This is a genomic window from Buchnera aphidicola (Eriosoma lanigerum), from assembly GCF_964059125.1.
Classification (GTDB): Bacteria; Pseudomonadota; Gammaproteobacteria; order Enterobacterales; family Enterobacteriaceae; genus Buchnera_D; species Buchnera_D aphidicola_C.
This window is the reverse complement of sequence record NZ_OZ060395.1, coordinates 57,672-115,342: the sequence shown is the minus strand read 5'-3', so window position 1 is coordinate 115,342 and position 57,671 is coordinate 57,672. Positions and strand designations below refer to the sequence as shown.

At 22.7% G+C, this 57,671-nt stretch carries 55 protein-coding genes, 4 tRNA genes and 1 other RNA gene (2 of these 60 cut by a window edge); 20 read left to right on the top strand and 40 right to left on the bottom strand.

The window, feature by feature from the left end; translation table 11 throughout:
* The 5 genes from rsxC to AB4W75_RS00515 all read right to left on the bottom strand — a co-directional run.
* Positions 1 to 102: the 5' portion of an electron transport complex subunit RsxC gene (rsxC, locus tag AB4W75_RS00535; RefSeq protein ID WP_367679517.1), read on the bottom strand. Its footprint begins 1,539 nt before the window's first position; 102 of the gene's 1,641 nt are visible here — the first part of the coding sequence; its start codon is at positions 100 to 102; the stop codon falls past the left edge of the window.
* A gap of 28 nt (positions 103 to 130) precedes the next feature.
* Positions 131 to 643 (bottom strand): RnfABCDGE type electron transport complex subunit B, encoded by a 513-nt coding sequence (locus tag AB4W75_RS00530; RefSeq protein ID WP_367679516.1) that lies wholly within the window; start codon positions 641 to 643, stop codon positions 131 to 133.
* A 2-nt stretch (positions 644 to 645) separates the two neighbouring features.
* Complete coding sequence (rsxA, locus tag AB4W75_RS00525) at positions 646 to 1,230, bottom strand: electron transport complex subunit RsxA (protein ID WP_367679515.1); 585 nt, start codon at positions 1,228 to 1,230, stop codon at positions 646 to 648.
* A 273-nt stretch (positions 1,231 to 1,503) separates the two neighbouring features.
* The gene (gene ydgT / locus AB4W75_RS00520; RefSeq protein WP_367679514.1) at positions 1,504 to 1,719 is read right to left on the bottom strand and encodes a transcription modulator YdgT; all 216 of its coding nucleotides are present in this window, start codon (positions 1,717 to 1,719) and stop codon (positions 1,504 to 1,506) included.
* A 194-nt stretch (positions 1,720 to 1,913) separates the two neighbouring features.
* Positions 1,914 to 2,534, bottom strand: a complete 621-nt coding sequence (locus AB4W75_RS00515) for a riboflavin synthase subunit alpha (protein ID WP_367679513.1) — start codon at positions 2,532 to 2,534, stop codon at positions 1,914 to 1,916.
* A 316-nt stretch (positions 2,535 to 2,850) separates the two neighbouring features.
* On the opposite strand from AB4W75_RS00515, the gene AB4W75_RS00510 reads away from it, so the two are divergent.
* The 3 genes from AB4W75_RS00510 (at position 2,851) to tilS (ending at position 4,356) form a co-directional block, all read left to right on the top strand.
* Positions 2,851 to 2,924: transfer RNA gene (locus AB4W75_RS00510), tRNA-Val, on the top strand.
* Between the two features lie 107 nt (positions 2,925 to 3,031).
* Positions 3,032 to 3,157, top strand: coding sequence for a hypothetical protein (locus tag AB4W75_RS00505; protein ID WP_367679512.1), 126 nt, complete (start codon positions 3,032 to 3,034; stop codon positions 3,155 to 3,157).
* Complete coding sequence (tilS, locus tag AB4W75_RS00500; protein WP_367679661.1) at positions 3,112 to 4,356, top strand: tRNA lysidine(34) synthetase TilS; 1,245 nt, start codon at positions 3,112 to 3,114, stop codon at positions 4,354 to 4,356. The genes AB4W75_RS00505 and tilS overlap by 46 nt, the downstream gene beginning before the upstream one ends.
* A 13-nt stretch (positions 4,357 to 4,369) precedes the next feature.
* On the opposite strand, the gene metG is transcribed toward tilS, so the two are convergent.
* The 12 genes from metG to smrB form a co-directional block, all read right to left on the bottom strand.
* Positions 4,370 to 6,007 carry a methionine--tRNA ligase gene (metG, locus tag AB4W75_RS00495; protein WP_367679511.1) on the bottom strand — a complete coding sequence of 546 codons (1,638 nt, stop codon included), beginning with the start codon at positions 6,005 to 6,007 and terminating at the stop codon, positions 4,370 to 4,372.
* Between the two features lie 345 nt (positions 6,008 to 6,352).
* On the bottom strand, positions 6,353 to 6,916 hold the full coding sequence (dcd, locus tag AB4W75_RS00490) for a dCTP deaminase (protein ID WP_367679510.1): 564 nt from the start codon (positions 6,914 to 6,916) through the stop codon (positions 6,353 to 6,355).
* A gap of 415 nt (positions 6,917 to 7,331) precedes the next feature.
* The gene (gene gndA / locus AB4W75_RS00485) at positions 7,332 to 8,738 is read right to left on the bottom strand and encodes an NADP-dependent phosphogluconate dehydrogenase (protein WP_367679660.1); all 1,407 of its coding nucleotides are present in this window, start codon (positions 8,736 to 8,738) and stop codon (positions 7,332 to 7,334) included.
* Between the two features lie 304 nt (positions 8,739 to 9,042).
* Positions 9,043 to 9,684 (bottom strand): bifunctional phosphoribosyl-AMP cyclohydrolase/phosphoribosyl-ATP diphosphatase HisIE, encoded by a 642-nt coding sequence (gene hisIE / locus AB4W75_RS00480; RefSeq protein WP_367679509.1) that lies wholly within the window; start codon positions 9,682 to 9,684, stop codon positions 9,043 to 9,045.
* The gene (hisF, locus tag AB4W75_RS00475; RefSeq protein WP_367679508.1) at positions 9,675 to 10,454 is read right to left on the bottom strand and encodes an imidazole glycerol phosphate synthase subunit HisF; all 780 of its coding nucleotides are present in this window, start codon (positions 10,452 to 10,454) and stop codon (positions 9,675 to 9,677) included. Before hisF ends, hisIE begins: the two co-directional genes overlap by 10 nt.
* Positions 10,424 to 11,170: a 1-(5-phosphoribosyl)-5-[(5-phosphoribosylamino)methylideneamino]imidazole-4-carboxamide isomerase gene (gene hisA / locus AB4W75_RS00470; protein ID WP_367679507.1), complete on the bottom strand. Its 747-nt coding sequence runs from the start codon at positions 11,168 to 11,170 to the stop codon at positions 10,424 to 10,426. Before hisA ends, hisF begins: the two co-directional genes overlap by 31 nt.
* Positions 11,171 to 11,183: 13 nt before the next feature.
* Positions 11,184 to 11,774: an imidazole glycerol phosphate synthase subunit HisH gene (gene hisH, locus AB4W75_RS00465; protein ID WP_367679506.1), complete on the bottom strand. Its 591-nt coding sequence runs from the start codon at positions 11,772 to 11,774 to the stop codon at positions 11,184 to 11,186.
* Complete coding sequence (hisB, locus tag AB4W75_RS00460; protein WP_367679659.1) at positions 11,775 to 12,854, bottom strand: bifunctional histidinol-phosphatase/imidazoleglycerol-phosphate dehydratase HisB; 1,080 nt, start codon at positions 12,852 to 12,854, stop codon at positions 11,775 to 11,777.
* A 14-nt stretch (positions 12,855 to 12,868) separates the two neighbouring features.
* Complete coding sequence (gene hisC, locus AB4W75_RS00455; protein WP_367679505.1) at positions 12,869 to 13,939, bottom strand: histidinol-phosphate transaminase; 1,071 nt, start codon at positions 13,937 to 13,939, stop codon at positions 12,869 to 12,871.
* On the bottom strand, positions 13,939 to 15,237 hold the full coding sequence (hisD, locus tag AB4W75_RS00450) for a histidinol dehydrogenase (RefSeq protein WP_367679504.1): 1,299 nt from the start codon (positions 15,235 to 15,237) through the stop codon (positions 13,939 to 13,941). Before hisD ends, hisC begins: the two co-directional genes overlap by 1 nt.
* A gap of 8 nt (positions 15,238 to 15,245) precedes the next feature.
* Entirely contained in the window at positions 15,246 to 16,145 is a 900-nt protein-coding gene (gene hisG / locus AB4W75_RS00445) for an ATP phosphoribosyltransferase (RefSeq protein ID WP_367679503.1), read from the bottom strand.
* A 633-nt stretch (positions 16,146 to 16,778) separates the two neighbouring features.
* Positions 16,779 to 17,327, bottom strand: coding sequence for an endonuclease SmrB (smrB, locus tag AB4W75_RS00440; protein ID WP_367679502.1), 549 nt, complete (start codon positions 17,325 to 17,327; stop codon positions 16,779 to 16,781).
* A gap of 479 nt (positions 17,328 to 17,806) precedes the next feature.
* Here smrB and aroC point away from each other — a divergent pair, with 479 nt between their 5' ends.
* Entirely contained in the window at positions 17,807 to 18,883 is a 1,077-nt protein-coding gene (aroC, locus tag AB4W75_RS00435; RefSeq protein WP_367679501.1) for a chorismate synthase, read from the top strand.
* Between the two features lie 138 nt (positions 18,884 to 19,021).
* Here the strand turns inward: aroC and bcp are convergent, their stop codons facing one another.
* Positions 19,022 to 19,489, bottom strand: a complete 468-nt coding sequence (bcp, locus tag AB4W75_RS00430; protein ID WP_367679500.1) for a thioredoxin-dependent thiol peroxidase — start codon at positions 19,487 to 19,489, stop codon at positions 19,022 to 19,024.
* Positions 19,490 to 20,105: 616 nt separating this feature from the next.
* On the opposite strand from bcp, the gene dapA reads away from it, so the two are divergent.
* Positions 20,106 to 20,999 (top strand): 4-hydroxy-tetrahydrodipicolinate synthase, encoded by an 894-nt coding sequence (gene dapA / locus AB4W75_RS00425; RefSeq protein WP_367679499.1) that lies wholly within the window; start codon positions 20,106 to 20,108, stop codon positions 20,997 to 20,999.
* 351 nt (positions 21,000 to 21,350) lie between these two features.
* Here dapA and dapE read toward each other — a convergent pair whose 3' ends face one another.
* The 4 genes from dapE to AB4W75_RS00405 all read right to left on the bottom strand — a co-directional run bounded on the left by dapE (position 21,351) and on the right by AB4W75_RS00405 (position 27,337).
* Positions 21,351 to 22,487: a succinyl-diaminopimelate desuccinylase gene (gene dapE / locus AB4W75_RS00420; protein ID WP_367679498.1), complete on the bottom strand. Its 1,137-nt coding sequence runs from the start codon at positions 22,485 to 22,487 to the stop codon at positions 21,351 to 21,353.
* Between the two features lie 384 nt (positions 22,488 to 22,871).
* Positions 22,872 to 24,881 (bottom strand): transketolase, encoded by a 2,010-nt coding sequence (tkt, locus tag AB4W75_RS00415; RefSeq protein ID WP_367679497.1) that lies wholly within the window; start codon positions 24,879 to 24,881, stop codon positions 22,872 to 22,874.
* 96 nt (positions 24,882 to 24,977) lie between these two features.
* Positions 24,978 to 25,934: a transaldolase gene (gene tal, locus AB4W75_RS00410; protein WP_367679496.1), complete on the bottom strand. Its 957-nt coding sequence runs from the start codon at positions 25,932 to 25,934 to the stop codon at positions 24,978 to 24,980.
* A gap of 182 nt (positions 25,935 to 26,116) precedes the next feature.
* Positions 26,117 to 27,337, bottom strand: coding sequence for a beta-ketoacyl synthase N-terminal-like domain-containing protein (locus AB4W75_RS00405; RefSeq protein WP_367679495.1), 1,221 nt, complete (start codon positions 27,335 to 27,337; stop codon positions 26,117 to 26,119).
* 499 nt (positions 27,338 to 27,836) lie between these two features.
* Here AB4W75_RS00405 and rsmI point away from each other — a divergent pair, with 499 nt between their 5' ends.
* Positions 27,837 to 28,718, top strand: a complete 882-nt coding sequence (rsmI, locus tag AB4W75_RS00400) for a 16S rRNA (cytidine(1402)-2'-O)-methyltransferase (RefSeq protein ID WP_367679494.1) — start codon at positions 27,837 to 27,839, stop codon at positions 28,716 to 28,718.
* Between the two features lie 18 nt (positions 28,719 to 28,736).
* Positions 28,737 to 29,113, top strand: an RNA gene (gene rnpB / locus AB4W75_RS00395) — RNase P RNA component class A.
* Positions 29,114 to 29,141: 28 nt separating this feature from the next.
* Here rnpB and pmbA read toward each other — a convergent pair.
* Positions 29,142 to 30,500: a metalloprotease PmbA gene (gene pmbA, locus AB4W75_RS00390; protein WP_367679493.1), complete on the bottom strand. Its 1,359-nt coding sequence runs from the start codon at positions 30,498 to 30,500 to the stop codon at positions 29,142 to 29,144.
* A 375-nt stretch (positions 30,501 to 30,875) separates the two neighbouring features.
* Here pmbA and ppa point away from each other — a divergent pair, with 375 nt between their 5' ends.
* Complete coding sequence (gene ppa, locus AB4W75_RS00385) at positions 30,876 to 31,409, top strand: inorganic diphosphatase (protein ID WP_367679492.1); 534 nt, start codon at positions 30,876 to 30,878, stop codon at positions 31,407 to 31,409.
* Positions 31,410 to 31,504: 95 nt separating this feature from the next.
* On the opposite strand, the gene AB4W75_RS00380 is transcribed toward ppa, so the two are convergent.
* Entirely contained in the window at positions 31,505 to 32,293 is a 789-nt protein-coding gene (locus AB4W75_RS00380) for a hypothetical protein (RefSeq protein WP_367679491.1), read from the bottom strand.
* 263 nt (positions 32,294 to 32,556) lie between these two features.
* On the opposite strand from AB4W75_RS00380, the gene rpmB reads away from it, so the two are divergent.
* Both rpmB and rpmG read left to right on the top strand, forming a co-directional pair.
* Positions 32,557 to 32,799, top strand: a complete 243-nt coding sequence (gene rpmB, locus AB4W75_RS00375; protein ID WP_367679490.1) for a 50S ribosomal protein L28 — start codon at positions 32,557 to 32,559, stop codon at positions 32,797 to 32,799.
* A 9-nt stretch (positions 32,800 to 32,808) separates the two neighbouring features.
* Positions 32,809 to 32,976: a 50S ribosomal protein L33 gene (gene rpmG / locus AB4W75_RS00370; protein WP_367679489.1), complete on the top strand. Its 168-nt coding sequence runs from the start codon at positions 32,809 to 32,811 to the stop codon at positions 32,974 to 32,976.
* A gap of 166 nt (positions 32,977 to 33,142) precedes the next feature.
* Here the strand turns inward: rpmG and fliR are convergent, their stop codons facing one another.
* The 11 genes from fliR to fliF all read right to left on the bottom strand — a co-directional run bounded on the left by fliR (position 33,143) and on the right by fliF (position 43,331).
* Positions 33,143 to 33,913, bottom strand: coding sequence for a flagellar biosynthetic protein FliR (gene fliR / locus AB4W75_RS00365; RefSeq protein WP_367679488.1), 771 nt, complete (start codon positions 33,911 to 33,913; stop codon positions 33,143 to 33,145).
* Positions 33,913 to 34,182: a flagellar biosynthesis protein FliQ gene (gene fliQ / locus AB4W75_RS00360; RefSeq protein ID WP_367679487.1), complete on the bottom strand. Its 270-nt coding sequence runs from the start codon at positions 34,180 to 34,182 to the stop codon at positions 33,913 to 33,915. Before fliQ ends, fliR begins: the two co-directional genes overlap by 1 nt.
* A gap of 72 nt (positions 34,183 to 34,254) precedes the next feature.
* The gene (fliP, locus tag AB4W75_RS00355) at positions 34,255 to 34,989 is read right to left on the bottom strand and encodes a flagellar type III secretion system pore protein FliP (protein ID WP_367679486.1); all 735 of its coding nucleotides are present in this window, start codon (positions 34,987 to 34,989) and stop codon (positions 34,255 to 34,257) included.
* Between the two features lie 361 nt (positions 34,990 to 35,350).
* Positions 35,351 to 35,746, bottom strand: coding sequence for a flagellar motor switch protein FliN (gene fliN / locus AB4W75_RS00350; protein WP_367679485.1), 396 nt, complete (start codon positions 35,744 to 35,746; stop codon positions 35,351 to 35,353).
* Between the two features lie 3 nt (positions 35,747 to 35,749).
* Positions 35,750 to 36,712 carry a FliM/FliN family flagellar motor switch protein gene (locus AB4W75_RS00345; RefSeq protein ID WP_367679484.1) on the bottom strand — a complete coding sequence of 321 codons (963 nt, stop codon included), beginning with the start codon at positions 36,710 to 36,712 and terminating at the stop codon, positions 35,750 to 35,752.
* A 150-nt stretch (positions 36,713 to 36,862) separates the two neighbouring features.
* Positions 36,863 to 38,056, bottom strand: a complete 1,194-nt coding sequence (locus AB4W75_RS00340; protein WP_367679483.1) for a hypothetical protein — start codon at positions 38,054 to 38,056, stop codon at positions 36,863 to 36,865.
* Complete coding sequence (locus tag AB4W75_RS00335) at positions 38,046 to 38,504, bottom strand: flagellar FliJ family protein (protein ID WP_367679482.1); 459 nt, start codon at positions 38,502 to 38,504, stop codon at positions 38,046 to 38,048. Before AB4W75_RS00335 ends, AB4W75_RS00340 begins: the two co-directional genes overlap by 11 nt.
* A gap of 30 nt (positions 38,505 to 38,534) precedes the next feature.
* Positions 38,535 to 39,938 carry a FliI/YscN family ATPase gene (locus AB4W75_RS00330; RefSeq protein WP_367679481.1) on the bottom strand — a complete coding sequence of 468 codons (1,404 nt, stop codon included), beginning with the start codon at positions 39,936 to 39,938 and terminating at the stop codon, positions 38,535 to 38,537.
* The gene (locus AB4W75_RS00325; RefSeq protein ID WP_367679480.1) at positions 39,935 to 40,642 is read right to left on the bottom strand and encodes a FliH/SctL family protein; all 708 of its coding nucleotides are present in this window, start codon (positions 40,640 to 40,642) and stop codon (positions 39,935 to 39,937) included. The genes AB4W75_RS00330 and AB4W75_RS00325 overlap by 4 nt, the downstream gene beginning before the upstream one ends.
* A gap of 4 nt (positions 40,643 to 40,646) precedes the next feature.
* Complete coding sequence (locus AB4W75_RS00320) at positions 40,647 to 41,636, bottom strand: FliG C-terminal domain-containing protein (protein WP_367679479.1); 990 nt, start codon at positions 41,634 to 41,636, stop codon at positions 40,647 to 40,649.
* A 3-nt stretch (positions 41,637 to 41,639) separates the two neighbouring features.
* Positions 41,640 to 43,331: a flagellar basal-body MS-ring/collar protein FliF gene (gene fliF / locus AB4W75_RS00315; protein ID WP_367679478.1), complete on the bottom strand. Its 1,692-nt coding sequence runs from the start codon at positions 43,329 to 43,331 to the stop codon at positions 41,640 to 41,642.
* Between the two features lie 219 nt (positions 43,332 to 43,550).
* Here fliF and fliE point away from each other — a divergent pair, with 219 nt between their 5' ends.
* Positions 43,551 to 43,862, top strand: coding sequence for a flagellar hook-basal body complex protein FliE (gene fliE / locus AB4W75_RS00310; protein ID WP_367679477.1), 312 nt, complete (start codon positions 43,551 to 43,553; stop codon positions 43,860 to 43,862).
* Positions 43,863 to 44,072: 210 nt separating this feature from the next.
* On the opposite strand, the gene AB4W75_RS00305 is transcribed toward fliE, so the two are convergent.
* Both AB4W75_RS00305 and gltX read right to left on the bottom strand, forming a co-directional pair.
* A tRNA-Ala gene (locus tag AB4W75_RS00305) sits at positions 44,073 to 44,146 on the bottom strand.
* 81 nt (positions 44,147 to 44,227) lie between these two features.
* A complete protein-coding gene (gltX, locus tag AB4W75_RS00300; protein ID WP_367679476.1) occupies positions 44,228 to 45,640 on the bottom strand; it encodes a glutamate--tRNA ligase in 1,413 nt (470 codons plus the stop codon).
* A gap of 164 nt (positions 45,641 to 45,804) precedes the next feature.
* Here gltX and AB4W75_RS00295 point away from each other — a divergent pair.
* A tRNA-Val gene (locus tag AB4W75_RS00295) sits at positions 45,805 to 45,880 on the top strand.
* A 12-nt stretch (positions 45,881 to 45,892) separates the two neighbouring features.
* Positions 45,893 to 45,965, top strand: a tRNA-Lys gene (locus tag AB4W75_RS00290).
* A gap of 33 nt (positions 45,966 to 45,998) precedes the next feature.
* Here the strand turns inward: AB4W75_RS00290 and ligA are convergent.
* The gene (ligA, locus tag AB4W75_RS00285) at positions 45,999 to 47,756 is read right to left on the bottom strand and encodes an NAD-dependent DNA ligase LigA (protein ID WP_367679475.1); all 1,758 of its coding nucleotides are present in this window, start codon (positions 47,754 to 47,756) and stop codon (positions 45,999 to 46,001) included.
* 775 nt (positions 47,757 to 48,531) lie between these two features.
* Here ligA and cysK point away from each other — a divergent pair.
* From cysK to crr, 4 genes are all read left to right on the top strand, one after another.
* On the top strand, positions 48,532 to 49,515 hold the full coding sequence (gene cysK / locus AB4W75_RS00280; protein ID WP_367679474.1) for a cysteine synthase A: 984 nt from the start codon (positions 48,532 to 48,534) through the stop codon (positions 49,513 to 49,515).
* A gap of 179 nt (positions 49,516 to 49,694) precedes the next feature.
* On the top strand, positions 49,695 to 49,952 hold the full coding sequence (locus AB4W75_RS00275) for an HPr family phosphocarrier protein (protein ID WP_367679473.1): 258 nt from the start codon (positions 49,695 to 49,697) through the stop codon (positions 49,950 to 49,952).
* 131 nt (positions 49,953 to 50,083) lie between these two features.
* Positions 50,084 to 51,808, top strand: a complete 1,725-nt coding sequence (gene ptsI / locus AB4W75_RS00270) for a phosphoenolpyruvate-protein phosphotransferase PtsI (RefSeq protein ID WP_367679472.1) — start codon at positions 50,084 to 50,086, stop codon at positions 51,806 to 51,808.
* A 40-nt stretch (positions 51,809 to 51,848) separates the two neighbouring features.
* Complete coding sequence (crr, locus tag AB4W75_RS00265) at positions 51,849 to 52,355, top strand: PTS glucose transporter subunit IIA (protein ID WP_367679471.1); 507 nt, start codon at positions 51,849 to 51,851, stop codon at positions 52,353 to 52,355.
* Between the two features lie 84 nt (positions 52,356 to 52,439).
* On the opposite strand, the gene AB4W75_RS00260 is transcribed toward crr, so the two are convergent.
* Positions 52,440 to 53,681, bottom strand: a complete 1,242-nt coding sequence (locus AB4W75_RS00260; RefSeq protein WP_367679470.1) for a tRNA CCA-pyrophosphorylase — start codon at positions 53,679 to 53,681, stop codon at positions 52,440 to 52,442.
* A 575-nt stretch (positions 53,682 to 54,256) separates the two neighbouring features.
* On the opposite strand from AB4W75_RS00260, the gene ribB reads away from it, so the two are divergent.
* Positions 54,257 to 54,910: a 3,4-dihydroxy-2-butanone-4-phosphate synthase gene (gene ribB / locus AB4W75_RS00255; RefSeq protein WP_367679469.1), complete on the top strand. Its 654-nt coding sequence runs from the start codon at positions 54,257 to 54,259 to the stop codon at positions 54,908 to 54,910.
* Between the two features lie 132 nt (positions 54,911 to 55,042).
* On the opposite strand, the gene tsaD is transcribed toward ribB, so the two are convergent.
* Positions 55,043 to 56,074, bottom strand: coding sequence for a tRNA (adenosine(37)-N6)-threonylcarbamoyltransferase complex transferase subunit TsaD (gene tsaD, locus AB4W75_RS00250; RefSeq protein WP_367679468.1), 1,032 nt, complete (start codon positions 56,072 to 56,074; stop codon positions 55,043 to 55,045).
* 280 nt (positions 56,075 to 56,354) lie between these two features.
* Between tsaD and rpsU the strand changes: the two genes are divergently transcribed.
* Positions 56,355 to 56,570, top strand: a complete 216-nt coding sequence (gene rpsU / locus AB4W75_RS00245; RefSeq protein WP_367679467.1) for a 30S ribosomal protein S21 — start codon at positions 56,355 to 56,357, stop codon at positions 56,568 to 56,570.
* A gap of 81 nt (positions 56,571 to 56,651) precedes the next feature.
* On the top strand, positions 56,652 to 57,671 hold the 5' portion of the coding sequence (gene dnaG, locus AB4W75_RS00240) for a DNA primase (RefSeq protein ID WP_367679466.1). 723 nt of this gene lie beyond the right edge of the window; only the first 1,020 of its 1,743 coding nucleotides appear in the window; it begins with the start codon at positions 56,652 to 56,654; its stop codon lies beyond the right edge, outside the window.

Below are 57,671 nucleotides of genomic sequence, written 5' to 3'. Positions count from 1 at the left end.
AGCAACCCGTAAACCTCCAAAGAATATATTTTCTTTTTTCAATTTATTAATATAATAAATTATTTTATATTTCAATTTATATAAAAATGAACGTACTTTCAATATTTTATTCTCAATCTAGTACAAATTACTAAATTTCTACCTTTCGTAATTTAATACAATCAGTTGGACAAACTTCAATACATAATTTACATCCTGTACAAAAATCACTTATAATTGTATGAGTTAAATTTTTAGATCCAATAATAGAATCAACTGGACAAACATGAATACATTTATTACAACCAACACAATGATCTTCATTAATCCAGGCAATAATACGATAATCAATTATAATATTATTATCTTCAAAATGTTGATCTTTAACTACATCAACATTTAAAAAATTAGATATATTTTTTATAATACTCATGCCACCTGGAATACATTTGTTAATTTTTTCTCCATTTAAAATAATTGCTTTAGCATATGAATAACAACTGACATACTGACATTGTCCACATTGACTTTGTGGTAATAAATTATCAATAGAATCTATAAGTATATTACTATATATAACATATTTTTCAGAAATATAAATTAATATCAGTGATAAAAAAAAAGTTAAACATCCGAAAAAAAATACAGTTTTTAAAATTAACATAACTAATTTCTCACTAAACCATCAAAACCCATAAAACTAATAGACATTAAACTAGCTGTAATTAATGCAATTGGCACACCTTTAAAAATAATAGGAATGTTATTAGAACATAACAAACGTTCACGTATACTAGAAAAAATTATAATTACAATAGAAAATCCAATAGAAGAACTTAATGCATAACATGCTGATTGAAATAAATTATAACGTAAATGCACATTAAATAAAGGAACAGCTAATACTGAGCAATTCGTTGTAATTAATGGTAAAAAAATACCTAATAATTGATATAATCTTGGACTTTTTTTTTTTAAAATTATTTCTATAGATTGTACACTTATAGAAATAATTAATATGTATACCATAGTTCGTAAAAAAAATAATTGATATGGAACTAAAATAAAATAATTTATAATCCAAGATAAGATAGAAGTAATCATAATTACAGTAGTAGTAGTTATACTCATACCAACTGCAGTATATACTTGATTTGATATTCCCATCAATGGACATATTCCTAAAAACTGTACTAAAATGAAATTTTCAACTAAAATATTCATAATAAATAAATAAAAATATTTTGACATAATTAAATCACGCTTTCTATATATATAAATAAATAAATATTTATATTTATTCATACTAAATATTTGAAAATAAATACTATTATTGTTAAACATATTTATTAAATAATTACAAAATATTGTTTAACAGACTAATATATATACTAAATATACAATAAAAAAATAATGAAAAATGCATTTATCAGTAATAAATACAAAATTAAAGTACTTATATATAAATATATATAAATAATTTAAAATAAACAAAATAATTTTCTGTAAGTATTATAGTTAGTGTTACAATACATAATGCCATAATGATTTTGGTATACAACCTAAATCAAATAGTTTTCCTCCAGCTGTAATTTCTGCTCTTCTATGATCAGCAGCCCTATACATATTGATTAAATCATTATTATTAGTTAATGAATAATTTAATCGATCAAACAATTTTTCAAGGCTATTCAGTGTATTTACCTTACGAAACATTAATAAATAATCTTTTGCTGTCATTATCATCATAAAATATTTTTTATAAAAAAGTGATTTACAAGTATGTAAAAAATATTTAACTTTATATAAATAATCATATTATCTACTGAAATCACACTGTAAAAACATATTATATATATAACTGAATATATAATATTATCATCATGATTATAAAAATTATAAAAATAAGTATTATAAAATTTATATATACTGAATTAATTTAATTTACATAAATTAATAAATTTTTCTGTAGTATCAACAATAACTTGAGTAAAATAATCAATTTCAATATTCACTACATCACCATTTGTAACATTTTTCATATTGGTTTTTAACATTGTATCAGGTATTAAATGAACACTAAAATAATCTTCACTTACTTCTGTTATAGTTAAACTAATACCATTAATACTAATAAAACCTTTATAAAAAATATATTTCATGAAAAAATTATCACATAATTGATAATACATCAACTGACTATTACCACTAAATTTTATAATTTTTATACATTTAGAAACAGTGGAAATATGTCCTGAAAGTATATGACCTCCAATTTCATCAGAAAATTTTTTTGATCTCTCAATATTAATATAGTCACCTAATTTTAACATACCTAAATTAGTACATCGTAACGTTTCTGATATAATATCAAAACTAATCAAATCCTTAAAAATAGATGTTACACTTAAACAACATCCATTATTAGATATAGAAGCTCCAATAACTAAATTAACTAATAAATGTTTTGGTACTTGAATGGTATATGTTAAATAATTATTTTTATTTTTAATTGAAATGATTTTAGCAATTCCATCTATAATTCCTGTAAACAATTGATTTTCCTATCATACATAGTTAATTATAAGATCTAATTATTAATAAAATATATTAAAATTATAAATATATATTAAAATAATTTTATATATATCTTAATTGAATATGATCAATATAATTATTGATTTTATATAAATTTTTTAAAAATCTAATATGTATATCAATGTATATCATACATATATGATTAACATCAACATGTTTATGTTAATTATTAACAACTAATATGTATTTATTAATTACCATAAATAAACAATTAATATAATTTGAAATTTATATATTATTATAATATGATTAACAATTAAATAAAAATTTTATACGTTCGTAGCTCAGAAGGTTAGAGTACCACCATGACAAGGTGGGGGTCAGTGGTTCAAATCCACTCGAACGTACAAATATATTACAATAAATTAATTAAATTCTATTTAAAAACAACAACCTTATTGCATAATGCATAAAAATATAAATATAGTATACAAACATTTATGGAGATATAATTTTGATTAATGATTTTATCAATCAATTTCATAATAATTATAGTTTTATGATAGCATATAGTGGAGGAATAGATTCTACTGTATTATTACATCAATTTATTCATTTAAAAAAAAAAATCATACTATAAAATTTCGAGCTATTCATATTAATCATAATTATGATAAAAATTCCAATCAATGGAGTATTTTTTGTAAAAATATTTGTGAAAAATATGACGTAGAATGCATTATTCAATCTATCCCTAATTATAAAAAAAATGTTTATGGAATAGAAGCTTACTTTAGAATAGAACGTTATAAAGCTATTCAAAAAAATTTATTAAAATCAGAAATTTTACTAACAGCACATCACTTAAATGATCAATTAGAAACGTTCTTATTAGCATTAAAAAGAGGAAGTGGACCAACTGGATTAAGTTCTATGCCTTATATAAAGAAAATTGGAGCTAATATACATTGTAGACCATTATTATACGTTACTAAACAAGAAATAAAAAATTGGGCAATAAATCAAAAATTAAGTTGGTTATCTGATTCATCTAATCAAAATATAAAATTTGACAGAAATTTTATAAGACATCAGATTCTTCCAAAAATAGAAAAAAAATGGCCATTTTTTATAAAAAATTCTATGCGAAGTATTAAATTAATTAATGAAGAAAATATTATACTCAATCAATTTACATATAAAATATTCAACAAATATTTGTGTTCTAATGGTTCATTAAATATTATTGATATTAATAGATATAATGAAACAATGAGAAATTTAATTTTACGACACTGGATTAAATTTCATCATCAAGAAATGCCTTCTTATCATAAAATTAATATGATATATAATGAACTGATTTTAATGCCAAACTCTATTAATCCAAAATTACAGTTTCATAAATTTGAAATTATTCGTTATAAAACATTTATTTATATTCTTCCTATAATGAAAAAAATAAATAATCTAATTATATTTTGGAAAAATTATAATAAACCATTAATTTTACCTAATCAATTAGGAATCATTCAATCAAATCTTTATGGAAATAATTTGCCTATTCCTCATTCTAACGAAATAGTTAATATCCGTTTCCAAGCAGATAAAAAATGTATTAACCAAAATCATAAATTCATTGAAATAAAAAAAATATGGCAAAAAATGAGAATTCCACCTTGGGAAAGAAAAAGAATTCCAATGATATATTACAATAATCATTTTATTACAGCATTAGGATACTATACATCTCATTCAAAAATTTTATTAAATAGAAAAAAATGGTGTTTGTCATGGTATAATCATATAAACCATATTCATGGTAATAATTATAATTAAATATTTATTTACTTTAATCAAAAATTGTTTTAATTAAATTATAATCTAATTTTTTATATAATGGTTTAAAAATAGCTACCTTATGAGATAATAAAGGAATATTAATGGAATTCCAGGATAATTTACTAAGAAGAAACAATTCTGTATTCTTTGCTAAATTAGGTACAATAGGTTGTAACCAAGTCATTAATATTCGAAACAAATTAATACCCATTGAACAAATATCTTGTACTTCTATAACAATACCTTTAGTTTGTAAAATAATCCAAGGGGATCGAGTATTAATATATTTGTTTCCCATATCTGCAAATCTCATAATACTACGAATTGCTTCACTATACTCTCTATGTTCCAAAAAATATTCAATTTTTTTAGTAAAATCTAAAAATATATTCAATAACTGATTATCATCTATTTTATCTGATAATTGACTATTAAAATATTTATTAATAATTTTAGCTGTTCTTGATGCTAAATTAATCACTTTATTAACGATATCTGAATTTACTTTCTGGACTAAGTCTTGTACATTAATTTCAATATCATCTATGTTAGAAGATAATTTAGAAGCATAATAATACCGTAAACTATCAGAATCTAAATACTTCAACCAATCTTTTGCTAATATTGCAGAACCCTTAGATTTAGATAACTTCAATCCCTTAACAGTAACGTAACCATGAACAAATATTTTCGTAGGTTTCCTCAATCCAGAAGCTTCTAATATAGCTGGCCAAAACAAACTATGAAAATAAATAATATCTTTACCTATAAAATGATATAATAATGTTGTTGTATTTACATCCCAAAAATCATTAAAACATATACTTTTATTCTTAGTACATAAATTTTTAAATACACTTAAATAACCAATCGGGGCATCTAGCCAAACATAAAAATATTTATTAAAATAATTTGGAATCTGAAAACCAAAATATGGTCCATCTCTAGAAATATTCCAAGGTTTTAATTCTGTACTAAACCATTCTTTTGCTTTATTTAATACTTTTTTCTCTAACACATTGGAAGAATGCATCCAATCATATAATTGTTCCCGAAAACAAGGTAAATTAAAAAATAAGTGCATTGATTTACGCAATATCGGTTTTACACCAGATATTGTAGAAATAGGATCAATTAATTCCACTGAATCATAAATTGATCCACATTGTTCACAATTGTCACCATATTGATTTTTTTCATTACATTTAGGACACACACCTTTAATTAAACGATCAGGAAGAAATATTTTTTCTATTGGATCATACAATTGAGTAATATTTTTTTCATGAATTAATTTTTTTTTCTTTAACAAATGATAAATTTTTTTTAAAAAATAATAATTTTCTGAAGAATGAGTTGTATAGTAATTATCATGAGAAATATTAAACGATTTAAAATCAGAAATATGTTCTAATAATACAGAATGTATAATTTTTTCAGGCGATATTCCCATATTTCTTGATTTCATCATAATTGCAGTTCCATGAGTATCATCAGCACAAATAAACCATACTATATGTCCACGCAATCTTTGATATCGAACCCAAATATCTGCTTGAATTTGCTCTAACAAATGTCCTAAATGAATTGATCCATTAGCATAAGGAAAAGCACAAGTTACTAACATTTTTTTCTTAAACAATGACATATAGAAGTTCCTGTAAATTATATTTATATATTAAATAAATTTTATTTCATGGTATATGCTATCGTACATTAGATAAATATTTATCTAATTTAAAAAAAAAAATAGATATATTTTTTATAAAAATTACAATAATAAAAAAAATAATTCCTATAAATAAGTATTAGATATAAAAATATATATAATAAATATTTTTTTATTTAATATAAAAATATTACAATACATGAATATATCAAATCAATAAAAATATTTTTATTTAAAAAAACATTATATAATTTCAATTATCATAAAAATTATTTATAATTATATTATAATCCATAAATTTATTAATAATGCGAACAAATTTTACTAAACAATAATACTATCTTGTTGTAAATACTTCGTTCCTAAACGAACATTATAAGGACGAATAGACATACTAGATAAAATCTCAAAACTAATTGCACCTATATACATTCCTGGTTGTAATACTAATACTGCTTTACCTGAATTGAACAATTCTAAAACAATTTTTCCTTCCCATCCAGGATCAATTCTATGAGCAGTAGCATGTACCATTAATCCTAAACGACCTAAAGAAGATCGACCATCTAACCAACCAACCAAAGTATTTGGCATACTAATTTTTTCTTCAGTAACTGCTAACGCAAAACCACTAGGTTTTAAAAAAAAATAATCTGTTTTAGACAAAAAAATTTCTGGAGACATAGTTTTTTCTAAAATATCTTTAATATTTTGTTCATCATTACCTAAATTAATAATTTTATTTTCATTACTTCTAAACACTCTAAATCGATTTCCCAATCTGATATCTACTGTCGCTCCATTAATTAAATGTGATTCTGGTCTTGGAAAAATTTTTAATAACCCACTATCTAACCAAAACTCAATATCTTTGTCCGATAAACGCATTAGTTCTACCTATTAAAATTTTATTTTAATAAAAAAAAAATAATTTATTTATATACAATAAAATACATAGTTATAATATATTAATTATAATAAATATAATATTTTAAATATTATCAACGCATTATATCAAATATATATATCTAAAAAAAAATAAAAAGATTATCTTTGATTATTACATATGTATACAAATATATATACATTTTCATTCAATTTTTAATTATAATGTCCATTATATAAATAAAAAAAATAAAATAATAAATTTATTATATTTATAAAAATATCACAAAAGAGATGCTAAACAGCATCTCTATTAATAACAATACATACAATATTTCATTAATAATTGCTATCTAAAATAATAAAATTAAAACATAATATATTAAAATATCTAATTAAAATATTATTTTTATTTTATTCAAATCCAATTAGTATGATGAATACCTGAAATATCAATTCTTTTATAAGTATGTGCACCAAAATAATCCCTTTGTGCTTGAATTAAATTAGTAGATAAAAAAACAGTACGATAACTATCATAATAAGAAATAGCAGATGATAAAGCTGGAACAGGAATCCCATTTAATACAGCATGTGACACTACTAATCTTAAAGATTCATGATATTCATTAGCAATGTTTACAAAATAGGGAGTTAATAATAAATTTTCTATTTTATTATTTAACATATAAGAATCAATAATTCTATATAAAAATTTAGCTCGAATAATGCATCCAGAACGAAATATTTTTGCTATTTCATGACATTTTAATTCCCAATTATATTTTTTTGATGCTACTGATAATAAAGAAAAACCCTGAGCATAAGCAATAATTTTCCCTAAATATAATGCTTTTCTGACGTTTTCAACAAATTCAATTCTATTTTTAATAATATTAAAGTGTTTTGGTCCTAATAAACATTTCGATGCTTTTTTACGTTGATCCTGTAAAGAAGAAATATAACGAAAAAAGACAGATTCAGTAATTAAAGAAAGAGGTTCATTTAGTTCTAATGAACTTTGACTAGTCCATGTTCCTGTTCCTTTATTTTCTGCTGTATCTTCAATAAAATCAATTAAATACTGTTCTTGTTCATTTTTTTTATTAAAAATATTTTTAGTTATTTCAATTAAATAACTATTTAATTCACCTTTATTCCATTCTGAAAAAATAGAAGATAACTCCTGATTATTCATGTTAGCAATATATTTTAACAATACATACGACTCAGAAATTAATTGCATATCACTATATTCTATTCCATTATGAACCATTTTCACATAATGACCAGAACCATTAGGACCTATATAAGAAACACAAGGTTCTCCTTCTGATGTAGCAGCAATTTTAGTAAAAATAGGAGCAATATAATGATCATATACTTCTTTAGATCCACTAGGCATAATAGCAGGACCTTTTAATGCTCCTTCTTCCCCTCCAGAAATGCCTGCTCCAATGAAATGTAAACCCAATTTATAACATTCATTATAACGACGTATTGTATCTTTATAAAATGCGTTTCCTCCATCAATAATAATATCACCTGATGTTAAATAAGGAATAATAGAAGAAATCATTTCGTCAGTAGGTTGTCCTGCTTGAATCATTAGTAAAATACGACAAGGTTTTTCTAAAGAATTGATAAACTCTTTAATAGTATAATAAGGAAATATTTTTTTTGTAGGGTATTTAATTATAACTTCATCCGTTTTAATTCTAGATCGATTAAAAATAGAAACACGGTAATGATGATTTTCCATATTTAATGCTAAATTTCTTCCCATAACAGCCATTCCAACGACACCAATGTGTTGCTTTTCAATCATTTTTATCACCTATCATGTAATTATATCTATCCTTTACATTATAGTTTAAAATATTGTTTGAAACGATTTTTAAAAATATTATATAACTGATTATATATCTTGATTGATATAAAAAATATGTATTTCGTTCCAAATGATAAATTAATCTATATTTAATTATATGTAAATCAAGAGTGTATTTTAAATAAAAATTATTTTAATAGAATATACAATAAAAAAAATGATAACTACTATTACTATAAATAATAAAATATTCTTGTTCTACTATTACATAATATTTTGTATATTATATAAAAATAAATTATTTATCTAATAATGAATTATTTTTTGATAAATTTATATTTTTTAAATGATTTACAATAGTACTAAAATTAATATTTTGATTACGTAACAATACTAAAAAATGATAAATTAAATCAGAAGATTCACTAATTAATTCATTTTTTTGATTTGAAACAGCTGACAATGCTACTTCTATAGCTTCTTCTGCTACTTTTTGTGCTATACGTTGAGTACCTCTAACAAACAAATCACTCGTATAAGAATTAATATTTTTCGTTCTTTTCCTTTTTTCAATTAATTTTTCTAAATCTAATAAAAAAGAAAAAAAACATTTATGAACATCTGGAAAACAACTAATTCTATCTAAATGACATGTATTACCTTTTGGTTCTACAAACACTAAAATTGTATCATAATCACAATCTACCGTAATATCCATAACGAATAATGAATTATTTGAAGTTTCACCTTTAGTCCATAATCTTTTTTTACTTCTAGAATAAAATGTCACTAATTTTTCTGTTAATGTTTTCTCTAACGATACTGAATTCATATAACCATGCATTAATACTTCTCCTGAAATATGATGTTGTATTATAGCAGGCAATAATCCATCATTTTTCTTCCAATTTAATTTATTTAAATTCTCATTTAACAACATTGTCTAATCTCCAATCCTTTATTAATTAAAAATTTTTTTAAATCCTTTATATTTATTATATTTTTATGAAATACTGTTGCGGCTAAAGCCCCTTCTACTTTAGCAAAATGAAACACATCATAAAAATCAGACATCCTTCCAGCTCCTCCAGATGCAATTAAAGGAACATGACATATTTTTCGTATTTCACTTAATTGTAACACATCATAACCATGACAAACACCATCATGATTCATTACATTCAACACAATTTCTCCAGCTCCAAGAATCTGTACTTGTTTAACCCATTCTATAGTATTCCAATCTGTTTGTAGCATTTTTTTACTATCACCTGTATATTGATATACTTTATAAGTTTTATGATTTTTATCAAACCAGGAATCAATACCAATCACTAAACATTGTGTACCAAATCGATCTGCAATCCTAGAAATCAAACTAGGATCTTCAAGAGCAGGAGAATTAATAGAAATTTTATCTGCACCAAAAGATAAAATCATTTTAACATCTTCTATTGTTTTAATTCCTCCAGAAACACAAAATGGAATATTGATGACTTCTGCAATTTTTGTTATCCATTTTTTATCAACCAATTTATTTTTTGCTGATGCAGAAATATCATAAAAAACTAATTCATCAGCTCCTTCTTGAAGATAACGATTCACAAGAGGTATAATATCACCAACAATTTTATGATTTTTAAATTGAATACCTTTGACTACTATACCATCTTTAACATCTAAGCAAGGTATGATTCTTTTTGCCAACATGTTATAGCCTCCGAAATTGTGAATTTTTTTTCTAATAATCCACGTCCAACAATTATATCTTTCACTCCTGTTTGTTTCAAAGAATAAATATCATGCAATGATCCAATTCCTCCTGAAGATTGTACTGCAATATTTGAATAAGCGTTACAAATTTCTTTATACAATTGAATATTACTACCCTGTAATGTTCCATCTTTAGATATATCAGTACATAAAATATATTTTAAACCAAATGGAATATAATACTCCAAAACATCTTCTAAAATTATACCAGTATTATCTTGCCATCCATTAATGCAAACTTCTTTTTTACCATTAATTTTTATATCTAAAGCTAAAACAATAGTTTCTGTACCATATGTATGCAACCACTTCTCTATTAAAGTTTTATTAGTAATAGCTAATGATCCAACTACTATCTTTTTTGCTCCAAATGATAAAAGCATATCAATATCTTTTTCTGTACGAACACCCCCTCCCACTTGAAAATGTATATCTATATAAGTAGAAATTATACTTTTTAATATTTTATATTGCTTAAAATCTGGATTTTTAGCCCCATCCAAATCTACAATATGAATTGATTTTACTCCAGATACAGAACATTCTTCTAAATATTGTTCAATACAAGTACTATATATTTTTTTTTGAGAATAATTTCCTTGATATAATCGGACTACTTTCCCGTTTATTAAATCTATTGCTGGAATAATCATGTTTTTGTTTCTCTTAAATTTCTAAAAAATTTTTTAGTAAACGATTTCCTAATAAACCTGATTTCTCTGGATGAAATTGCACCCCAAAAAAATTATTTTTTTGTATGACTGAAGTAAATTCCATTCCATAAAATGTACTAGCAATAGTAAATTTATTTATTGGAATCGCATAACTATGTACAAAATAAAATCGATCTTTAATATTTATATTTTTAAATAATAGATGATCTATATTAAAATTTATTTTATTCCATCCAGTATGTGGTAAAGATAATCCATTAGTATTCAATAATGAAACATTAACCGGAATAATGTCTAATCCTTTTATACCTCCTGATTCTTCGCTAAACATACTTAAAACTTGCATACCAAGACAAATTCCTAATACAGGTTGAGTAATATTTTTAATTATTTCAATCAAATTTAGTTGATATAATTGATTCATTACAGAAGCCATACTACCAACACCAGGAATAATAATTTTATCAGAGTTGTAAATTTGAAGAATATCACAACTAATTTTTGAATCATATCCTAATCTATCAATAGCTAATTTAACTGATAATAAATTAGCACAACCAGTATTTAATATAACAATCTTCATTTATAATATTCCTTTTGAACTTGGTAACATATTTCCTTCTAATTTAATTGCTTGTCGAATAGCTCTTCCAAAAGCTTTAAATAAACTTTCTATTGCATGATGATCATTTTTACCAACCACTTTTAAATGTATAGTACTACACATAGAACAACTAAGAGAACGGAAAAAATGTTCCACCATATCTGTATTAAAATCACCAATTTTTTGATAATGAAAACTACCTATAAAGTTTAAATATGGACGATTAGAAAAATCTAATATACAGCTACTAATACTTTCATCCATTGGTAATGTAAATCCAAATCTTCCAATTCCTTTTTTATCTCCTATAGCCTGTAATAATGCTTCCCCTAAAGCTATTCCTATATCTTCTACAGTATGATGATCATCAATGTGTAAATCTCCTTTAGCAAGAATATTCATAGAAAAACCACCATGTATTGAGATTTGTTCAAGCATATGATTAAAAAAATTTATACCAGTTTGAATATTGCTTTTTCCTTCTTGATTAAGCCAAACTTGAACTGTTATTTCAGTTTCTTTAGTTAATCGATAAACTTTTGCATATCTATCGACTTCAATAATTTTAGATGCTATATCTAACCATCCTAAATTATTTTCTCCATATTTTATTCCAGAAATATCCATATTCATTGCTAATTCTATGTCCGTTTCTCTATCACCTATAACATAACTATTTTTTTTATCAAATTCAGTCATATTTAACCATGGTTGAACCAAACCTAACTTCGGCTTTCTACATTGACAATTATCTGTTATATAATGAGGACAAATTAATACTTCATCAAATTTAATATTTTGTGATTGAAATATTTTTAGTATAAAATTATGAGATTCCATAAAAGTATCAAAGGGAAAATCTAATGTCCCTAATCCATCTTGATTAGTAATCATAATAAAACTATACCCAAATTTCTTTAATTTTGTTAAAGAAACAAAAACGTCAGGTTGAAATATAATTTTATTTATTGCATCAATTTGAAAATTATCATTAGGCTCACTAACTAAAGTACCATCACGATCAATAAATAAAATTTTTTTTTTACTATTGTTGTTTATAATAATATTTTCCTCTACCTATTAGAAAATTCTTTAATATGTTCAAGTACTTGACAGCATTCTAAATATGTTCCTATAGAAATTCTAATACATCCAGATAAATATAATTTATGATTTTGATTACGTAATATAATTCCTTTTTTTATTAAAAAATTAAATATTTTATCAGGATTAATAAATTGTACTAAAATATAATTCGTAAAACTTATAAATACCTGAATAACTATAGTAAGTTTTTTTAATTCATTACTTAACCAAATTCGATTATTAATTATTGTTACTACGTGATTCCTCATTAATTTAATATTATTGTCTGTTAAAGCTATAGAAGCTATATCAATTACTGGATTTGGTAATGGATATGGTGCTAATACTTTAGATAATAGCGTAATAACTGATTTATGAGCTAAAACAAAACCACATCGTATCCCTGCCAATCCAAAAGCTTTAGATAACGTTCTTAAAATTACTAAATTAGGATAATTTGACATTAAAGAAACAAGACTACATTTTTCAGAAAATTCAATATAAGCTTCATCTATCACTACTAAAGATTTATTTAAAGTAATATTTAATAAATATTCAATATGAGAAATATCAATTAAATTACCTGTAGGATTATTTGGATTACAAATATAAATTAATTTCACCTGATTTAAATTTGATTCTATTTTAGATAAATTTAAACTCCAATTTTGGTTTGTATTACATAATTTATTTTTCACCCCAGAAATTTTAGCACAAATACTATACATTTCATAAGTAGGAGGACAAGAAATAATAGAATCAATACCAGGTTCACAAAAAGTTCGTGTTAATAATTCAATTCCTTCATCAGCTCCCCTAACTACTAAAATTTGCTCTGGATTACAATTAACATAATTTGAATATTTAGTAATCAAATCTATAGGTTGAAAATCAGGATAACGATTAAGATTATCATGTTGTAATTGAAATGAAACTGATGTTGGTAATTCATTAGCGTTCAACCATACTTTACCAACTCCTCCTATACGTCTTGCTGACTGATAAGGAATTAAATGCAATATATTTTTACGAACTAAATAATTAATATCAAAATTCATTATTTTCCCTTTAACTCTTGCAATCTAACTAAAACAGCATTCTTATGTGCTTCCATTTTTTCAGTTTCTGCTAATAATTGAATAGTAGATGATAAATTTAATAAACCATTAGAAGTTAATTCTTGTATAGTTATTCTTTTTTGAAAATCCATTACTCCTAATCCAGAATACCTAGATGTATAACCATATGTTGGTAAAACATGATTAGTTCCTGAAGCATAGTCTCCAGCAGATTCAGGTGACCAAGGTCCTAAAAATACAGAACCAGCATTAATTACATATGGCAATAAATCTTTAAAATTTCTAGTTTGAATAATTAAATGTTCAGGACCATACATATTAGATATATTAATACATTCAAGTAAATTAGGAGCAACAATAAAACGACTATGTTTAAGTGATTGTAATAAAACATCAATTTTAGATAAGGTTTTCAACTGTAATTTAATAGATTTAATTACTTTTTCAACTAATATTTCACTATCAGTTATTAAGATTACTTGAGAATCTACTCCATGTTCAGCTTGCGATAATAAGTCAGCTGCAATAAATTTATCGTTTGCAAAATTATCTGCAATAACTAATACTTCAGAAGGTCCTGCAGGCATATCAATTCCAGCACCTTCTAATAATTTACTGACTTGTAATTTAGCTTCAGTAACATATGCATTCCCAGGACCAAAAATTTTGTTAACTTTAGGAATAGTATTTGTTCCAAAAGCCATAGCAGCAATAGATTGAGCACCCCCAATTTGATATATATTATTAATATTACATATATAAGCTGTAAATAATATTTCATAAGATATAGGAGGAGGAGAACATAAGATAATCTTTTTACATCCTGCAATTTTGGCAGGAATACTTAACATTAATACTGTTGAAAATAAAGAAGCGGAGCCTCCTGGAACATATAATCCTACAGAATTGATTGGAACAACTATTTGACTACATCTTATCCCAGGTTCTATTTCTACATCTAATAATTTATTTTTTTGTAAATTATGAAAACATTCAATATTTTTTTTTGCATGAATAATAGCATTTTTCAGATCTATACTAATATTAGAAACAGCATTCATTATTTGTTGTTCGTTTATTTTAAATTCATTAATTTTAATTAAATCAAATATATTTGTGTATTTATATAATGCATTATCACCATATTTTAATACATCATTAAGGATTGTTGTTACAGTACTTTGAATTAACTCCTGATTTTTAATAATTGGTCGTGATAAAATTTTTTTTCTAATCTTTAAATCTATTTTATCCCAAATAAAAATATTATCTAACATTATAACTTTTACTCCATCATTTTTTCTATTGGTAATACTAAAATAGAACTAGCACCTAAAGATTTTAATTTTTCCATTGTTTCCCAAAATATACTTTCTCTACTGACCATATGCATAGCAACTCTAGAATTATCTCCTGCTAATTTTAATATAGTAGGACATTCAGCTCCTTGTAACAAAGATATTACTTCATTTAATTTATCACTAGGAGCATGTAGCATAATATATTTTGATTCTCTGGCCGTAATTATTCCTTGTATACGTATAATTAATTTTTTAATAATATTTTTCTTTAAATTTGAAATATTTCCCGTTCTACAAATTAAACATGCATTAGAGTTATAAATTACTTCTACTTCTCGTAAACCATTAGCTTCTAATGTTCCTCCAGTAGACACTAAATCACAAATAGCATCTGCTAAACCTGCACGAGGGGCAACTTCTACCGATCCATTTAATAGAAAAGATTTAAAATTAATTTTTTTTTCATTTAAATATTTCTTTAACAAATAAGGATAAGAGGTAGCTATACAATTATTATTCAAACATTGTAAATTTGTATAATGTTTATCTTGTGGTATAGCTAAAGACAAACGACATACTCCAAAATCTAATTGATATAAAATTTCATACAAAGCATCTTTTCCTTGAGCTCGACGAGATAACAAGCTTTCTTCTAATACATTTTTACCGACAATACCTAATTCTACTACTCCATCCATAACTAATCCCGGAATATCATCATCGCGTACTCTCATAACATCAATAGACATATTTTCAGCACAAGTAATTAATCGCTGACGTTCTAAATTAATTTTAATTCCACAACGTATCAGCAATTTTTTTGAATCATCACTTAAACGACCCGATTTTTGTATAGCAATTCTTAAACGATTATTATTAATCATTATGATAAACCCATATATTTTAATGATTTAACAATCATTAGTTACAATTAAAATAAACAATAAAAAAATTATTTCTTTTTAATGAAATTTTCAAATAAAGAAAATAACAATGACAATATAAAAAATATTAAATATTATTAAATAATAAAATTAAAATAACATCTCTCGATCAATAATATTGTTCATCATATTATAAATATATACAAAAATTAATATAAGAGAAATTATTAAATATAAATACATATTTATATAAATACACATATGTATTATTCATCAATATGTATTGAATATATATTCATATACACAATTCCATAAATAAAATAGATACTATAATAAATATGAACATCATAATATAAAAAATAAAAATTTTTAATTACCAAAAATATATTTTTCTAATATTTATTTATTAATAACTATTATATAATTGTACTAATAACTCATATAATTAATTTTAATTGAATATCAAGAATACTTATATTTAAAATTTATTAAAATCTATCTTAATCATATTTAGTATAATTAAAGATACTTTAATAATCCTATATTTAATATATATAAATCATGTTAATAGCAATTAATATTATGTACCATAAAAACTATCTTATAGACAAACTATACTAAATATAATAAAAATTATTTTAAATGCACATCCATTAAAATAAAAATAGCTGCACTACTACCAAACCTTTTAGGTGCTGAATGAAAAGCTTTAATTAATGGATGTTGCAATAACCAAAAAGGAATTTGTTGTTTTAATATATTTTTACCATGACCATGAATAATACATGCACAAGAAAATTTTTCTTGTTGACACATAAAAAATAATTTTCCTAATTCTATTTTCGCTTGATTTTGTGTTAAACCATGTAAATCTAAAAAAATTTCTGGAATATATTTACCTAACTTTAATTTTTTTAATTCATTCATATGCACATTTTTTCTAATGTAACAAACAGGAGCATCTACTAATATAGAATTATCTATTAATAAATGAGAAACATTACGACAAGAAAAATAATAACTATGAGCAGATTCTTCTGATTGTTTTCGTTTTAAAATATGATTTGCTCTTTTTACAATCTTTTTCGGAAAAATTTTATCTTGAATAATTTTACGTGTTTTCCCTAACCACTGTCGAAAAATTAATTTTTCACTAATTGGTATAGTTGTTTTTTTGTTCATAATAATCTCAAAAAAAATAAAATTACAATTTTAAAAAAATACATACAATCTAAATTGTTGTATTAATCATGAAACATATTTATATTTAAATAAACAATAATTAATAAAAAATAACACTTGTGTATAATACATAATAATCTGTATTCACATATAAATATTAAAAAATTATTTTAAAACAAAATATTCTTAAAAATAATAAAAAAAATATATCTACAATAAAAATATAAAATACACTATATTACATATAACTATTATGAATAATATTAAATAAAATTAATATATAAAAATATTATACATACTATATATAAAAATATAACTAATATATGTATAAATATACACATCTATCACTAGTAAAAAAATAATACTAAAAATAAAAAACATGTTAAAATTTTTATTTAAAAAATACAAAAGAAAATATTATACATATCTTATATGTATCATCAATATACTATAATTTTTATAATATCAAGGAATACAATATGCCCGGTAATAGTATTGGTAAAATGTTTAGCGTCACTACTTTTGGAGAATCTCATGGTATTGCATTAGGTTGTATTATAGATGGAGTACCTCCTGGATTATTATTATCTAACTTAGATTTACAAAATGAACTAAATCGTAGACGTCCAGGTACCTCTAAATATACAACTACAAGAAGAGAATCAGATTTAGTAAATATTTTATCTGGAGTATTTAATGGAAAAACAACTGGTACTAGTATTGGATTACAAATTAATAATCTAGATTGTCGTTCTCAAGACTACAATGATATAAAAAACATATATCGTCCTGGACATGCTGATTTTACATATCAAAAAAAATATGGAATTAGAGATTACAGAGGAGGAGGTAGATCCTCTGCTAGAGAAACTGCTATGAGAGTTGCTGCCGGTGCAATAGCAAAAAAATATTTAAATGTAGAATATGGAATTGTAATAAGAGCATATTTATCTCAATTGGGTAATATTACATGTGAATTAAAATCATGGACAGAAGTAGAAAATAATCCATTTTTTTCCCCTGATATATTAAAAGTTCCATTATTAAAACAACTCATTACAAAAATTAAAAAAGAAGGTGATTCTATAGGAGCAGAAATTACAGTATTAGCTGAAAATATTCCAATCGGATTAGGAGAACCAGTATTTGATAAATTAGATGCAGATATAGCTCATGCTTTAATGAGTATTAATGCTGCTAAAGGAGTAGAAATTGGAGATGGATTTTCTGTAATCAATCAATTAGGTAGCAAAAATAGAGATTTAATAAATTCTCATGGATTCCAAAGTAACCATGCAGGAGGTATTTTAGGTGGAATTAGCAACGGTGAAACTATTATTGCAAGAGTGGCTTTTAAACCAACATCAAGTATTAAAATACCAGGGGAAACAATTAATACTATACAAGAAAATACTACAATTATTACTAAAGGTAGACATGACCCTTGTGTTGGAATTAGAGCTGTACCAATTGTAGAAGCAATGTTAGCTATTGTTTTAATGGATCATGTATTAAGAAATAGAGCACAATGTTATTCTACAAAAAATAAACAATAAAAAAAATAACATATAAATAAAAATATATACTATATAATTTATATGATTAAATATTTATATATATGAGTACAGATAATTAATATATTATATTTGGCGGGCTAATATAATATGCCCACCTATTAATTATCAATTATTGATTTATATCAATTGTAAATATTTTAGAATAATGTTATGATGATCATTAATCTTAAAATTATTAAAAATTTGTTCTATATAACCATAAGAGTTAATCAAAAAACTAGTTCGATTGATTCCCTCATATGGTTTACCCATGAAAAATTTTTTCCCCCATACACCAAACTGTTCACTAACTTGGTGATTGAAATCTGATAACAAAGTAAAACACAACATTTCTTGTTCTATAAAACGTAATAATTTTTCAGATTTATCAGTACTAATTCCTAAAATTTCCAATCCAATAGATTTAAATTTATCCATATTATCACGTAAATTACATGCTTGAATTGTGCAACTAGGAGTCATTGCTTTAGGATAAAAATAAATCAATAATTGTTTTCCCAAAAAATCTAATATGTTTACTGGAGATCCATCTTGATCAGGTAAAATAAACTTTGGTATTAAATCACCTACTATTAATTTCTGCATAAAACATATTCCTCTATTTTACATAATCACAATAAATGTTGATTAAACCAAAATTAAAATGTATCGAATATATTATTCTAATATTAGAATACAAAAAAATACACTAATATCACTAATAATACAAAAAAAATAAATATAAATGTAATTTAATTGTGATTTTTCTATCACATATTATTAAAACAATTAATTATTAACTATTAATTATACTATATAGTTTAAAAAATAGTTATAAACATTATTCAACCTGTTTTATAACATAAAATTATGCTATAAAATATAATATATTTTATTACTTTAATAGTAAAACTTAACTATAGTTAATTTTAATTATTAAATATAATTAAATAAATAATTTTAATATAATTCAAATATTTAGAAATCTATTTTTATTATTATAAAAATAATATATAGATATCACCTATAAATAAAAATCATGTATATACATATATGGTCGATAGCGATTTAAATTCAAAATATAAAAATAAATTATAATAATATATATATTTTCAATAATTTTATTATAATTAAAAGTAAAAATAATTTGTTTTTATTAGTATTATACCTTACATATACCTATTAAATATACCGTTAAATACCTTTTAGGATGGAATAGATAATGTTTACAGGAAGCATGGTTGCATTAATTACACCAATGAATGAAAAAGGACAAATTTGTCGATCCAGTTTAAAAAATTTAGTAGATTACCATATTAATAATGGAACATCAGCTATTGTTTCTGTAGGTACAACTGGAGAATCTGCTACATTAAATCAAAATGAACATCATTATGTAGTAATGCTGACATTAGAATTATCTGATGGAAAAATTCCAGTTATTGCTGGAACAGGAGCTAATGCTACAACAGAAAGTATTTCTTTAACAAAAAAATTTGAGGATTCTGGAATAATAGGGTGTTTAACTGTAACTCCTTATTATAATCGACCTACTCAAGAAGGATTATATCAACATTTTAAAGCTATTTCAGAAAATACAGAACTTCCACAAATATTATATAATGTTCCTTTAAGAACAGGTTGTGATTTACTTCCATCTACTGTCATAAAATTGTCACGTCTAAAAAATATTATCGGAATAAAAGAAGCTACAGGAGATCTATCTCGTGTTAATACCATTAAATTAAAAGTAAATAAAAAATTTATACTCATTAGTGGTGACGATTCTACTTCATTAGATTTTATTAAATTAGGAGGAAAGGGAGTTATATCTGTAACAGCCAATATTGCAGCAAAAGAAATGCAAAAAATGTGTCAATTAGCGTTACAAAAAAAATTTATAGATGCACAAAATATTAATAATAAATTAATGTTTTTACATCATAGCTTATTTCTTGAACCTAATCCTATTCCTGTAAAATGGGTAGCTAAAAAACTCAATTTAATTCAACATGATACTTTAAGATTACCTATGACACCCGCATCATATAATACAAGAAAAAAACTAATAAAAGCATTACAACAATCTAATATTATTAACAAATGTATTACATAAAATTTATACTAATACAATTAATAAATAAATGTATATATATTAAGTATTTGTTAATAAAAACATATTATTTAAAAATCATAATTCAACAATAATTTTCATAAATCAGATATTAATATTAAAAACATCCATAAAATTACAATGATTAACTTAGTATTATTAATGTATATTATTAATATTAAATTAAATTTATTGATTAAATTATATTTTCAGAGTATCAAAATGATACTCTGAAAATACTCAAATAATTTAATATTAATAATGTTACCAAAATTATCATATGACTCATTCCAACTATATCTAAAAATTTAATTAATGAGATATACAATCTAACGAAAGCAGAATAGATAATGATCATGAATCTCCCAATAACAAATCTTTAATAATACTTTCATATATAATACTCAGTGATTTTAAATCATCAATGTTAACATATTCATTAACCTGATGAATAGAATCGTTTATTAATCCTAATTCTACTACTTCTACTCCTATTTCTGATAAAAATCTACCATCAGAAGTTCCACCATCAGTAGATAAATTAGGAAAAATATTTGTATGTTCTTGTATCGCATATATTGTACTATTAATTAATTTTGATTTACTTGTGAAAAAAGGTTTAGCTGATAAAAACCATTCTATTGAATAATCTAAATAATAAAAATTTAATATATTTTCCACTATTTTTTTAATTTTATCTACAGTAATTTCAGGACTAAATCGAAAATTAAATTCAATTAATATATGACCAGGAATAATATTATTAAATTCAGTACCAGCTTCTATTTTATATATTTGCATACTAGTTGGAGAAAAATATTGATTTCCTTTATCCCATGTAAAAGATTGTAGATCAGATAAAAAAGGTAAAGACTTATGTATAGGGTTATCAGCTAAATGAGGATAGGCAATATGTCCTTGAATACCATTAATCAACAAACAAGCCGTTAATGAACCTCTTCTTCCATTTTTAATAGTATCACCTAAAACAGTAATACTAGAAGGTTCTCCTACTAAACAATAATTAATTATTTCTTTTCTAGAATTTAATAATTCAACTACTTTGACAGTTCCATCAAGAGCAGTAGATTCTTCATCTGAAGTAATAATAAATGATAAACGTCCAGTATGTTTGGGATAATTAAATATAAAACGTTCTACTGCCACAATCATAGCAGCAATAGCTCCTTTCATATCAGCCACGCCTCTTCCAAACAATTTTTTTTTTACTAACACTGGATCAAATGGATTAGTATTCCATTTAGTTAAATTACCAGGAGATACTACATCAGTATGTCCTAAAAAAGTCAAAGTTTTTCCAAAACCTCTTTCAGCCCAAATATTATTTGTTTTATTTATTTTAATATTTTCAACTTTAAAACCTAATGAACGTAATCGATGACTTATAATATTTTGACAACCTAAATCTAAAGGACTAATTGAAGGAATTTTTACAAGATTTTTAGTTAATTCTAAAACTGGACAAGACATAACATCATATTCCTTATTATTTTTTTTATAAAAATAATATTATATTAATATATAAAATAATTTTATTAATTAATAAATATAAAATTATTAATATAAATATTTACTATCATTTTATAAAAAATCATAACAATAAAACATTTTCTTAAACATATATTTATTAATTTTTTATCATTACTATAATGAAAATAATACTATATATATATTACAAATAGTATATATATTTATTTAACATAAAAATATAAATATAACATATTGATATCTAAAATTATTATTTAATTATTAATCTTTATTTACATAAAAAAATTATAACGAACATATAATATTACTATATATACACATCAATATAATATTAACTATTCATTAAAATATAATTTTTATATATTATCAATTATAATTATGGTCGTTAAATAATATTTTTATTTTCTTAATTATATCATTAACAGTAAATCCAAATTTAATAAATAATTGTTCAGCTGGTCCCGATTCTCCAAAAGTATCTAATCCAACTACTATTCCATCCATACCTACATATTTATACCAACCAGCAGATACTCCAGCTTCAATTACAACTCTTTTAGTAATTAATTTAGGTAATACTAATTCCTGATACTCTTTATCTTGTTTGTCAAATACATCACAAGATGGCATAGAGACTAATTGTATTGAATATCCCATCTTTTCTAACTCAACAAATACCTTTTCAGCTAATTCAACTTCTGATCCAGTAGCTATTATAATTATATTAATTAGAGATATAGATTTTTTTAATATATATCCTCCTCGAAAAATATTTCTAATATTAATACCAGTATAACAAGATTGTTTTAAACTTTGTCGAGATAAAATTAATGCTGTAGGACCACTTTTTCTTTCTAATGCACACTTCCAAGCAACAATACTTTCAATAGTATCACATGGTCTCCAAACACTTAAATTAGGAGTTAAACGAAGTGATGCTAATTGTTCTACTGGTTGATGAGTTGGACCATCTTCTCCTAATCCAATAGAATCATGAGTATAAACAAAAACATGTTGTAATTTCATTAAAGCTGCCATACGTACTGCATTTTTAGCATATTCTACAAACATTAAAAAAGTAGATGTATAAGGAATAAATCCTTTATGATTAGCAATTCCATTAGCAATCGCAGTCATTCCAAATTCACGTACTCCATAATGAATATAATTACCAAATAAAAATTGATTAATTGATTTAGAACCTGACCAATTAGTTAAATTACTAGGTGTTAAATCAGCAGAACCACCTATTAATTCTGGTAATACTCTACCTAATACTTCTAATGTATTTTGCGAAGATTGTCTAGTAGCTATATTTTTAGGATGAAGCAATGAAATATTAATAAAATTATCAATTTCATCAGAAAAAGAATCAGGTAAAATACTATTTATACGACGTTCATATTCTAAAGACAACTTAGGATATAATTTAGAATATTCAATAAATTTTTGTTTCCATTCTAATTCTAACATTCTACCTTTCTTTTTAGCATCCCATTGTTCATATATACCTTGTGGAATATAAAAATCATCAAAGTTCCAATCTAATTGCTTTTTTGTTAATAATGTTTCATTTTTACCTAATGGAGCACCATGAATATCTTTTTTTCCAGATTTATTTGGTGAACCAAAACCAATTATAGTATTACAAATAATAATAGAAGGTTGAGTAATATTTTTCTTAGCATCTTTTATTGCTTGAACAATAGCACTAGAATCATGTCCATTCACATTATTAATAACATTCCAGTTATATGATTGAAAACGGTTTGCAGTATCGTCAGTAAACCAACCTGAAGTATCTCCATCAATTGATATATTATTTTTATCATAAAAAACAATTAATTTCCCTAACCCTAATGTTCCAGCTAAAGAACATACCTCATGAGAAATACCTTCCATTAAACAACCATCACCAACAAAAACCCAAGTATAATGATCCACAATATTATAATTAGGACGATTAAAAGTTACTCCTAATGTACGTTCAGCTATAGCCATTCCTACAGCATATCCTAATCCCTGTCCTAATGGACCAGTACTTGTATCTACTCCATCTGTACAAATATTTTCAGGATGACCAGGAGTTTTAGAATTCAATTGCCTAAAATTTTTTAAATCATTAATAGATAAATTATAACCAGTTAAATGTAAAAGACTATACAATAACATTGAACTATGACCATTAGATAACACAAATCGATCACGATCTATCCAATCAGGATTATTAGGATTATGACGAAAAAAATCTCTCCATAATACTTCTGCTATATCAGCCATACCCATTGGTGCACCTGGATGACCAGATTTAGCTCGTTCGATTGCATCTATACTCAAAACTCGAATAGCATTAGCTAATTCTTTTCTAGAAAACATATATACTCCAATATTATGAAAATATAACTGTATTAATTATAATTAATATATGTTTTTATCGTAATTATACAATTTTATAATCATTATAAAAATTATCTAAATTAAATAAGGAATTATTAATTTCTCTAATTTATCTTGATCCAATCCAAATTGTCGAATACCTGATGATAATGTTTCTACTGCCATTTGATCTAAATTATGTTCCCAAAGAAATTCTGATTTAGATAAGTTTTTTGGTTTAATAATAGTGATTTCATTAGGAATATGTAATTGTTTATCTACCTTTCCTATAGTATTTTTTAACTCTTCTAATAAAATAGGAGAAATAGTTAATTGATCACAACCAGATAAAGCTAAAATTTGTTGTATATTACGAAAACTTGCCCCCATAATAATTGTGTTATAATTATATGTTTTAAAATAATTAAAAATTTTTTTTACTGATAAAACTCCTTTATCCTTATTTACATCATATTGTAATAAAGGATAATGTAAATTATACCAATCATAAATTCTTCCCACAAAAGGAGATATTAAAAATACATTAGCTTCTGCACAAGCTTTAGCTTGAGCAAAAGAAAATAATAAAGTTAAATTACATTTAATATTTAATTTTTCTAATTCTTTTGCAGCTTGAATACATTCCCAAGTAGCAGCTAACTTAATCAAGACACGAGATCGATTTACCCCTTCTTCTTCGTACATAGAAATTAATTTTTTCCCTTCAATAATACAATCTTCTATACTGAACGAATATTTAGCATTAACTTCAGTAGAAACATATCCTGTAATTTTTTCTAATATTTTTGATCCTATCCCAACAGCAATTTTATTAACCGCATTATGTACCTTTTTTTTTAAATTACCTCCTTTTTTTTTAGCATACTCTATTGAATTTATTAATATATTATGATAAATATCTAAATTCCAATATTTTAAAATTAAAGAAGGATTAGTAGTAACATCTTCCGGTTTATACTGTTCTATAGATTCAATATCACCGCTATCAACTACAATTTTAGAAAATTTCTTTAATGATTCTAATTGATTCATAGTCAGTTACCAAGTTAAAATATAAAATATATTTTATTAAAAATACTACATTCATATCGTAGTATAATATGAATTATAATTCAATTATAGAATAATAAATTAATATATATATTATTAAATAAAAAATAAATTTATTTAATATTAACACTATAATATATCAACATATTAAAATTTCAAATAAATTAAATTTTTTTAAAAACTAGACTTACATTTACTCCTCCAAAACCTAAACTATTTGACATAACAATATTCATTTCCTTGTAAACAGTATTTCTAATAATATTCATATCTACAGCTGATTTATCTAAATCATTAATATTAGTACTAGGAGCAACAAAATTATTGTTTAACATTAACAAACTATAAATAGCTTCTTGCACCCCAGACGCTCCTAATGAATGTCCCGTCATAGATTTAGTAGAAGAAATTAAAGGAAGTTCATAATCTTTAAAAACATTTCTAACAGCATTTAATTCCTGCATATCTCCATTTACAGTTGAAGTAGCATGTGTATTTAAATAATCAACACTATTAATATCAACATATTTTAATGATTCTTTCATAGCACGTTCTATACTTAATTCTGAAGATTCAACCATTTTATATCCACTAGAAGTTGTTCCATAACCAACTACTTCAGCATAAATAGGAGCATCACGCAATTTAGCATGATTTAATTCTTCTAATACTAAAATACCTGCTCCTTCAGAAATTACAAAACCATCTCTATTCATATCATATGGACGAGAAGCTAATTCAGGAATTAAATTATATCGAGTAGATAATACCCCCATAGCATCAAATTCACATGCTAACTCCCATGTTACTTCTTCAGCACCACCTGCAAAAATAATATCTTGTTTTCCAAGTTGAATTAATTCAAAAGCATTTCCAATACAATGAGCTGAAGTAGAACATGCAGAAGAGATAGAATAACTAATACCATATATTTTTAAAGCAGTAGACAAACAAGCAGAAATACATGAAGACATCGATTTAATTACAGAATAAGGATTAATAGATTGAACTCGATTTCTTTTACGCATCACATCTACAGCAGAAATATGTATTCTAGGTGATCCTATACTTGATCCTGCAACAATTCCAATACGAGGATTTTTTTGATATATTTCTTTAGACATAGAAGAATCTTGGATAGCTTGGATAGTAGCTAAATAGGCATATATTGCAGCATTGTTCATAAATCTTATAACTTTTCTATCCAAAGATAAATTTTTCTGTAGAATAATTTTTCCAGCTATATGACTACGCATACCTGATTTTTTCATTTCATCTACAAATACGATTCCTGATTGACCTAATTTTAAAGAATTTAAAACTGTATTTTTATCATTCCCAATACTAGATAATATACCTATTCCAGTTACTACAACACGTTTCACATATACCTCTAAAATCAAATATTAATTTAATCATGCCAATTAATAAATTTAAAGTATAAAAATATACAATTTAACTATATAAATAATTTATTTCATGTTTTTTAATATGTAATTACTTTACATATATATAAATATAATAAATAAAGATACATTATCATAATATATATTATTATTTTAATATAATAAATTTATATTTTTAATTCTATATATGTTCCAATAAATATGATTATTATCAAAATAATTTTATTAAATGTTTTAATACAGTATTAATATTATCTATAAATATTCATTATCAATAATGATAAATAATATTAATTTATTAAATCACTTGAATTAAATTGATAATCTATTATATTGTGCTAAAAATATAAATACTATTTATTACATAATTATATTATTTAAAAATAACTATATATCTGTATATATAGATTTTTAATTGATCAAACCATACAAACAAATACTTCATAATATCAAAATTATATAATATAGAAATATATAAATGAATAATAAAACCATAAAACAAAAAAAAACAGGATTAGTATATATTGTACCCACACCTATTGGAAATTTATCAGACATTACACACCGAGCTTTAAGCATATTAAATGAAGTAGATTTAATTGCAGCAGAAAATATTATTCATACTTCCCAATTACTTAAACATTTTAATATAAAAAAATATTTAACTTCACTTAATCAACATAATGAATTAAAAAAAACAATTTATTTAATTAATAAAATCGAAACAGGAAAAAACATTGCATTAGTTTCAAATGCTGGAACTCCAATAATAAATGATCCAGGTTTTAATTTAATAAAAGCTTGTCAAAATAAACATATCCGTATCATTCCTTTACCAGGAGCATGCTCAATTATCACTGCTCTTATTGGATCTGGATTACCTGCTAATAAATTTTGTTACGAAGGATTTCTACCTACTAAAAAAAATGATAGATGCAATTTGTTAAAATTAATTAAAAAAGAACATAGAACTATAATTTTTTTTGAAACTTCTCATAGAATTATATTATCTATAAAAGACATTATTAATGAATTAGGTTCTGACAGAAACATAGTCATTACTAGAGAACTAACAAAATATTGGGAATCAATATATCGGACTAATGCTTCTAATATGTTACAGTTATTACAATCAAATCCTGACTATTGTAAAGGAGAAATGATTATTTTAATTGAAGGTTATAAAGAAGTATTATTAGAAACAATACAAAAAAAACATATCAATACTTTCTTATTATTAAATCAAACACTATCTTTAAAACAATCAACAATACTTACATCTAAAATACATGGAATAAAAAAAAAAATAATATATCAATATGCAATTAATCAATTAAAATATGACAAAAAAAACAAATAATGCTATACTTAAAGAGTATCAGTTAACTAGATAGTCGCTACTAACAATAGAAATATAATAAGTAGAGGAAAGTCCGGGCTCCATAGGGTAAGGTGCCAGATAACATCTGGGAAAATATTTTACGACTAGTGCCACAGAAAAAATACCGCCAAATAAAATATTTAATAAATATTATAAAAATAAGGTAAGGGTGAAAAGGTGTGGTAAAAGCACACCGCGGATCTAGTAATAGAATTCGGCAAGGTAAACTCCACCTGGAGCAAAGCCAAATAAAGATTAACGACAGTGCGTCCCGTACTTTTAAATCTGGGTAGGCTGCTTGAATTAATAAGCGATTATTAATCTAGATGAATGACTATCAAATACAGAACCCGGCTTATAAGTTAACTGATACTAAATTAAAATACATTCTTTAATAATTATTCATTTACCTGAAATTTGAATATCCGATATTAAAATAGATCCACATTGTATTCTTTTTCTCATATCAGTATCATTTCCTATCATTACAATATTTTTCCACATATCTTTTAAATTTCCAGATATAGTAATTTCATTAATAGGATATTGAATCTTACCATTATCTATCCAAAAACCAGAAGCTCCACGAGAATATGTTCCTGTCATTATATTCACACCATCACCCATCAATTCAGTAATGTAAACACCTCGATGCATAATTTTACATAAATTACTAATATCAACACTTGATTGACCTAATATTAACCAATTATGAATACCTCCAGAATGACCAGTACTAGTTAAATTTAATTTATTAGAAAAATATGTATCTAATAACCAAGTTTTTAATATACCTCTCTCTACAATAGTATGTTTTTTAGTCATGACTCCTTCTAAATCAAAAGGTTTAGAACCTAATCCTTCTTCCAACTTTGGATTATCAATAATACTTAACCAAATAGGAAAAACTGCTGTGTTCATAGCATTTAATAAAATAGTATTTTTTCTATATACGTTAGAACCTTGAATTGAATACATAAAATGTGAGAAAATACTTGCAGAAACTTCTGAATCAAACAATATTGGAGTTTTTTTTGTAAATATTTTTTTTGATCCTAATTTTGATATAGCTTTGTTAGAAACAATTTTACCCATAATAATGGGACTTATTAAATTATTAAATTTTCTTGATGTAGTATAATAATATTCTCGTTCCATACCATCCATAATTTTATAATCTCGAGCTACAACAGAAATTGAAAATGAATGTATACTCGTTTTATAAGAATTTAACATATGTAATGTATTTCCTAAAACAATGGTATGTATATGACTAAAAAAAGAAGAACCTTCAGAATGAATAATTCGAGAATCTTCTTGTAAAGAAAATTCTTCTATTTGCTTTGTTATAAAAACAACTTCTTTAATACTTAAGAGACAAGGATAAGATAACTTTAAATTATGTTGATACATAGCTAACAAATTATAATTTGGTAAAGTATGACATAAATCTTTTGATATATATTCAACTATTTGTATCGCTGTATCTACAGCAATTTTTATAGAACTTAAATTTAAATCAGTAGAAGAAACCATACTTTTTCTATTGTTATAATATACTGTGATAGTTAGAACTGTATCATTATTAAATTCTAAATAATCTAATATTCCAGACCTAACAGTTAAATTAATTCCATTAGTCTTATGAATCGAAACTGAAGCTAAATACTTTTTTTTATAATTTTTAACTAATTTTAAAGTATATTCAACTATTTCTTTTAGAATCATTTCTTCTTGTACACTATCTTCATATATTTTCACACTTAATTCCTAATAAATTGTACAATATATTAATTATGTAAATTATTATTAATTTTATATTATTGATAATATTTATGATTAAATATAAAAATATAAAAATATCTACATAAATTATTTAATTGTAAGTTATTTAATTAAAATATGTATATAAATTTATTAAATCATACTAATAATATATATATTAAATTTTCAATTTGATTAAATAAAAAAAACTATAATGTTTATCATTACTTACTATTATTAATAACATATTAATTTTAACAAAAATTAGCATTATTCAATATATTTAAAATTTTAAATAAAAATAGAAAAATTATATTTACAAAGATATATATATAATATATATTTCTAATAAAATTAAGAACAGGAATTGTTATGTCTTTTAAAAATATACCCACTGGAAATAATTTTCCAGAAGATATATATGCTATTATTGAAATATCCGCTTTTTCTAGTCCTGTTAAATACGAAATGAATAAAAATCACTATGAACTATTTGTTGATAGATTTATATCTAGTGCTATGATTTATCCATGTAATTACGGTTATATAAATAATACAAAATCTTTAGATGGAGATCCTTTAGATATATTAGTTCCTACACCATATCCTCTTTTAGCTCCTTCAGTCATTCAATGTAGACCAATTGGTATGTTACATATGAAAGATGAATCTGGAGATGATGCAAAAATAATAGCAGTACCTAATTATAATATTTCTACAGAATATAATTCGATACAAGATATATTGGATTTCCCTATATTATTAAAAAAACAAATTCAACATTTTTTTGAAAATTATAAAAATTTAGAAAAAAATAAATGGGTAAAAGTTATAGAATGGAAAAATAAAAAACATGCTATTTTAGAAATAGAACATTCAATATATCGATATCAAAATCAACAATAATAAGTATTCAATATAAATATTATGTATAATGTATATTTACATTATACAAATACATTTTATAGTTATAAATATATTTAATTAAATATATTACATTATCATAAATGATACTTCAATGATTGAAAGTTAAGTTTTAAAAAATAAAAACTAAATTGAAGATATCGAAAAAATAATTTATGATTAATTAATTTCAATTCTAACAATATATTATTAATATTTATTCTATTAAAATGAAACAAATACAAATGATCAATTTTAATATTTTTTATCTCTATATAATAGTAATCATAAAAAATGTTCTTTATCACATACAAATTAAATAAATTTTTTACTTTACAAAAAAACAATAAAATATTATTAATACTTTTTTTTGTATTATTAAAATTAAAGTAATTTAAATATTTAATTTTGAAATAATCAAATAATAATAATCTATTATTTAAATGAAAAGAAGTAGTAAAACTGAAAATAGAAATATATATATAATCAAATTGTAATAATAAATTTTTAACTATAAATTGGCTAATTATCTTAGATTTAATTAATAATGTAAAAATTTTTTGAATACATAATGTTTGATGAGTAAATAATTTTAATTGATTTGTATTAATTTTAATAATTGTATTATTTAATTGAAATTGATTAACATAAAAAAAATCATTTACTAAATAATTGAATTTTATAATACAGTGAATTTCATTTGACTGAATTAATAAACCAGAAACACAATAAGAAAAATTTTTTAACTTAAAATTGTTAAAAACTCCTACAATTTTTTCTACTTTTAACCCAGAAATAAAATAACTACTGATCAAATAAATTACATTTAATCCAAATGTACTATTAAATAGTACATACAAACTACTAAACAATATTGAACACAACAAAAACAATACAATAAAAAATTTTTTATAAAATAACATTACTATAAACCCTTTTAAATATAATATCATCATTTAAATCTAATGTTATTATTTAAAATAATATAATTATATTAATATTTATATTGAATGCATATTTACAAAAAAAGAAAAATAAATATAATTAACTACATAATTTATATTATATACAATCAATTATTATATATATGTTACTATATATATAAATATATATAAATATTTTTAACAAAATCACTAAAAAGGATTTATAAATGTCTAAAATATGTAATATTACTTTGAAAAAAACTATAGTAGGAAATAATAGATCACATGCTATGAATGCCACTAAAAGAAAGTTTTTTTTAAATTTACACAAACATAAATTTTGGATTCCTGAAGATAAAAAATTTATAAAATTATATCTATCAACAAAAGGAATGAGAATTATAGATAAAAATGGAATTACAGCAACACTACAAAAAGTTAATAAATTAAAGAAAAATAAAAAAATATAAGAAGGATTTATGGCTAAAAAAATCAGAGAAAAAATAAAATTAATTTCTTCTTCAGGTAGTGGTCATTATTACACTACAACTAAAAATAAAAGAAATCAATCTAAAAAAATTGAATTAAAGAAATATGATCCAATTATTAAAAAACATACTTTATACATAGAACATAAAATTAAATAAATTAAGAAATCATTATATATAATATTAAATATAAACATTAAATACATCATATTAATAAAAAATAAAAAAAATATTTTTTAATAGATATGATTAACAATATTTAACTTAATTTAAATATTGTTAATCATATCTATTGAAAAAATATTAATATATAAATCTTTTTTACTTAAATCATGACATTCAACAAAAATTTTTGAATATTTAAAAATAAATTTTGAAAAAAAGGAGCTAAAAATGGAATTAAAAAATACAACAAAAAAATTCCTAAAAGTAAAATAATAGGAAAACCTATAGAAAAAATAGAAATTTGAGGAGATATACGATTTAAAAACGCCATAATACAATTTAAAATTAATATTAAAATAATAATAGGAAAAGATAGTTTTAAACTAATTACAAATAAAAAACTAGAAAAATGAATTAATAGCAAAAATACTTTAACATTTAAAAAAAAATAATCTATAGGTATACGATAAAAACTATCAAACAAAATTGATAAAATCCAAAGATGACCATTAAAAGATAAAAATAAAAATAAAAATAATATATTTAATAAACGGGTAATTGAAGATGAATTATTCCTAGTATTAATATCAAAATAATTAGAGAAAGATAATCCTATTTGTGTTGAAATAATTTCTCCTGCCATATTTGCTGCAGAAAAAATAATCTGTACAGAAAATCCTAAAAATATTCCAATTATCATTTGCTGAATGAAGATTAATAAAAAATTAGACGAAAAAAAATCTATATGAATATCTGGTAAAAATGGAGTAATTAAAAAACTAAAAAATATAGATATGATAATTTTAATTTTAGAAAAAACTACACGTTCATTAAAAATAGGAGCAGTCAAAAATAAAGATAAAATCCGAACAAAAGGAAGAAAAATATTATTTAATAAATGAAAAAATTCTATACTATTAATTGTTAACATTAGTGTGCAATTGATGGTAAATGATTAAATAAATTCTGAACATAATCTAAAAAAATACCTAACATCCATGGTCCAAAAATCATCATAGCTCCAAAAACTGATAATATTTTAGGGATAAAAGATAAAGTTTGTTCATTAATTTGTGTAGAAGCCTGTAATACACTGACAATTAAACCTGTAAATAATGCTGATGATAATAAAGGAAAAATTAACATTAATAAAATTTTCATAGCTTCATGAAACATTGTCATTATAGATTCAGGAGTCATAAAACCTCATTATTATTACAAACATGCATAATTGAATTAATTATTATAACACATAAAAAAAATATTAATGTACTAAAGATAAAAACTTTGCGCTAACGAATTGACTAACAACTTCCATCCATCAACTAAAACAAATAAAATCAACTTAAAAGGCAAAGAAATACTAGACGGTGGAACCATCATCATACCTAAAGCCATTAATACACTTGATATAACTAAATCAATAATTAAAAAAGGAATAAATATAGTAAAACCTATTTGAAATGCTGTTTTTAATTCACTAGTAATGAAAGACGGTACGACAACTCTCATAGGAATATCATTTAAATTAGAAAAAGAAGAAATATGAGCTAATTTAGAAAACAATTCCAAATCAGGTTTTCTAATTTGTTTTAACATAAATTTTTTAAATGGTTGAGCTCCCTTCTGAAAAGCTATATCTATAGAAATTTTATCCTGCGTAAAAGGTAAATATGCTTCTTTATATACTTTATCAAAAACAGGATGCATAATAAAAAAAGTCAAAAATAATGCTAATCCCAATAAAATTTGATTAGGTGGAGCATAAGGAGTCCCAATAGCATTTCTTAATAATCCAAACACAATAATAATTCTAGTAAAACTAGTCATCATTAATAATACAGCCGGAAGAAAAGTTAAAGATGTTATAAATATTAATGTTTGAATGGGAAGAGACCAACTTTGTCCTCCATTATTTAAAGGATGTGTAGTTAAACTAAGTACTTCTGCATGAATATTTGAAGAACATAAAAATAAAAATAAAATTGATAGTATCTTATTCACCATCGTAATATCCAATATATTTACTTTATAATATTATATATATAATTAGTTTAAAATAATTTTACTATATAATTTGATTAATCTAATCCAACATATTAAAAAAAAATATATTAGTATTCTTTAAATTATTGAATATATATATAACATACATAATCCATTGATAAACTGTAATAATATATTAATAACCATATTATATAAAATAGAAAAATAAAAACTAATCAATTAATTTAATAATAATTCAAGAAAATTAATACTTTTATATATTTTTTAAGTTCCATAATACAATTATATTTAATATTACATATTTTACAAAATATATAATTAAAATATACGTAAAAAATCATATTTAATTAAAATAAATTTTTTATTGATTAAAATAACACATATTTTTAGAATTTTCTATAATATGAGTAATTCGAATTCCATACTTATTTTCAATAACTACTATTTCCCCCTGAGCAATTAAATAATTATTAATAAAAATATTCAAAGGTTTATCTAAATCATTGTCTAAAACTAATACTGATCCTATAGATAACTGTAAAAAATCTTTTATTGGTATTTTTATCGTTCCTAACTCTACTGAAATTTGAATTGGAACATCAGAAATTAAATCAATATTATTATTAGATAATATTTTAGTATCATTATTATTAATCAAATCTAATTCTGCATTATCTAGTGATTGTTTTGTTGTATCAATACTATCATTCTGCTCGTTATGTTGTAAATCATATTGATTTTTTTTTTTATTAATCATATGTTATTCCTTCAAATTAATATTGTTTATATTACATATAGAGAAAGCATGTTTACCGTCACATGAGCCATATTTTCCTGATAATAAAGGAACACCGTTAACATATGCTACAATACTGTTAGGTTTTTTTATAGTTAATATATCACCAACTTTTAATTTTATAATATTGGATAAAGGAATTTGAAAATCTGTTAATTTAACTTGTACATTTAATTCTAAATTCTTTAATACATTAAAATGATTACAATTAATTTTATTATTTTTTTTAAATAATAGTGTATTTTTTTTCCATAAATTCTTATTCCATTCTTCCATAAGATTACTTGCAATACAAATACTAAACATAATACTAGTGCTATTCATATTAGTATTAAATTCTGAATAAAATAAATTAGTTTTTTTGGAACAACCAATAATGTTATCATTAATACATATATCTTCATGAATAATGCGAGGTATATCTACAGAAAACATAGTTTTCCAAGCACTGCAATATGATTCACTAATTATAGTGTACAATCTTTTTATTATACTTTGTTCATAACATGTAAAATGATTTTTTGCAATAAAATAAGAAGATAATATTCCTGTTCCTCCAAATAATAAATCTATTATAGAATAAATCAATTCTGAAGAAATACCAACAAAAACCACTTTTTCATCAGACATCAATTTCATAATATTTATTTTAATTGGAATATTATTATTATTTAATAATTCTGAATAAGATATATTATAGATAGCACTACAATTATAATTAATAATATCTAATCCAACAAACTTAGATAAATTCATTTGAAAATTTTTTATAAATAACTGATTTATATCTTCCAGAATACTTGTATACTTTTCTAAATGAAAAATAGAATCATGCAATTTATTACCAATCTTATTTTTACATTGCTTAGTTTGAAGATCTAAAAAAAATTGTTTTAAATCAACATTAGAAATTAATTCTTTATCCATTATACACACCTTGATAATTAAAATTAAAAAAAATATAATTATAAATATAATTATAACTAAATTTATTAATTAAATATCAAAATATAATACAATTATTAATTGTATAGATTAAAAATTTACTATTATCAACTATTTACTTTATAACATATTCTAAACATATACATGATGTACATCATTAAAATGTAACATAACTAAGTTATAATTTTCAGAAGGAAATAGTTGAACTGTTTTTCTATTATATTTTAATTTATGATTATAATCATAATTTATATTAATGTTATTATATTTCTTTTGTTGTAAAAAAAAACTATGATCATGAATAACAATTTCATTAAATTTTATTCTATTTTTTTTAATTTTTTTTCTTAAATCAGATAGAAAAGAAATAAAATCTAATCGCATAGTACTATCTAACGACATAAAATTTAAATTTAAATTATTATTTAATATATTTAGTGCAATATAAATAAAACCTTTATCTTTTGAGTAAATATGTAATTGAACAGCACTTATTTTTTTTAATTTGAATATTAATATTTGTTCAAAAATTTTATTTTTAAGTTCTGCTGTCAAAAATAATTTGTTAAGTAACTGTTCTACAATGAAATGAATATTAGAAAATGATATATTATTCATATCACATACACTAAATTTATTAATAATTTTATTACTAACATTATTAATAAATAAAACATTATTTACAAATATAATATTATTAAAATAATTAAATATTATATCATTAAAATTGAATTCTTTGTCTAACTGAACAGTTAACACGAAATAATTGTTAATATAATTTTTATAAGAACTGTTATTCACAATTAGATGATTATCAAAGATCTTAACTTTATATAATTCATTATTTGTATGAACATTATTATTTATACAATTGTTATAATTCGATACCTGTTGATTAAAAAAAAATTTTATATTATTAATTAAATTATTTTTTTGATAATTAACATTATTATGATTATATTGAGAATTATACTTATTACTACATAAACTTTTTAAAAAATAATTTTTTTTCATAAGATGATCATACAAAGAAGTACTTCGATTAATACAATTTAAAAAATTATAGTTTCGAATCGAACTGTCATAATCCACATATTTAATCCAATTATTCAAAATAAAATCATAACTTATATCATACAAATATTTTTTTTTATTTCTATTTTTATATAAAATTGATTTATTAATATACAAATTATCTTTTTTTTCTTTTTTATATATACTATTAAATGAATTTAATTTTAATTTAAAATTATTAGAACGATTATCAGAATATTTATTCTTTTCTACATAATTAGTAAACAATTTACTATTGATTTCAAATAACATGACAATCTTTCACCTGTCTTAATAAATGTAAAGACACTAAAATATCATCATTTTTTTGAAATAAAGTTTCATTTTTTAATATTTTATGTTTATAAATTAATAATTTTAAATTTTTATATATTTGTATTTTACAATAATTTTTTCTATAAATATTATGTATTTTTTTAATTTCATCACTATACTGCAATAATATTTTTTTTTGCAAAATAATATTTCGATCTATCATATTTAAAAATTTTATATAACATTTCCAAGTAGATATATTAATTCCTTTTAATATACTTACATGTAAATGTTTATAATATTCTTCTTGATATTTAATAAGTTGTAAATATTGCTGTAAAACATGATTTTTTTTTAAAAATTTATTATTTAACTTTATTTGCTGTAAATTTAACTTAATTTTTAATTGCATTTCTAAAAAATCTAATTTTTTTATTGTAACCATTATTACACCAATAAATAATAAAACAATAATTTAATTATTAACATTAATCATATTACATAAATTTTCTAATTCTAGATATGAAGTATGATAATCAATTCTTTCAGATACATCTTGTTTTAAAAAATTATCTAATTGAGGTTTGTATTTAATAGCTTGGTCAAGTAATATATTATTACCTGCAATATATGCTCCCATATTAATCAAATCTTCATTTTTTTGATATACAGAAATCAATTGTTTTATAAACATTGAAAAATTACAGTGTTTCATACTAATTAAACTATTCATAACACGACTAATAGACGCTGAAACATCAATAGCAGGATATTTACCAGATTCTGCTAATACTTTAGATAAAATTATATGACCATCTAATATCGATTTAGCAATATCTGAAACAGGATCATTTTCTTCATCTTTTTCTGTTAATATTGTATATATTGCACTAATTGATCCTGAACAAACATTTGTATTACCAGTTCTTTCTATTAACATAGGTAACTTAGAAAAAACTGAAGATGGATAACCTTTAACAACAGGTAATTCTCCCAACGACAATGAAACTTCTCGCAGAGACATTGCATAACGAGTTAAAGAATCAATAATTAATAATACATTCTTATTTTGCTCTCTAAAATATTCTGCAATTCTAGTAGCATATAATGTACCTTGAATTCTAGATAAAGAAGAAACATCTGCAGGGGCAGCAATAATTACTGAACGAGATAACCCATCTTTTCCAAGAATGTTATTTATAAAATCTTTAACTTCTCTTCCTCTTTCTCCAATTAAACCAATAACTATAATATCTACAGAACTATATTTAGTAATCATACCCAATAATACACTTTTTCCTAATCCTGAACTAGAAAATAATCCTATTCTTTGTCCTAATCCAATAGTTAATAGCGAATTAATAGAACGAATACCTAAATCTAAAATTTTTGTAATAGATTTACGAGACAATGGATTAATAATAGGTGTATACAATGTATCATAACATTCAGGATGAAATGATTCTAAATTATCTAAAGGTACTCCTTGACTATCTAAAACTCTACCTAATAAATTAAAACCTAAAGGAACTTTATTTTTAACAATATCTTTATCCTGATTTAAACTATAATTGTAAAACACACGATCTCCACAACATAAACCTTCTACAATACCATCTAATGGAGTGATAAACATTACATTATTTTTAAAACCAATAACTTCACATTTCTTATGAATTTTTTTTTTAAATAATTTTTTTTCAATAATACAAATTGAACCAATTGATAAAAATAACCCTTGCACTTCACATATTAAACCATTTAATCCAATTAAACGACCAGAACAAATTAATTTAGGAATTCTATTCTTTAAACTATTTTCTAATAGATTAATTTTTTTTAACCAATTTTTTATTTGTAAATTACTCACTACTATCATTCCTCATTAAACAATGATCTAGTTATTGCATGGAAACGAGCTAATATACTACCATCAAATTCACTTCCTTCATCTGAAGAAAATTTACAACTATTAATATCGACAGTCTGATCGCAAATTATTTTCCATCCATAAGAACTAAATATTGTTTGAAATTTTTCTTCTACTAATAACTGATTATCCGGATGAATATGTAATTTTAATGATTTTAAAAAAATAATATCTTGATTTAAAAATTTTTTGATCATATTTAATAGTACTTCTTTTTCTAATACTGGAGAACTATTAATAACTTTTTCAGTTACCTTTAATACTACTTCCATTAAATGATTAGCTATAGATTGATCTAACATATCTATAGCATATTTAAAACTATCTAAAAAATCTTTGATTGTTACATAAAATTTTTCTTTTTCTCGTTTGAAAATCTCCATTTCTTGTTCTATTTCAATGCAACTAACACTATTTACAGCATTATTCGTATTAACATTCTTATTTGTATTTATATCTATTAACGATTGATTAGCATCAACGTTAATAACATCATCTAAATGTAGTTGAGAACTAAATTGATCATCTGTATCTTTATCATTCTTTTGTAACGATATATCTAAATCTGAATTTATTGTATTCTGTTTATTAGATTTATTTAATTCATTTGGATACCATTTCTTCCATTTTTTTTTAATTATCGTATTAAACATATTATTATCCTATCATACTAAATGACATCTTTTTACTATCTAAGTAACTTTTAATTAAATTAACCATTTCTGTTCTTTCTTGTTGAATAATGGAATTTGAAATATTTTTTTTGGTAGAATAATTTTTATAAAATAAATCAACATCAACTTTAGTCATAAGATTTAAAAATTTTTCTTGTAACGTTTTATCACTATATTGTAATAAAAAAAATAACTTTTCTTTATTTATATTTTTTATTAAAAATTTTATATTAATATTATCTAAATCAATAATATGTTCAAAAGAAAATATCTGAACAATAATTTTATGAAAAATGTTTTTATCGCATATATATATTTCAGTTAATATTTTTTTTTGATCCGATTTTTTTATTGATTTTAATATCTCTGAACTAACTTGCAAACCATGAATATTCTGAAATGAATAATGCTTAAAATTTAATAATTGATTAATAAATTTAGAAAATTCGATTAATACTCTACGACTTATTTTATTACATTTTGTTATTCTTAACATTACTTCTATTTGCATTTTTGAATCTAATAATTCAAATAATTGAACCGAACGGTGATGAGGAATAGAAATTAATAAAATCACAATAATTTGTATATGCTCATTTTTAATTAATAACATTAATTCATTTAAATTCAAATTATTTAATATATTTAAATTGTCTTTCTTATTTTGTACTGCCAGTGCATCATCAAACAATTGTATAGCATCTGTATGTCCTAATGCTTTACGTAACATAGATAATAAATTATCCTGATACATATTTACATTTGAAATATCTTGTTGATAATTAATCTTTTTAAATTCACTCAATGCTACACTTATATATTTTGGTTCTTTTTTTGTAATTTGTAATATGGTACTAATTAAAATTTGAATTTCAGAAGCAGATAAATATTGTAATACCTGAGATGCTTCTTCAGTTCCCATCGATAATAATAATAAAGCACTTTTTTCCTTTCCAGTTAATTTTGTTGTCATAATTTATTCACCGTTTATCCATTTTTGAATCGTTAAAGCAGTGATTTTTGGATCATTATTTTTTTTTGTAATAGAATTATTTATATTTTGATTAAAATTAGATTGTTTTAAATTATTATTTTTTTCTTCAAATGATTCATCTATATTAGCTTTTACATTAGATTTAATAGTTTCTTTTTGTAAAGATGTATTTTGTTGAGATAATAAATTTATCTTATTTCTTTTATATTTTCTTATTTTATACTGGTAACATATTATTATAAATAATAAAATTACAATTATACTAAACAACAATTTTAATATATCTTGATTAGATTGCACTCTTTTAATGGTAATAATTTTATGAATTGGAGCAGAAGGAGTACGTTGAACAAAAGCTGCATTCACTACTTCAATTGAATCTTTTCTATTTTTAGAATATCCTATTATCTTTTGTACTAAATGTTTTATTTGATTTAATGATTTATTATTTAAAGGTATTAATTCCCCTTTTTGGTTCTTAACATAATTTATAATAACTGCAGCTGATAAATGTTGTATATCTCCAGTATGTACTTGAATATGAGATAAAACATGATCTAATTCATAATTAATAGTATTTTCTTGCTGATTATTAGAATCAGTAGGTATTTGTTGTATCAAAGAAGATTTTTGTTCAGGAATCATTTTTTTTACTGATGTATTTTTTTTTGTATTAATTAAATTATCACTATCTTGTATTTGATCATGATCAAAATTAGAAATAATTTGATGAGATTGTTTTTTGTTATCTGTTTCTAATTGAATATGACTCATAGTTTGTTTAGATCGAATAGATTGATCTTTATCAAAAAAATTTGGAAGATATTTATCTTCACTTCTAGTTTCAACATTAAAATTCATCTTTGCTGTAACTGCTGCATGAACATTTCCCTCTCCTACTAATGGAGTTAAAATTTTTTCTATTCTTGAACTATAATATGTTTCTATTAATTTAGTATAATTTAATTGTGAACTATTTAGACTATTATAACTATTATTAGTATGAGTAAGTAAATTACCTAATTCATCAATAATAGAAACATGATTTTCTGATAAACCAGAGATGCTACTAGAAACTAAATGAACAATCGCTTCAATTTGTCTCTCATTAAGAATTTTTCCAGGATATAAATTAACAATAATAGAAGCAGATGGTTGTTTTTTTTCATCAAGAAATAATGATTCTTTAGGTAATGCTAAATGCACTCTTGCATCTCGAATAACATTAATTTTTAAAATACTACGTGATAACTCTCCCTCTAAAGCTCTTTGATAATTTACTTGTTCTAAAAATTGACTACTACCCAATTTATCTCTATCCAATAACTCAAATCCCACTCCACTACCTTTAGGTAAACCCTGCTCTGCTAATTTAAATCGAGTTTCATAAATTTTATTTTCCGGAACTAATAATAATCCAGAATCTTTAGTAAATCGATATGGAACATTCATTTGCTTTAATTGTGTTATAATTGCACCACCATCTAAATTAGATAAATTATTATATAACACACGATAAGAATCAGATTGCTTCCATAAAAAACTAGAAATTAATATACAAAGAAAAACAAAAAAACATATGAAAATAAACTTATACTGATTTAAAAACTGACTAATAACACCATGAACACTTGATTTGTTTTCATGAGATTGATTTATTTTAGTAAAATTCATGAATTCTCCCTACTTAAATAATAATTTTTAATTACAACAAAATAAATAATATCATTTTTAAGCATTTTTTAATCATATACTATCAATTTCTATTTATTTTACAAAATTTTATTAAAATAAAATATATATATATTTTTTACTAATAAAAATTTTTTATGTACAAGTATCTTACTATATGATCTAATAATTAATATTAACTATCAACAATCAGAGGAAACTATGTTAATTGAAGGTTTAAAAACAGGAACTGAATTAACTCAAACAAATTTAAATAATTCAATAAATAAAAATAATACTAGTCTTACATCAGTTGATATTCCTTATAAATTTAAATCAGAATTCGAAAAAATGGTAGAATTACAAGATAAATCTCAAAATAATGCTGAAGATGTTGTACTAGGAGAAAGAGAAGGATCATTACATAAACTTATGCTTGATATAGATAAATCTTCATTAACAATTCAATTAGCTGTTAAAATGAGAAATAAATTAGTAGCTGCTTATCAAGATATTATGAATATGCAAGCATAAAATACAAGTATAATATGCAGTCATAATTCATTGTTTATATATGTAATTCACTGATCTTTTTTAAAGATCGGTGAATTATATATTCAAACATACGTAATATAAAAATTTAATATATCAATTCTATCAATAACATTTTTTACTATAAATAATATATATTCATATACAATTAACAAATCAAAAACCACAATTCTATTTTATATTATATATATTTGGAGTTGAGCGGATTCGAACCACTAATCTTTTGCATGCCATGCAAACGCTTTTCCATAATAAGCTACAACCCCATATTCACATTGTTTTTTACAATTTTTTAAAAAAATATTAACTGATATATATACTATACGTAATATTTATAATATTCATATTCATATTGAATAATCTGAAATTTTAGATAAAAAAGTACGAATACGAAGTAATGACTTATTTTTCCCAAGATAATATAAAACAAAATTTATACCAGGAGTACTAATTTTCCCAGTAATTGCAAAACGAATAAGCACACCGACCTGATGAAATGGTACTTGTAATTCAGTTACACATGATTTAATTACTTCTAATAAATTTTTTATATTCCAATTTATTGTTGATTCAAATTTTTTTTGTATCACTTTCAGAATAAAAATAGAATTATTAAATAAATACGGTTTAATTTGAGAAAAATCATAATCAATATCTTCTATATAAAAATATTTTGATTCATCTACAATTTCCTTTAAAGTATTACATCTCGGACCCATAATATTTATTAAATCAATAATATTCAGACCTAATTTTACATTTAAATGTTCTTTATTAAAATAATCAGACAGTAAATTACTAATATAATTTTTAGATAATTTATTAATATAATAATTATTTAACCACAATAATTTTTTAATATTAAAAATACTAGATGATTTATTAATTTTATCTAATGAAAATAATTGTTTAAGCTCATCTATACTAAATATTTCTTGATTACCATGAGACCAACCTAATCTTACTAAATAATTTATAATAGCTTCTGGAAGATAACCTAAAGATTTAAATTCTAAAATATCATTAACTTTAATATCTCTTTTAGATAACTTTTCTCGATTAGTATTTAAAATCATTGAAACATGAGCATATGTTGGTACTTTTTTACCTAACGCTTTTAAAATATTAATTTGCCTAGGAGTATTACTAATATGATCTTCTCCTCTAATAACATGTGTAATGTTCATATCACTATCATCAATAACTACAGCAAAATTATAAGTAGGAATACCATTACTACGTTGAATAATTAAATCATCTAATTCTTCATTATTATATGTAATATTACCTCTAATTTGATCATTAAAACTAATTTTTCCTGTTATAGGATTACAAAATCTAACAACATATGGGATATCTGGAATATATTTTTTTTTTAAGTTACGACAATAACCGTCATATCTTGGTTTTAACCCTTGATTTAATTGTATTTTTCTTAAATATGTTAATCGATCTATAGAGCAATAACATTTATATGCTATATCATTATTTAACATAAAATCAATAATTTGTTGATAACGATTCAATCTTTTACTTTGAAAATAAGGACCCTCGTCCCAATTTAAACCTAACCATTGTAATCCATGAATAATGGATTGTGTGGAATTCATAGTAGATCGTTTCAGATCAGTGTCTTCTATACGTAAAATAAACGTTCCATTAAAACGTTTTGCAAATAGCCAGGAATATAAAGCAGTACGTATACTTCCAATATGTAAATTACCTGTTGGACTAGGTGAGAATCGAGTTCTAATTGTCATATTTTATCTTAATTAATAAATTATTAAAATACATAATATAAAAATTATATATAAATAACCATTTGATTTTTAATTAAATAATGATATAATAAAATTTATACGATTTATATATCAATATTTATCTAAAATAAATCAAATAAATTTTTATTATTATACATATATAAAGGTGATTAGCTCAGTTGGCAGAGCGCCTCCTTTACACGGAGGATGTCGGCGGTTCAAATCCGTCATCACCTACCAATAAAATATTTAGGGTTGTTAGCTCAGTTGGTAGAGCAGTTGACTTTTAATCAATTGGTCGCAGGTTCAAATCCTGCACAACCCAAACTATATTATAAAATAAATTGAATTATTCTTATTAAATATCATTGATTATATAAATATTACTCAGTCTATTAATCATTATTCTGTTATCTAAATTTTGAACAAAGTTAAACACATTATTAGCCACTTCTTTTCCTATATGATCAATAACTAATAATTCTGATATTCTTACATTAACAAAATTGTCTATATTTTTCAATTCTTTAGCTAATATTTTAGCAGTGTTAATACCAATATCACAAATACCTAATGCATATATAAAACGAGATAAAGTTGTATTTTTAGATGAAAAAATATTATCTAAAATTTTTTTAGTTAATTTTTCACCTACTTTATGTAAACTAGAAAAATGAAAGTTATGTAAATTAAATATATCAATTGGACTGAAAATATAATTATTATCTACTAATTGATTGATTAAACTAGATCCTAAACCATTGATATACAAAGCTTTCTTAGAAAAAAAATGAATTATTTTTTTTTTTCTTTGTTCTATACAATTCCAATCCTCCATACAACGAGCTATACCATTATTTTGTTGTATGAATGAATTACATATAGGACAATGCGTAGGAAATATTATTAATTTTAGTTTATTTTTTTCTCTATTTAACAAATCTATTGAAACTAATTTTGGTATAACATCACCGGATCTAGTGATCGTTACAATATCTCCTATACAAATTCCAACTTTTTCCATTTCATACTTGTTATATAATGAAACTCTTTTTACTATTACACCACCTAATTTAATAGGAGATAATTGTAATATAGGAGTAATTACTCCTGTTCTTCCTACTTGAAAATGTATATCTAATACCTTTGTTTGACTCAATTTAGAAACGAATTTACATGCAATAGCCCATCTAGGAGCTCTAGAAATATTACCTAATTTTTTTTGTAATATTAATGAATCTAATTTCACTACTATACCATCAATATCAAAATTTAAAGATGATCGAGTTGATTCCATCATACGGAAAAAAGATATTACTTCATCATGATTTTTACATAAACAAATTGAATGATGAACAGGTAACCCCCAACTTTTAAATATTTCTAACACATTAAAATGACTGCTAAATTTCCATGATGATTTACTAAAAAAACCAACTCCATGACAAAAAAATATTAATTTTCTTTGCTTAGTAATTTCCGCATTTTTTTGTCTCAAAGATCCAGCTGCAGCATTTCTAGGATTAGAAAATAATTTAGTTCCTGTAATTTTAGCATATTGATTTAATTGAACAAAGTCTTGATGAAGCATGATTACTTCACCTCGCACTTCTAAAACATCCGGAATGTCTATCCCATTTAAAACAATTGGTATAGATTTAATATTTTTAATATTATCCGTTACATTTTCTCCAATAAAACCATCTCCTCTAGTAATTGCTTCTAATAACATACCATCTTTATATATTAAATTAACAGCCACACCATCTAATTTTAATTCACAACAAAAAATAATATCATCTTCTAATAACAATTTAGATTTAATATATGTTTCAAAATCTAAAAATTGATTAATATTACTAATATTATTTAATGATAACATAGGTGATAAATGTTTTTTAGTACCTAAATGTGTATTCAAATTTGAACCAATAATATTTGTAGGAGAATCATGATCTTTTAATCTTTTATATTTCTTTTCTAATAGATATAACTTTTGTATTAAAATGTCATATTCATTATCAGAAATTATTGGATCATTTAAAGTATAATATAAATAATTATGATACAAAATGATTTTTCTTAATTCTTTAATTTTAAATTGATTGTTATACATTCAATATTTTTATTATAAATTGAAAATTAATGATAATTATATAATACTAAATTAAAAAAAAATAATAAATATATCTGAATATACAAAATATATAATTAAATTTATTATAATATAGTATATTTACAAATAAATAATGTTTTTAAAATATTTTTATTATATTATTAATTTGTCATTCTATATCACAAATCCATAAAAAAAAATTATATTTATATATACAATAAAAATTATCTTACAAAATTATTAATTATTGTAAAAAAATACATAAAAAAGCCCTGATTCGTTGATTTTGATTTATATATATTCAAATATATTTAATTAAATCAATATATATTTCATATATAACAAAATATAAAAAAAAAATTATATAAATTTAATTATAGATTAAACAGTTAATAAATATAATTTATTGATTTTTATATAATATATATACATATATATATTAATTACATAAATTTATAACTTTTTATTTTATATAACAAAAATAATTTATTACTTATTTATAATACAGATAATTTTTGTATTTTATTATGCGATTTACTCCTACATAAATTAAATATCATTAATTTGTAAGAAAAATAATGTAATTAATAATTTTATCTCATATATATGATATTCTAATTGTAAATTTTTTATATATACAACACATATGGAAATCACTTTATAAAAAAATCTAATTATATAATTACTGTAAATTACTACTAGTATGAATATTAATAATTTTTAAATTAATCAAATTAGCATAAAAAATACTATGTTATAATCACTGGAAAAAAAAATGAACCAAATATATAAAGATAATTCCTATACAATTGGAAATACTCCATTAGTACAACTTAATAAAATTGGAAATGGAAATATTTTAGCAAAAATAGAATCTCAAAATCCTAGTTTTAGTGTAAAATGTAGAATTGGTTCAAATATGATTTGGAATGCTGAAAAAAAAGGATTACTAAAAAAAAATATGGAATTAATTGAACCAACTAGTGGTAATACAGGAATTGCATTAGCATTTGTAGCTGCTGCTAGAAATTATAAAATTACATTAATCATGCCAGAAAATATGTCTATAGAAAGACAAAAATTACTAATTGCTCTTGGTGCTAAATTAGAATTAACAGACAGTGCTCAAGGCATGAAAGGAGCAATAGAACTAGCAGAAAAAATTGCTCTAAAAAATAATAAAAAATATCTTTTATTACAGCAATTTAATAATCCAGCAAATCCAGAAATACATGAAAAAACTACAGGTCCAGAAATATGGAGAGATACAAATGGTAATATTGATATCTTTATTTCTGCTATTGGAACAGGAGGAACATTTACAGGTGTAACAAGATATTTAAAAAACACTAAAAAACATAAAAAACTAATCAGTATAGCAGTAGAACCCAGTGAATCTCCAGTAATTACACAAACATTATCTGGTCAAAAAATTAATCCTGGTCCACATAAAATTCAAGGAATTGGCGCAGGATTCATACCTAACAATTTAGATGTTTCATTAATAGATCAAGTGATTTGTATTTCTAGTGAAGAAGCTATTGTTACTGCACAAAAAATAATGAAAGAAGAAGGAATTTTGGTTGGAATATCTTCTGGAGCTGCTGTAGCTGCTGCATTAAAAATACAACAACAAAACATACATCTTGTAAACAAAAAAATAGTAGTCATTCTTCCATCTTCTGGAGAAAGATATTTAAGTACTAGTTTATTTTCAAATTTATTTAATAATATCAACCATAAAAATAACAGTATATAAAAATTATAATTAAAAATATATAATATTTTTTAAGACACATATCTAATTAAATATTTAATTAGTATTACATAAAAGAATACATACAAAAAAATATTTTAATTATATTATTTTTTTTTAATATTTATTATTTGAATAATTCATAATTTATAAGATAATTACTATGCAATAAGGAACAAACAATGTTTCAAAAAACAATAAAAATTTTATTGCCTCATGGACTGCATACTCGTCCAGCAGCAAAATTAGTAAAAGCAGCAAAAAATTTTAATTCAGAAATTAGTATACAAGCTAATGGGAAAATAGTTAATGCTAAAAGCTTATTTAAATTACAAACTTTAGGATTAACAAAAGGAACTGAAATTATTTTATCTGCAGAAGGAGAAGATGAACAATTAGCTGTGAACAATTTAGAAAAGTTATTATTAATATTAGAATAACAGTTTAAATAAGTATTAAAAAAAAAATAATTAATTAATTTAATTAAATTATTTATATATATACAACTATTATATTAAATTAATATTTTTTATCATTTTAAATTCATCGTTGTTACATTATAGGTAATGTTATGATTTCAGGGATTTTAGCATCACCAGGTATTGCATTTGGTAAAGTTTTTTTACTAATAGAAAAAAAAATTATCATTAATCAAAATCATATTTCTCAAGATTTAATTAATCTTGAAATTCAAAAATTTTTTGAAGCAAAACAAACTACCATAAAAAAGTTTGAAAAAATACAAAAAAATACAAAAAAAAAATTAGGAAAAGAAAAATCAGATATATTTGAAGGATATATAATATTATTAGAAGATGAAGAATTTGAAAAAGAAGTTATTAATTTAATTAAAACACAGAAAAAAACTGCAGATGCTGCCATTAAAAATATAATTGAACAACAAGCTGAAACAATAGAAAAATTAGACAACGAATATTTAAGTAATCGAGCCATCGATATTCGTGATGTCGGCAATCATTTACTACACAATTTGTTACAAATACATAACATTGATTTAGAAAAAATTTCTGAACCAGTTATTTTAGTTGCAACTGATTTAACTCCTTCTGAAACAGCACAAATAAATTTAACTAATATACTTGGATTTATTACCGATTTAGGAGGAAAAACATCACATACTTCTATTATGGCTCGTTCATTAGAATTGCCAGCTATAGTAGGAACAGGTAATGCTACTCACATGGTAAAAAATGGTGATTACGTTATTTTAGATGCAATTAATAATAAAATAATTATCAATCCATCGAACAAAGAGAAATCACAGTTCAATCAAATAAAAAATGTATATTTACAAAATAAAAACAAATTAAAAAAAATAAAATTGTTACCTGCAATCAGCTTAGATGGACATAGAATAGAAATTAGTGCCAATATTGGAGACATTCGTGATATTACTAAAGTTAAAAAATATGGCTCAGAATCTATTGGACTTTACAGAACAGAATTTTTATTTATGGAACGTAACTCATTACCTGATGAAGAAGAACAATTTATAGCATATAAAAATATCGCAGAAGCAATGAAAAATAAATCAGTTATAATTAGAACTATGGATATTGGAGGAGATAAAAATTTACCATATATGAATTTTCCTAAAGAAGAAAACCCATTTTTAGGATGGAGAGCAATTCGAATATTAATGGATAAACGAGAAATATTACATACACAACTAAAAGCTATTCTTCGAGCTTCATCTTTTGGAAAATTAAAAATTTTATTTCCAATGATTATTTCAATAGAAGAAATTCGTATTTTAAAAAAAGAATTAAACATAATTAAAAAACAATTATTTATAAAAAATATACCATTCGATAATAATATAGAAATCGGAATTATGATTGAAACACCAGCTTCTGCAATAATATCTAATTTCTTAGCAAAAGAAGTAGATTTTTTTAGTATTGGAACTAATGATTTAACACAATATACATTAGCTGTTGATCGAGGAAATAAATTAATTTCAAAATTATATAATCCTATGAGTCCATCTGTTTTAAAATTAATTAAAATGGTCATTGATTCTTCTCATGCAGTTGGAAAATGGACTGGTATGTGTGGTGAATTAGCAGGTGATCCTAATGCAACTGTAATTTTATTAGGAATGGGACTAGATGAATTTAGTATGAGTCCCTCTTCTATACCTATCGTAAAAAAAATAATCAGAAGTATTACATATAAAACAGCTGTAAAATTAGCAAATAAAGTATTATCTTTATCTACCTCAGAAGAAATTATTAATTTAACTCATCAATTTACTGCAAATAATATTCACTAAATATGTATCATTTATTAAAAATATAGTTAGGAGAAAAAATATGGGATTATTTGCTAATTTATTCGGTAATAAAAAACCTACAAAAACAAAAATGCTAGAAATTATTGCACCAATATCAGGACAAATTATTGATATTGAAACTGTTCCAGACACTGTTTTTTCTGAAAAAATTGCTGGAGATGGAATAGCTATTAAACCATCAGGTGATCAAATTTTAGCACCAATTAATGGAATTATTGGAAAGATTTTTTCAAGTAAACATGCTTTTTCTATTGAATCTGAAAATCAAGATTTACAAATGTTTGTACATTTTGGGATAGATACTGTTAAATTAAAAGGAGAGGGATTTACTCAAATAGCTGAAGAAGGACAAAAAGTAAAACAAGGAGATTTAATTTTAAAATATAATCTTCCTTTCTTAGAAAAAAATGCTAAATCTACCATCACACCTATCATTATATCTAATATGGAAGATATTACAGAAATAAAAAAAATGAAAGGAACTGTTATTGCTGGAACAACTATTATAATGTATATAAAAAAATAATAGAATTTTAAGCAGTTAAACGAACTATATAATCATTTAACTGCTTAAAGTTATAAAATAAGATTTAGTATTTTTATTAAAATATTATCTATAATATACTATATTTTTTCTATACATATCTAATCTCATAGATCTTAAACGTACTAGTTCTTTACTTATTTCTATACCTTTAAAACCTAAATGTAAAATAAATTTAGCAGTAACAGTAGATGTAATTGAATATGCAATACTTAAAAATTTTCCTGGTAAAACACTTTTATTATATTGAAATTGAAATAATTTATAATATAAGTTACTTAATAACTCTATTTTTTTAATTCTTTTAGGTTTACGCCAAGCATCTATTTTACCTAAAAAAATCACAATATCATAAGATTTAGCATAAAAAATATTATTTATAAAATTATGATATTTAATAATTAATATTGATAAATCACGAATATAAATAGGTATATTAAATCGTACAAAAAAGTTTTGTAAAAATAAATAGCAATAATAATCTTGTTTTTCTTGATCAATATTTACATTAGTTATAAAATTAGATTTTATTTTTAATAATTGAAATAAACAAGCTAAACGAACATCTATTTCTTTTGTTTTTTTAGATACATAAGCTAAATATTTTAATAAATGTATATTTTTATTCCACATATTATAAAAATAATAAAATGTACTATCTATATTAAATAATCTATTTATTTCAGGAAATAAAAGAATTAATGCATTACATGCATGCAAAATTTGAAAATATACATGAGGATGATTACTAACAAAAGCTTTTTCTGTTTCTTTCCAAATTCTTTCTGATTTTAAATACAATAATTCTTTACTTTTTACTATAGATTTCATGATTAATAATGTTTCTGTTGCAATTGAAAAACCTAAATATGAAAAAGTAGCAGCAAATCTGGCCACTCTAAGAACTCTTAAAGGATCATCAACAAAAGACGGTGATACATGTCTTAAAATTCGATTTTTTAAATCTACTTGACCACAATAAGGATCAATTAATTTTCCTGAATTAGTTTGAGCAATTGCATTAATAGTTAAATCTCTACGCATTAAATCATCTTCTAAAGTAACTTCTGGAGAAAAATTTGTTTTGAAACCATAATATCCATGTCCTAATTTATACTCTGTTCTAGCTAAAGCATACTCTTCATGACTAACAGGATGTAAAAATACAGGAAATCCTTTTCCTACTTGCTGAAAATTATTTTTTAATAACATTTCTATAGTAGCACCAACAACAACCCAATCTTTATCTTTTATTGGTAAATTTAACAAACTATCACGAACAGCTCCTCCAACTAAATATATTTTCACAAATAGAATTTCCTATCAATATACATAATTAGTAAAAATAATTATTAAACTAAATGTTTAATGATTTTTATATTTTATTATATTTCATTTTTTCTAATACTCTTGCAATAATATATTGATCAAAATAAAATTGTTACAAATTATAGTCTAATTCATCTATTATTTATTTTAAAATAATATATATTAATGTAATACTTAATAAAAACATTTAAAACAACTAAAAAAAAATTATAATTTATATTATTAATTAAAACATTTAATAAAAAAAAATAAAATGTTTATTAAAAAAATAAATATAAAATTCTATATTTAAATCAAAATATATTATAATTAATAATGTAAATTAAATAAAATAAATATATAAATATATATAAATAAATTATAAAAAATCATATTTATAATCATGTAATATTTTTTCTTTGATTTATGTAAAAAATTGTTATAATTAAAAATAAGTATATATAATATAAGTATTATGAATAAATCTTAGATATATCTAAAACATCATATATTTTATTGTTTTAAGTAGTGATAAATATTAACTACAAACTATAAATAATATAATTAGGAATGCAATGAGAACACATCTATTATCTACTTTTGGTAGTACATCCGAAATACGTGTAAAAAACGCAATAAAAGAACTCAAAAAAGGAAAAGGAGTAATTTTACTAGATGAAGAAACAAGAGAAAATGAAGGAGACTTGATTTTCCCTGCAGAAACTATGACAATAGAACAAATGGCTTTAACAATTAGATATGGTAGTGGAATTGTTTGTTTATGTATTACAGAATCAAGAAGAAAACAATTAGCATTACCAATGATGGTAAAAAATAATACTAGTAGATATAATACTCCTTTTACTATTACCATTGAAGCTTCAAAAGGAGTGTCAACTGGAGTATCTGCAGCAGATCGAATTACCACGATACGAACAGCAATAGCCGATCAAGCTAAACCTAGCGATTTAAATAAACCAGGTCATGTTTTTCCATTATGTGCACATTCTAAAGGAATTTTAGCTAGATCAGGTCATACTGAAGCTACTATAGAATTAATTCTATTGGCTGGTTTTAAACCAACAGGAGTACTATGTGAACTAATTAATAAAGATGGATCTATGTCTAAGATCAATGAAATAATTACATTTTCAAAAATAAATAATATGACAGTGTTAACAATTCAGGATTTAATTCAATATCTTATCAATAATCGTTATATACAATAATTAATTATTTAAATTAAACAAAGTAAACATATTTTTTTATTTTAATATAGTTATTATTATAATATAATTTTTATAAAATATTTTACTGAATATGAATAATAAAATTTAAAATTCTATTCATATTTATAATAATTATTTATTGTATACAGATATATCAGATAATGACCATTTTGGAAATACAGATATACATAAATCAGAAGAATTATTTTTTTTCTTTGAATGAATAAATCTCAAAAAACCAGCATATGCTATCATAGCTCCGTTATCAGTACAAAATTCTATTTTAGGATAAAATAAATTACCATTTAATTTTAACATTAATTGTTTTAACCTACTTTTTATTCTATGATTAGCACTAACTCCTCCAGAAATTACTAAAGTATTTAAATGAGTTATTTTCAAAGCACGATGACACTTAATGACTAAAGTATCCGAAACTGCTTCTTCAAAAGCTAATGCAATATCAGATTTAGTTTGTATATCACTATTATTATTATTGACAATTTTTTCTACAAATGTACGTAAACCTGAAAAACTAAAATTTAAACCTGGTTTATCTATCATAGGTCTAGGAAAATAAAATCGATTAATATTTCCTTTTTTAGATAAATTAGAAATTTCAGGACCTCCAGGATATTTTAATCCTAATGATTTAGCTACTTTATCAAATGCATTACCTACAGAAATATCAACAGAAGTCCCTAATAAATGATATTCTCCTAATTTTTTTGCATGTACTAATTGTGTATGTCCTCCAGAAATTAATAATGCTACAAATGGAAAATTTAAACTCTTGTTATTCAACATAGGTGATAATAAATGTCCTTCCATATGATGTACTTTAATTGTTGGTATATTTAAAGAAAAAGCCAATGATGTTCCAATTGTTGCTCCTACCAATAATGATCCTGCTAATCCAGGACCAGCAGTGTATGCAATGGCATTAATAGAATTTAAAGAACAATTAATTTCTTTAAATGATTCTTTTATTAATGTAGAAATATTATTCATATGATATCTAGCAGCTAATTCTGGAACTACTCCTCCAAAATAATTATGGAATTGAGATTGGTTAAAAATTTTATTTACTAATATACCATAATTATTATCATAAATAGATACACCTGTATCGTCACATGAAGTTTCTAATCCTAGTATACGCACTGAATCTTCCTAATATGTAGTAATATAATAAAATTAAATAATAAACAATTACTATTATTCTAGTAAATCAAGTATATTAACATATTAATAAATACTATATAATGAAAATACAAATTATTGATTCACAATCTATTTTATTTTTTTTTTTTTTTTTTTTACAATCAAACTCGTATTAATATATTTTATATATTTAAAATAGATATACGATATGATAAACATCATTATTTTAATTTAATACAATATTGATATTACTAATTATTATTTTAAGGTCTATATTATTATGCCTATTATTAAAGTTCGTGAAAATGAACCGTTTGATGTAGCTTTGAGAAGATTTAAGAGATCTTGCGAAAAAGCAGGTATTTTAGCAGAAATTAGAAGAAGAGAATTTTATGAAAAACCTACAACAGAAAGAAAAAGAGCAAAAGCATCAGCAATAAAACGTCTTACTAAAAAATTAACTCGAGAAAATGCTCGAAATATACGAATGTATTAATATTTTATAATTTTATTATAATCATTATCTCAAGACCGAGTTTATATTTCATTCGGTCTTATACTTTATATAAATATAAACATGCATCAATGGAAAATACCACAAGAATTTATTAATGAATTATTAGCTCGAACAAATATAATCGATTTAATTGGATCTAAATTATCATTAAAAAAAAATGGAAATAACTATAAGTCATTATGTCCTTTTCATAATGAAAAAACTCCATCTTTTGTAGTAAACGATATAAAACAATTTTACCACTGTTTTGGATGTCAAGCACATGGTAATGCCATTGATTTTTTAATGAATTATGAACAATTAAATTTTATAGAAACTATTGAAGAATTATCTTTGTTACATGGATTAAGTATTCCTAATAAATCTATAAATCCAGTAAACAATAATGTACTCTTTCATATGTACTACTCACATCAAATATTAAAAAAAATTTGTAATATATATTATGATCAATTATTACAATCAAATAATACTACTTCTTATCAATATTTGATTCAAAGAGGAATTAAAAAAAAAACAATAGAAGAATTTTCTATTGGATTTTCTGGAAATAAATCTAATAATATTGCTAAATATTTTAGTTCTAATACAAAACAATACAATATTCTAATTAAATTAGGATTAATTATTAAAGATTCTCGAGGAAGAACATACGATCATTTTAGAAATCGTATTATTTTTCCTATTCGAGATAGAAATGGAAGAATCAATGGATTTGGAGGAAGAGCAATTTATCCTCAATCTAATCCAAAATATTTAAATTCTTCCGAAAGTTTTATCTTTAAAAAAAGCAAACAAATATATGGAATATATGAATTAATTAAAAAAAATTTAAAACCAAATAGAATTATTGTGGTTGAAGGATATATAGATGTAGTTATGCTTACTCAATTTAAAATTAATTATGTTGTAGCTATACTTGGTAGCACTATTACAACAGAACAAATAAAATTAATTTTTCGTATAACTGATAATATTATTTATTGTTATGATGGAGATAAAGCTGGAAAAATAGCTTCTTGGACATCATTAAAACTATCTTTACCTTACTTACAAGATCATAAAAGTATAAAATTTATT

Coding starts and splice junctions, on each gene's coding strand:
- AB4W75_RS00530 (WP_367679516.1), bottom strand. CDS start 643: ATGTTAATTTTAAAAACTGTATTTTTTTTCGGATGTTTAACTTTTTTT.
- rsxA (WP_367679515.1), bottom strand. CDS start 1,230: ATGTCAAAATATTTTTATTTATTTATTATGAATATTTTAGTTGAAAAT.
- ydgT (WP_367679514.1), bottom strand. CDS start 1,719: ATGACAGCAAAAGATTATTTATTAATGTTTCGTAAGGTAAATACACTG.
- metG (WP_367679511.1), bottom strand. CDS start 6,007: ATGTCATTGTTTAAGAAAAAAATGTTAGTAACTTGTGCTTTTCCTTAT.
- dcd (WP_367679510.1), bottom strand. CDS start 6,916: ATGCGTTTATCGGACAAAGATATTGAGTTTTGGTTAGATAGTGGGTTA.
- hisIE (WP_367679509.1), bottom strand. CDS start 9,684: ATGTTGTTAAATGAGAATTTAAATAAATTAAATTGGAAGAAAAATGAT.
- hisF (WP_367679508.1), bottom strand. CDS start 10,454: ATGTTGGCAAAAAGAATCATACCTTGCTTAGATGTTAAAGATGGTATA.
- hisA (WP_367679507.1), bottom strand. CDS start 11,170: ATGATTATTCCAGCAATAGATTTAATAAACGGGAAAGTAGTCCGATTA.
- hisH (WP_367679506.1), bottom strand. CDS start 11,774: ATGAAGATTGTTATATTAAATACTGGTTGTGCTAATTTATTATCAGTT.
- hisC (WP_367679505.1), bottom strand. CDS start 13,939: ATGAATTTTGATATTAATTATTTAGTTCGTAAAAATATATTGCATTTA.
- hisD (WP_367679504.1), bottom strand. CDS start 15,237: ATGTTAGATAATATTTTTATTTGGGATAAAATAGATTTAAAGATTAGA.
- hisG (WP_367679503.1), bottom strand. CDS start 16,145: ATGATTAATAATAATCGTTTAAGAATTGCTATACAAAAATCGGGTCGT.
- smrB (WP_367679502.1), bottom strand. CDS start 17,327: ATGAACAAAAAAACAACTATACCAATTAGTGAAAAATTAATTTTTCGA.
- aroC (WP_367679501.1), top strand. CDS start 17,807: ATGCCCGGTAATAGTATTGGTAAAATGTTTAGCGTCACTACTTTTGGA.
- bcp (WP_367679500.1), bottom strand. CDS start 19,489: ATGCAGAAATTAATAGTAGGTGATTTAATACCAAAGTTTATTTTACCT.
- dapA (WP_367679499.1), top strand. CDS start 20,106: ATGTTTACAGGAAGCATGGTTGCATTAATTACACCAATGAATGAAAAA.
- dapE (WP_367679498.1), bottom strand. CDS start 22,487: ATGTCTTGTCCAGTTTTAGAATTAACTAAAAATCTTGTAAAAATTCCT.
- tkt (WP_367679497.1), bottom strand. CDS start 24,881: ATGTTTTCTAGAAAAGAATTAGCTAATGCTATTCGAGTTTTGAGTATA.
- tal (WP_367679496.1), bottom strand. CDS start 25,934: ATGAATCAATTAGAATCATTAAAGAAATTTTCTAAAATTGTAGTTGAT.
- rsmI (WP_367679494.1), top strand. CDS start 27,837: ATGAATAATAAAACCATAAAACAAAAAAAAACAGGATTAGTATATATT.
- ppa (WP_367679492.1), top strand. CDS start 30,876: ATGTCTTTTAAAAATATACCCACTGGAAATAATTTTCCAGAAGATATA.
- rpmB (WP_367679490.1), top strand. CDS start 32,557: ATGTCTAAAATATGTAATATTACTTTGAAAAAAACTATAGTAGGAAAT.
- rpmG (WP_367679489.1), top strand. CDS start 32,809: ATGGCTAAAAAAATCAGAGAAAAAATAAAATTAATTTCTTCTTCAGGT.
- fliR (WP_367679488.1), bottom strand. CDS start 33,913: ATGTTAACAATTAATAGTATAGAATTTTTTCATTTATTAAATAATATT.
- fliQ (WP_367679487.1), bottom strand. CDS start 34,182: ATGACTCCTGAATCTATAATGACAATGTTTCATGAAGCTATGAAAATT.
- fliP (WP_367679486.1), bottom strand. CDS start 34,989: ATGGTGAATAAGATACTATCAATTTTATTTTTATTTTTATGTTCTTCA.
- fliN (WP_367679485.1), bottom strand. CDS start 35,746: ATGATTAATAAAAAAAAAAATCAATATGATTTACAACATAACGAGCAG.
- AB4W75_RS00345 (WP_367679484.1), bottom strand. CDS start 36,712: ATGGATAAAGAATTAATTTCTAATGTTGATTTAAAACAATTTTTTTTA.
- AB4W75_RS00340 (WP_367679483.1), bottom strand. CDS start 38,056: ATGTTATTTGAAATCAATAGTAAATTGTTTACTAATTATGTAGAAAAG.
- AB4W75_RS00335 (WP_367679482.1), bottom strand. CDS start 38,504: ATGGTTACAATAAAAAAATTAGATTTTTTAGAAATGCAATTAAAAATT.
- AB4W75_RS00330 (WP_367679481.1), bottom strand. CDS start 39,938: ATGATAGTAGTGAGTAATTTACAAATAAAAAATTGGTTAAAAAAAATT.
- AB4W75_RS00325 (WP_367679480.1), bottom strand. CDS start 40,642: ATGTTTAATACGATAATTAAAAAAAAATGGAAGAAATGGTATCCAAAT.
- AB4W75_RS00320 (WP_367679479.1), bottom strand. CDS start 41,636: ATGACAACAAAATTAACTGGAAAGGAAAAAAGTGCTTTATTATTATTA.
- fliF (WP_367679478.1), bottom strand. CDS start 43,331: ATGAATTTTACTAAAATAAATCAATCTCATGAAAACAAATCAAGTGTT.
- fliE (WP_367679477.1), top strand. CDS start 43,551: ATGTTAATTGAAGGTTTAAAAACAGGAACTGAATTAACTCAAACAAAT.
- gltX (WP_367679476.1), bottom strand. CDS start 45,640: ATGACAATTAGAACTCGATTCTCACCTAGTCCAACAGGTAATTTACAT.
- ligA (WP_367679475.1), bottom strand. CDS start 47,756: ATGTATAACAATCAATTTAAAATTAAAGAATTAAGAAAAATCATTTTG.
- cysK (WP_367679474.1), top strand. CDS start 48,532: ATGAACCAAATATATAAAGATAATTCCTATACAATTGGAAATACTCCA.
- AB4W75_RS00275 (WP_367679473.1), top strand. CDS start 49,695: ATGTTTCAAAAAACAATAAAAATTTTATTGCCTCATGGACTGCATACT.
- ptsI (WP_367679472.1), top strand. CDS start 50,084: ATGATTTCAGGGATTTTAGCATCACCAGGTATTGCATTTGGTAAAGTT.
- crr (WP_367679471.1), top strand. CDS start 51,849: ATGGGATTATTTGCTAATTTATTCGGTAATAAAAAACCTACAAAAACA.
- ribB (WP_367679469.1), top strand. CDS start 54,257: ATGAGAACACATCTATTATCTACTTTTGGTAGTACATCCGAAATACGT.
- rpsU (WP_367679467.1), top strand. CDS start 56,355: ATGCCTATTATTAAAGTTCGTGAAAATGAACCGTTTGATGTAGCTTTG.